At 54.1% G+C, this 56,037-nt stretch carries 60 protein-coding genes and 1 tRNA gene (1 of these 61 only partly in view); 28 read left to right on the plus strand and 33 right to left on the minus strand.

Annotation, left to right across the window (positions count from 1 at the left end; all coding sequences use genetic code 11):
• Positions 1-92: 92 nt before the first annotated feature.
• The 5 genes from FHS72_RS09345 to FHS72_RS09365 form a co-directional block, all read right to left on the minus strand.
• A complete protein-coding gene (locus FHS72_RS09345; protein WP_183528413.1) occupies positions 93-404 on the minus strand; it encodes a hypothetical protein in 312 nt (103 codons plus the stop codon).
• 12 nt (positions 405-416) lie between these two features.
• Entirely contained in the window at positions 417-1,889 is a 1,473-nt protein-coding gene (locus FHS72_RS09350) for a relaxase/mobilization nuclease domain-containing protein (protein ID WP_183528415.1), read from the minus strand.
• The gene (locus FHS72_RS09355) at positions 1,879-2,199 is read right to left on the minus strand and encodes a MobC family plasmid mobilization relaxosome protein (RefSeq protein WP_183528417.1); all 321 of its coding nucleotides are present in this window, start codon (positions 2,197-2,199) and stop codon (positions 1,879-1,881) included. The genes FHS72_RS09350 and FHS72_RS09355 overlap by 11 nt, the downstream gene beginning before the upstream one ends.
• A gap of 214 nt (positions 2,200-2,413) precedes the next feature.
• Entirely contained in the window at positions 2,414-3,268 is an 855-nt protein-coding gene (locus FHS72_RS18400; RefSeq protein ID WP_221235393.1) for a hypothetical protein, read from the minus strand.
• Between the two features lie 155 nt (positions 3,269-3,423).
• Positions 3,424-3,500, minus strand: a tRNA-Arg gene (locus tag FHS72_RS09365).
• 126 nt (positions 3,501-3,626) lie between these two features.
• Here FHS72_RS09365 and FHS72_RS09370 point away from each other — a divergent pair.
• A complete protein-coding gene (locus FHS72_RS09370; RefSeq protein WP_183528419.1) occupies positions 3,627-4,652 on the plus strand; it encodes a LacI family DNA-binding transcriptional regulator in 1,026 nt (341 codons plus the stop codon).
• 27 nt (positions 4,653-4,679) lie between these two features.
• Here the strand turns inward: FHS72_RS09370 and FHS72_RS09375 are convergent, their stop codons facing one another.
• Both FHS72_RS09375 and FHS72_RS09380 read right to left on the minus strand, forming a co-directional pair.
• The gene (locus FHS72_RS09375) at positions 4,680-5,987 is read right to left on the minus strand and encodes an FAD-dependent oxidoreductase (protein ID WP_183528421.1); all 1,308 of its coding nucleotides are present in this window, start codon (positions 5,985-5,987) and stop codon (positions 4,680-4,682) included.
• On the minus strand, positions 5,984-7,375 hold the full coding sequence (locus FHS72_RS09380) for an aspartate aminotransferase family protein (protein ID WP_183528423.1): 1,392 nt from the start codon (positions 7,373-7,375) through the stop codon (positions 5,984-5,986). Before FHS72_RS09380 ends, FHS72_RS09375 begins: the two co-directional genes overlap by 4 nt.
• Positions 7,376-7,534: 159 nt before the next feature.
• On the opposite strand from FHS72_RS09380, the gene FHS72_RS09385 reads away from it, so the two are divergent.
• From FHS72_RS09385 to FHS72_RS09400, 4 genes are all read left to right on the plus strand, one after another.
• Complete coding sequence (locus tag FHS72_RS09385; protein ID WP_183528425.1) at positions 7,535-8,614, plus strand: polyamine ABC transporter substrate-binding protein; 1,080 nt, start codon at positions 7,535-7,537, stop codon at positions 8,612-8,614.
• 86 nt (positions 8,615-8,700) lie between these two features.
• Positions 8,701-9,828 (plus strand): ABC transporter ATP-binding protein, encoded by a 1,128-nt coding sequence (locus tag FHS72_RS09390; protein ID WP_183528427.1) that lies wholly within the window; start codon positions 8,701-8,703, stop codon positions 9,826-9,828.
• Between the two features lies 1 nt (position 9,829).
• Positions 9,830-10,720: an ABC transporter permease gene (locus FHS72_RS09395; RefSeq protein WP_183528429.1), complete on the plus strand. Its 891-nt coding sequence runs from the start codon at positions 9,830-9,832 to the stop codon at positions 10,718-10,720.
• Entirely contained in the window at positions 10,717-11,532 is an 816-nt protein-coding gene (locus FHS72_RS09400; RefSeq protein ID WP_183528431.1) for an ABC transporter permease, read from the plus strand. The genes FHS72_RS09395 and FHS72_RS09400 overlap by 4 nt, the downstream gene beginning before the upstream one ends.
• On the opposite strand, the gene FHS72_RS09405 is transcribed toward FHS72_RS09400, so the two are convergent.
• The 7 genes from FHS72_RS09405 to FHS72_RS09435 all read right to left on the minus strand — a co-directional run bounded on the left by FHS72_RS09405 (position 11,529) and on the right by FHS72_RS09435 (position 18,770).
• Positions 11,529-12,485 carry an ABC transporter ATP-binding protein gene (locus tag FHS72_RS09405; RefSeq protein ID WP_183528433.1) on the minus strand — a complete coding sequence of 319 codons (957 nt, stop codon included), beginning with the start codon at positions 12,483-12,485 and terminating at the stop codon, positions 11,529-11,531. The two genes, FHS72_RS09400 and FHS72_RS09405, sit on opposite strands and share 4 nt — an antisense overlap.
• Positions 12,482-13,459 carry an ABC transporter ATP-binding protein gene (locus FHS72_RS09410; RefSeq protein WP_183528435.1) on the minus strand — a complete coding sequence of 326 codons (978 nt, stop codon included), beginning with the start codon at positions 13,457-13,459 and terminating at the stop codon, positions 12,482-12,484. Before FHS72_RS09410 ends, FHS72_RS09405 begins: the two co-directional genes overlap by 4 nt.
• 1 nt (position 13,460) lies before the next feature.
• Positions 13,461-14,354, minus strand: a complete 894-nt coding sequence (locus tag FHS72_RS09415) for an ABC transporter permease subunit (protein WP_183528437.1) — start codon at positions 14,352-14,354, stop codon at positions 13,461-13,463.
• On the minus strand, positions 14,354-15,361 hold the full coding sequence (locus FHS72_RS09420; protein WP_183528439.1) for an ABC transporter permease subunit: 1,008 nt from the start codon (positions 15,359-15,361) through the stop codon (positions 14,354-14,356). Before FHS72_RS09420 ends, FHS72_RS09415 begins: the two co-directional genes overlap by 1 nt.
• Positions 15,355-16,452 carry a M24 family metallopeptidase gene (locus FHS72_RS09425; protein WP_183528441.1) on the minus strand — a complete coding sequence of 366 codons (1,098 nt, stop codon included), beginning with the start codon at positions 16,450-16,452 and terminating at the stop codon, positions 15,355-15,357. The genes FHS72_RS09420 and FHS72_RS09425 overlap by 7 nt, the downstream gene beginning before the upstream one ends.
• Before the next feature lie 70 nt (positions 16,453-16,522).
• A complete protein-coding gene (locus tag FHS72_RS09430; protein WP_183528443.1) occupies positions 16,523-18,112 on the minus strand; it encodes an ABC transporter substrate-binding protein in 1,590 nt (529 codons plus the stop codon).
• A gap of 31 nt (positions 18,113-18,143) precedes the next feature.
• On the minus strand, positions 18,144-18,770 hold the full coding sequence (locus tag FHS72_RS09435) for a helix-turn-helix domain-containing protein (RefSeq protein ID WP_246414623.1): 627 nt from the start codon (positions 18,768-18,770) through the stop codon (positions 18,144-18,146).
• Between the two features lie 185 nt (positions 18,771-18,955).
• Between FHS72_RS09435 and FHS72_RS09440 the strand changes: the two genes are divergently transcribed.
• Both FHS72_RS09440 and FHS72_RS09445 read left to right on the plus strand, forming a co-directional pair.
• Entirely contained in the window at positions 18,956-20,377 is a 1,422-nt protein-coding gene (locus FHS72_RS09440) for an aldehyde dehydrogenase family protein (protein ID WP_183528446.1), read from the plus strand.
• 60 nt (positions 20,378-20,437) lie between these two features.
• Positions 20,438-21,676 carry an aminopeptidase gene (locus FHS72_RS09445; RefSeq protein ID WP_183528448.1) on the plus strand — a complete coding sequence of 413 codons (1,239 nt, stop codon included), beginning with the start codon at positions 20,438-20,440 and terminating at the stop codon, positions 21,674-21,676.
• 385 nt (positions 21,677-22,061) lie between these two features.
• Here the strand turns inward: FHS72_RS09445 and FHS72_RS09450 are convergent, their stop codons facing one another.
• The 6 genes from FHS72_RS09450 to FHS72_RS09475 all read right to left on the minus strand — a co-directional run bounded on the left by FHS72_RS09450 (position 22,062) and on the right by FHS72_RS09475 (position 25,806).
• Positions 22,062-22,853 (minus strand): DUF1217 domain-containing protein, encoded by a 792-nt coding sequence (locus FHS72_RS09450; protein ID WP_183528450.1) that lies wholly within the window; start codon positions 22,851-22,853, stop codon positions 22,062-22,064.
• Positions 22,850-23,254, minus strand: a complete 405-nt coding sequence (flbT, locus tag FHS72_RS09455) for a flagellar biosynthesis repressor FlbT (RefSeq protein WP_183528452.1) — start codon at positions 23,252-23,254, stop codon at positions 22,850-22,852. Before flbT ends, FHS72_RS09450 begins: the two co-directional genes overlap by 4 nt.
• Entirely contained in the window at positions 23,255-23,629 is a 375-nt protein-coding gene (gene flaF / locus FHS72_RS09460) for a flagellar biosynthesis regulator FlaF (RefSeq protein ID WP_183528454.1), read from the minus strand.
• Positions 23,630-23,724: 95 nt separating this feature from the next.
• A complete protein-coding gene (locus tag FHS72_RS09465) occupies positions 23,725-25,017 on the minus strand; it encodes a flagellin N-terminal helical domain-containing protein (RefSeq protein ID WP_343042670.1) in 1,293 nt (430 codons plus the stop codon).
• Positions 25,018-25,181: 164 nt separating this feature from the next.
• Positions 25,182-25,523: a hypothetical protein gene (locus FHS72_RS09470; protein ID WP_183528456.1), complete on the minus strand. Its 342-nt coding sequence runs from the start codon at positions 25,521-25,523 to the stop codon at positions 25,182-25,184.
• A complete protein-coding gene (locus FHS72_RS09475; protein WP_183528458.1) occupies positions 25,516-25,806 on the minus strand; it encodes a rod-binding protein in 291 nt (96 codons plus the stop codon). Before FHS72_RS09475 ends, FHS72_RS09470 begins: the two co-directional genes overlap by 8 nt.
• Before the next feature lie 94 nt (positions 25,807-25,900).
• Here FHS72_RS09475 and FHS72_RS09480 point away from each other — a divergent pair, with 94 nt between their 5' ends.
• The gene (locus FHS72_RS09480; RefSeq protein WP_183528460.1) at positions 25,901-27,367 is read left to right on the plus strand and encodes a flagellar hook-length control protein FliK; all 1,467 of its coding nucleotides are present in this window, start codon (positions 25,901-25,903) and stop codon (positions 27,365-27,367) included.
• 7 nt (positions 27,368-27,374) lie between these two features.
• Entirely contained in the window at positions 27,375-28,046 is a 672-nt protein-coding gene (locus FHS72_RS09485; RefSeq protein WP_183528462.1) for a flagellar hook capping FlgD N-terminal domain-containing protein, read from the plus strand.
• Here FHS72_RS09485 and ubiB read toward each other — a convergent pair.
• Both ubiB and ubiE read right to left on the minus strand, forming a co-directional pair.
• A complete protein-coding gene (gene ubiB / locus FHS72_RS09490; protein WP_183528464.1) occupies positions 28,043-29,572 on the minus strand; it encodes a 2-polyprenylphenol 6-hydroxylase in 1,530 nt (509 codons plus the stop codon). The two genes, FHS72_RS09485 and ubiB, sit on opposite strands and share 4 nt — an antisense overlap.
• Position 29,573: 1 nt before the next feature.
• Positions 29,574-30,320 carry a bifunctional demethylmenaquinone methyltransferase/2-methoxy-6-polyprenyl-1,4-benzoquinol methylase UbiE gene (gene ubiE, locus FHS72_RS09495; RefSeq protein WP_183528466.1) on the minus strand — a complete coding sequence of 249 codons (747 nt, stop codon included), beginning with the start codon at positions 30,318-30,320 and terminating at the stop codon, positions 29,574-29,576.
• Positions 30,321-30,405: 85 nt separating this feature from the next.
• Between ubiE and mutM the strand changes: the two genes are divergently transcribed.
• From mutM to gyrB, 9 genes are all read left to right on the plus strand, one after another.
• On the plus strand, positions 30,406-31,257 hold the full coding sequence (mutM, locus tag FHS72_RS09500) for a bifunctional DNA-formamidopyrimidine glycosylase/DNA-(apurinic or apyrimidinic site) lyase (RefSeq protein WP_183528468.1): 852 nt from the start codon (positions 30,406-30,408) through the stop codon (positions 31,255-31,257).
• A gap of 63 nt (positions 31,258-31,320) precedes the next feature.
• Complete coding sequence (locus tag FHS72_RS09505; protein WP_183528470.1) at positions 31,321-32,097, plus strand: enoyl-CoA hydratase; 777 nt, start codon at positions 31,321-31,323, stop codon at positions 32,095-32,097.
• A 175-nt stretch (positions 32,098-32,272) separates the two neighbouring features.
• Positions 32,273-32,536, plus strand: a complete 264-nt coding sequence (gene rpsT, locus FHS72_RS09510) for a 30S ribosomal protein S20 (protein ID WP_183528472.1) — start codon at positions 32,273-32,275, stop codon at positions 32,534-32,536.
• 581 nt (positions 32,537-33,117) lie between these two features.
• Complete coding sequence (gene dnaA, locus FHS72_RS09515; RefSeq protein WP_183528474.1) at positions 33,118-34,455, plus strand: chromosomal replication initiator protein DnaA; 1,338 nt, start codon at positions 33,118-33,120, stop codon at positions 34,453-34,455.
• Between the two features lie 127 nt (positions 34,456-34,582).
• Positions 34,583-35,701 carry a DNA polymerase III subunit beta gene (dnaN, locus tag FHS72_RS09520; RefSeq protein WP_183528476.1) on the plus strand — a complete coding sequence of 373 codons (1,119 nt, stop codon included), beginning with the start codon at positions 34,583-34,585 and terminating at the stop codon, positions 35,699-35,701.
• A gap of 75 nt (positions 35,702-35,776) precedes the next feature.
• Positions 35,777-36,889: a DNA replication/repair protein RecF gene (gene recF / locus FHS72_RS09525; RefSeq protein WP_183528478.1), complete on the plus strand. Its 1,113-nt coding sequence runs from the start codon at positions 35,777-35,779 to the stop codon at positions 36,887-36,889.
• Positions 36,886-37,335 carry a VOC family protein gene (locus FHS72_RS09530; protein ID WP_183528480.1) on the plus strand — a complete coding sequence of 150 codons (450 nt, stop codon included), beginning with the start codon at positions 36,886-36,888 and terminating at the stop codon, positions 37,333-37,335. The genes recF and FHS72_RS09530 overlap by 4 nt, the downstream gene beginning before the upstream one ends.
• Positions 37,336-37,385: 50 nt before the next feature.
• Positions 37,386-38,006, plus strand: a complete 621-nt coding sequence (locus FHS72_RS09535) for a LysE family translocator (RefSeq protein ID WP_183528482.1) — start codon at positions 37,386-37,388, stop codon at positions 38,004-38,006.
• A 79-nt stretch (positions 38,007-38,085) separates the two neighbouring features.
• Positions 38,086-40,503: a DNA topoisomerase (ATP-hydrolyzing) subunit B gene (gene gyrB / locus FHS72_RS09540; protein ID WP_183528484.1), complete on the plus strand. Its 2,418-nt coding sequence runs from the start codon at positions 38,086-38,088 to the stop codon at positions 40,501-40,503.
• Between the two features lie 93 nt (positions 40,504-40,596).
• Here gyrB and FHS72_RS09545 read toward each other — a convergent pair whose 3' ends face one another.
• Positions 40,597-41,943 carry a FliI/YscN family ATPase gene (locus tag FHS72_RS09545; RefSeq protein ID WP_183528486.1) on the minus strand — a complete coding sequence of 449 codons (1,347 nt, stop codon included), beginning with the start codon at positions 41,941-41,943 and terminating at the stop codon, positions 40,597-40,599.
• 82 nt (positions 41,944-42,025) lie between these two features.
• On the opposite strand from FHS72_RS09545, the gene FHS72_RS09550 reads away from it, so the two are divergent.
• Genes FHS72_RS09550 through FHS72_RS09590 form a run of 9 tightly spaced genes read left to right on the plus strand, consistent with a single transcriptional unit; the run spans position 42,026 to position 46,543 of the window.
• Entirely contained in the window at positions 42,026-42,409 is a 384-nt protein-coding gene (locus tag FHS72_RS09550; RefSeq protein WP_183528488.1) for a FlgB family protein, read from the plus strand.
• A 3-nt stretch (positions 42,410-42,412) separates the two neighbouring features.
• Positions 42,413-42,805, plus strand: a complete 393-nt coding sequence (gene flgC / locus FHS72_RS09555; RefSeq protein ID WP_183528490.1) for a flagellar basal body rod protein FlgC — start codon at positions 42,413-42,415, stop codon at positions 42,803-42,805.
• Between the two features lie 12 nt (positions 42,806-42,817).
• Positions 42,818-43,102 carry a flagellar hook-basal body complex protein FliE gene (fliE, locus tag FHS72_RS09560; protein WP_183528491.1) on the plus strand — a complete coding sequence of 95 codons (285 nt, stop codon included), beginning with the start codon at positions 42,818-42,820 and terminating at the stop codon, positions 43,100-43,102.
• Complete coding sequence (locus FHS72_RS09565; RefSeq protein ID WP_183528493.1) at positions 43,102-43,371, plus strand: flagellar biosynthetic protein FliQ; 270 nt, start codon at positions 43,102-43,104, stop codon at positions 43,369-43,371. Before fliE ends, FHS72_RS09565 begins: the two co-directional genes overlap by 1 nt.
• Positions 43,372-43,374: 3 nt before the next feature.
• Positions 43,375-44,091, plus strand: coding sequence for a flagellar hook-basal body complex protein (locus tag FHS72_RS09570; RefSeq protein WP_183528495.1), 717 nt, complete (start codon positions 43,375-43,377; stop codon positions 44,089-44,091).
• A gap of 12 nt (positions 44,092-44,103) precedes the next feature.
• A complete protein-coding gene (flgG, locus tag FHS72_RS09575; RefSeq protein ID WP_183528497.1) occupies positions 44,104-44,889 on the plus strand; it encodes a flagellar basal-body rod protein FlgG in 786 nt (261 codons plus the stop codon).
• The gene (gene flgA / locus FHS72_RS09580; RefSeq protein WP_183528499.1) at positions 44,886-45,302 is read left to right on the plus strand and encodes a flagellar basal body P-ring formation chaperone FlgA; all 417 of its coding nucleotides are present in this window, start codon (positions 44,886-44,888) and stop codon (positions 45,300-45,302) included. Before flgG ends, flgA begins: the two co-directional genes overlap by 4 nt.
• Positions 45,289-46,032, plus strand: a complete 744-nt coding sequence (gene flgH, locus FHS72_RS09585) for a flagellar basal body L-ring protein FlgH (RefSeq protein ID WP_183528501.1) — start codon at positions 45,289-45,291, stop codon at positions 46,030-46,032. The genes flgA and flgH overlap by 14 nt, the downstream gene beginning before the upstream one ends.
• Positions 46,033-46,045: 13 nt before the next feature.
• On the plus strand, positions 46,046-46,543 hold the full coding sequence (locus tag FHS72_RS09590) for a flagellar basal body-associated protein FliL (RefSeq protein ID WP_183528503.1): 498 nt from the start codon (positions 46,046-46,048) through the stop codon (positions 46,541-46,543).
• 60 nt (positions 46,544-46,603) lie between these two features.
• Here the strand turns inward: FHS72_RS09590 and FHS72_RS09595 are convergent, their stop codons facing one another.
• Entirely contained in the window at positions 46,604-47,785 is a 1,182-nt protein-coding gene (locus FHS72_RS09595) for an MFS transporter (protein WP_183528505.1), read from the minus strand.
• 125 nt (positions 47,786-47,910) lie between these two features.
• Between FHS72_RS09595 and FHS72_RS09600 the strand changes: the two genes are divergently transcribed.
• Positions 47,911-48,783: a LysR substrate-binding domain-containing protein gene (locus tag FHS72_RS09600; protein WP_183528507.1), complete on the plus strand. Its 873-nt coding sequence runs from the start codon at positions 47,911-47,913 to the stop codon at positions 48,781-48,783.
• 2 nt (positions 48,784-48,785) lie between these two features.
• Here FHS72_RS09600 and FHS72_RS09605 read toward each other — a convergent pair whose 3' ends face one another.
• The 9 genes from FHS72_RS09605 to FHS72_RS09645 form a co-directional block, all read right to left on the minus strand.
• Positions 48,786-49,730 (minus strand): phosphatidate cytidylyltransferase, encoded by a 945-nt coding sequence (locus FHS72_RS09605; RefSeq protein WP_183529107.1) that lies wholly within the window; start codon positions 49,728-49,730, stop codon positions 48,786-48,788.
• Between the two features lie 14 nt (positions 49,731-49,744).
• Positions 49,745-50,410, minus strand: a complete 666-nt coding sequence (locus FHS72_RS09610) for a lysophospholipid acyltransferase family protein (protein ID WP_183528509.1) — start codon at positions 50,408-50,410, stop codon at positions 49,745-49,747.
• Positions 50,411-50,479: 69 nt separating this feature from the next.
• Entirely contained in the window at positions 50,480-51,196 is a 717-nt protein-coding gene (locus FHS72_RS09615; protein WP_183528511.1) for a lyase family protein, read from the minus strand.
• Positions 51,197-51,199: 3 nt separating this feature from the next.
• Positions 51,200-51,904, minus strand: a complete 705-nt coding sequence (locus tag FHS72_RS09620; protein ID WP_183528513.1) for an alpha/beta fold hydrolase — start codon at positions 51,902-51,904, stop codon at positions 51,200-51,202.
• Positions 51,901-52,698 (minus strand): 3-oxoadipate enol-lactonase, encoded by a 798-nt coding sequence (gene pcaD, locus FHS72_RS09625; protein ID WP_183529109.1) that lies wholly within the window; start codon positions 52,696-52,698, stop codon positions 51,901-51,903. Before pcaD ends, FHS72_RS09620 begins: the two co-directional genes overlap by 4 nt.
• 266 nt (positions 52,699-52,964) lie before the next feature.
• Complete coding sequence (locus tag FHS72_RS09630) at positions 52,965-54,161, minus strand: endonuclease/exonuclease/phosphatase family protein (protein WP_183528515.1); 1,197 nt, start codon at positions 54,159-54,161, stop codon at positions 52,965-52,967.
• Positions 54,162-54,170: 9 nt separating this feature from the next.
• On the minus strand, positions 54,171-55,142 hold the full coding sequence (locus FHS72_RS09635) for a threonine ammonia-lyase (RefSeq protein WP_183528516.1): 972 nt from the start codon (positions 55,140-55,142) through the stop codon (positions 54,171-54,173).
• Positions 55,139-55,969, minus strand: a complete 831-nt coding sequence (locus FHS72_RS09640; protein ID WP_183528517.1) for an alpha/beta fold hydrolase — start codon at positions 55,967-55,969, stop codon at positions 55,139-55,141. The genes FHS72_RS09635 and FHS72_RS09640 overlap by 4 nt, the downstream gene beginning before the upstream one ends.
• On the minus strand, positions 55,969-56,037 hold the end of the coding sequence (locus FHS72_RS09645; protein WP_183528518.1) for a haloacid dehalogenase type II. The gene runs 609 nt beyond the window's last position; only the last 69 of its 678 coding nucleotides appear in the window; its start codon lies off the right edge, out of view; it ends in the stop codon at positions 55,969-55,971. The genes FHS72_RS09640 and FHS72_RS09645 overlap by 1 nt, the downstream gene beginning before the upstream one ends.

Below are 56,037 nucleotides of genomic sequence, written 5' to 3' on the forward strand. Positions count from 1 at the left end.
AGCACACGAACAACGGCATGCTGTCACCGGTTGACTATGAAATGAAACAGCAGAAAATGAACAAGGCAGGCGTCTAGGAAGTTAGGGGCACCTCAAATAATTCCATACAAACTTTCCCAAATTTCGTCACTGAAGTCGTTAGGGTCTGTGATTGGGCCTAGCCGTCTGGTTTCAGCGCGCTCGGCGTTGATCACATCCAACACCCATTCTTCTGGAGTTATCCCAGAGAACAGGAATTCACGGTCTCCACGGTTCAGTTGCGGGAATGCTCCTTGCAGGGGGTTAATACTCGCGTCGCCCAAATCCCAATAGAATTTCCAATTTTCAAACGCGAGTGGATCCACATCGATGTCACGTTCATGTACCAAACCGCTCCAAGGGCTTGTCCGTCTAATTTTAGCCATCTCTTTTCTTTCCTATCTGTGGTATTGTGGTTGTCTGTTTCGCTCTAGCTCGCGGCCCAAGAGCGCAAGCTCGTCTTTCACCTTTATTTGCCGCTCAAGTGTTTCGCCTTCTCGATCAAGTCGGTCGTTAGTCTGTTCTGTCTCTGCAAGGCTGCGCTCACTTGCTGCAAGTGCGCCTCTAGCTGGTTCTGACGGTCTGCTAGCGCCTTCGTCGCGGCCAAAAAATGATCTGACAATTGTGATTGCTGACGTGCCATATTCGCGAATGCTGCTGCCAAGCTCTCGAATTCTTGCAAGAGCGCTTTTTCGATCTGAGTCAGGTTCTCCGACATTCATTCCTCCAATTTTACGCAAGGCCGCGTTCCACAGGTCCAGCCTTGTTCGGCGTTCTCCGGCAGGATCAGAAACATCCCGTCCGTCGTCTGCTCGACCGTTACGCTTTTCAGTCGCCAAATCATCCAAATCTCGGGACCCGCCATCATCAACGCCGACGTCATCGCGCCGATCAGCGTGCTGATCACGATCACCCTTTTCGGTCTGTCGCTGATCTCGTTCATCTCGACCTTGATCCGTTGGTTCTTCGCGTTGATGTCGTTCTGAATCCCCAAGAGTTGTTGCTGGATATCGCTCTCGAACCCATTCAGCGCGTCGCGTGATGACCGCCTCAAGTCTTTCGCGAGACTGTGCAGCTCTTCGTTCATCTTTGTCGCCAACTGCGCCCTCTGAGCCTTGGCTTTCTCTTGCAGCGCCTCGGTCAAGTTCTGCGTCGCGGGTCCAGTCTTTTTCATAGATGCGCCCTTTAAGCCGCCAGCGGTCTCCGGTGTCTGGGTCCATTGCTGTGATGTAATTTTGACCTTGGCGTGGAGTCTCAAGCCCGGCCTCATGCAAGGCCGCGACGATGTCGGCGCGGTTCTCGATCTCACCAGTCAAGATTTTGCCTTCGAGGTAGGCCGTCACGCTGTCGCGGGTTTCACCACGTATCGGCGCTTCTGACATCTGCTGTTGCGTCCGAGCGCGTGCAGGATCATCGGGCCGCGCCCAGCCATACTCAAAGTTGTAGGTGTCTCTGAGCGGCGCATAGGACCGCTCCCATCCCGGCGGCGCGATGTTGAAAGCCTTACCGCTTGCGAGCTCCATGCGGGGAGTCAAAAAATGCAATTCGACGCGACCGCCTTGCGTGTGACTGTGACGAACCCATGTGATGTCATATTGATCGCGTTGCAGACCGGCGAAGGCCAGGCGCTCGAAGTCGTCCATCAATGCCGTTTGCTGTGCCTCTGTTGGCCGATCCTCTGGCGCAAAACTCAGTACGCCGGTCGAATAGGTCCATTTACGGTCGCTGCTGTCGATCAATTCGCGGGTCTGAGCAATATCTCCGCGTAACACTTCGGGGGCCGCATTTTGGCGGCCTTGGCGATCTGGATCGACAAGGTAGTTGGCGATACCACTGCCGCCGCCAGTGCCTCCGAAGAACTTAATCAACATCGCGCACCTCATGGATTTGTCGCAAGCGCATCAGCTCGCGCTCGATCCCCATGAGCTGCCCCATGATCGCCACGCGGTCGGCGTACTGCTGGTCACGATTGGCCCAACGCGCGAGCTGATTGAGATTGTTGCCCACACGCGCCAACTGACGCAGCAAAGCGGGGTCTATGCTGCGCAATTGTGACCTTTGTCGGACGGTCACACCGTCGATGGCACTGCGAGCAAACTCAGAGAAGCTGACGCCTTTCGCAGCGGCTTTAGCATACCACGCAGCGCGTTCATCAGGGGTTGTGCGCAGCTTCACCCACATGACGCACCATCCGAGATTGCAGAACTGTTTACATGGGCCTTCGGTTTCCAAATCTTCATATATTTGGAAACCGAAGGTGCTGCATCGGCTGAAAGCCGATTGAGGGGATCGAAGGGGAGGCGGAGCCCCCCCTCGCCAGCTTTTTGTGAGCCCACGCGCAGCGTGGCCACAAAAGTATGCTGGCCATCTACGCTAAGCCAAACTTTACACGTCATCATTTCAACAGACCCACAGCTCGCAAGGCCGCATCACTGACGGCGGCACTCTTCCGCAATTGAGCGACTTGTGTCGGAGTGATGTGTTTGCACATTGGGCTTGCGCTGGCGATCCATGCAACGAGACGTTCTTGATGAGCTGCAGACAATTCTTCTACAGCCCAGTTTTGACTACGCAGCTCTTCGACGTACGTTTGCCAGCGTCGTGACTTGAACCAATTATCGGAAAAGCAGACCCGAGATCGGGTAAATCCTTCGGTCTCGGCGGCGTAGGTCTTCACGGCATGGTGCAGCTCGTCTGCAGCGACGCCTTCCGCAATCGCAATTTCAATTTGCGAGAAACAGGTTGTACGGTCCCGAATGCGATCCGCCGGAAAACTGGTAAGAATTTTCTTGAGGTCAACAGCCACCTCTGCCTCGCGCTGGCGCGTAGGTGGTTTATGGATGGTTTTAGGATGGTTTGGGGGCCGTGCTGGCCCCGGTACCCCGGCCACAGTGGCCCCCGTACCGGGGCCAGACTGGACGGGGGCCACTGTGGATCCCGTCTCAATCTCGGGTTCAAGTGTGGGTTCCAGCGCCTCGACCTTGGCAAGATCGATCCGGTAGACGACGGTGAAACCGTTCTTGCAGGTGCGCGAACCGGTCTCGACGAGTATACCTTCCTTCAGGAACGCGCGCACGGCTCGCTTGACTGTGGTCTCTCCCAGTTCGGTATGCCGCTGAATCGTGCCCTTGGAGCACCAGATGCCAGACCCATCATCGCTCGCCTTGTCCGCTAGAAACATGATGATCTGCTTGCGCGTTGCGCTGCCGAACTTTCGTTCCGCGCATATGTTTGCAACCCGCCAGCTCATTGGAAGGCCCCGAATTGGGCAAAGACGTGCGAAATTTGTACAGGTTTTGTACGAGATTTCCGCCGTTTCAGCAGAATTCGGCCCGAAAGCTCACGGGACTTTCTGCACGCTCCTGCACAAAGCCCTGTAAATAATCCATATTTTTTAGGTGTTTTTGGTGACCCCGATTGGATTCGAACCAATAACCTGCCCCTTAGGAGGGGGCTGCTCTATCCAGTTGAGCCACGGGACCACGGGGTGATCCTTGCCGCGCTTTTGCTCAATCGTCAACGGTGCTGTCGTCGTTCGTGACCTTCCCCTTGGACAAGCCCCTGCAGAATGGCTAACAAGGTTGCAAAGATAGTATCAGGACTACACCGTGAACCCACCCCCACGCCGCCCGCTTACCCTTCGTGATGTGTCTGAAGCCTCTGGCGTTAGTGAAATGACGGTCAGTCGCGTTTTGCGCAACAAGGGCGATGTCAGTGCTGCCACGCGCACCAAGGTGCAAGAAGCTGCAAAGCGGTTGGGCTATGTCCCGAATAAAATCGCAGGGTCGCTGGCCTCTAGTCGTGTGAACCTTGTCGGGGTTGTGATCCCGTCGTTGAGCAACATGGTATTTCCCGAAGTTTTGTCCGGTATTTCCGAGCGGCTCGACGACACGGGGCTTCAGCCAGTGGTCGGTGTGACTGATTATCTGCCTGAAAAGGAAGAGAAAGTTCTGTTTGAGATGCTCAGCTGGCGCCCGTCAGGCGTGATCATAGCAGGGCTGGAACATTCCGAAGCGTCAGAGGCGATGCTGCGTCAGGCAGGCATTCCCGTGATCGAGATTATGGACGTTGACGGGGTGCAAATCGATTCCTGCGTCGGGATTTCGCATCGCCGGGCGGGCCGCATGATGGCCGAGCAGATCATCGAAGCTGGGTACAAGCGGATCGGTTTTATGGGCACCAAAATGCCCCGTGACCATCGCGCCCGCAAGCGGTTCGAGGGCTTCACCCGCACACTGGCCAAAGCTGGCATCGAGATCGCGGATCAAGATTTCTACTCTGGCGGTTCGGCCTTGGCAAAAGGTCGCGAGATGACGCAATCCATGCTGGAACGTACGCCTGACGTCGATTTCCTGTATTTTTCCAATGACATGATCGGCGCTGGCGGGCTGCTTTACCTGCTGGAAAAAGGCATCGATGTGCCGGGCCAAATCGGGCTTGCTGGTTTCAACGGGGTCGAATTACTGGACGGGCTACCGATGCAGCTAGCCACGATGGATGCTTGCCGCAAAGAGATCGGTTTGGCTGCGGCCGACATGATCGCCAAGCATTACGCCGAGGGTGCTGACAGCTACGAGCGCCGGATCGAGTTGGAACCAAAGTTGGCGCTTGGCCAGACATTGCTGCGTCGTTAAGCGCGAATATTCCCGATAAAACGCGGCCTAAAGGCGGTCGCGGATACTGTACCAGATCATCGCGGCAACCAGTAGCGGCGTGCGTAATGCAGCCCCACCAGGGAACGTATGCGTGGGCACCGACGCCATCACATCAAACTTTTCGGCATGTCCCGCGATAGCATCCGCCGCGATCTTGCCGCCCAATGTCGCCATGGCAACGCCGTGTCCAGAATAGCCGCTGGCGGTCAGCACATTCCCAGCCACGCGCGCAAAATGCGGCATCCGGTTCATCGTGATGCCAAGCGTGCCACCCCACGCGTAGTCGATTTTGACATCTGCCAGTTGCGGGAAAATCTCGGACATCGGTTTACGAACGGTCGCGGCAATGTCACTAGGAAAGCGATAGCCGTAACTTTCGCCGCCGCCGAATAACATGCGATTATCATCAGACAGTCGGAAGTAATTGATCACGAATTTACTGTCCGCTACCGCGTGATTATACTTGATCAAGCCCTTTGCGCTGTCATCATCCAGCGGTTCAGTCGCAGCAATGAAGTTGTTGATGGGCATGACTTTTTTCGCGACGTTTCCGTCCAGACCGCCAAGATATCCGTTACAGCCCATCACCACATAAGACGCTTTCACATCTGCCGTATTGGTACTGATCGTGACGGTTGATCCATGCACGAGGCCCGTCACTTTGGACCCCTCAAAAATCCGCACGCCAGCATCGCGTGCTGCCCGCGCAAGCCCCAAGGCATAGCGTAGCGGGTGGATATGGCCGCTGCCCATATCGAGCGCGCCACCGTGATAGGCCTGTGACCCAACGTGGTCGTGCATCGCAGCGCGGTCTAACGCGGTCATTTGCGTGTAGCCGTAAACCTTTTCCAGATGGGCGGCGTATTCGTGAAATTCGGGGACAAATCGCGCACGATGTGCCGCCTCGATCACGCCGTCATGGAACGGAACATCCATCGCGTGTGTCTTGATCAGGTCTTTGACCAATTGCACCGACTCGAGCGACATGTCCCACAGCGCCTTAGCAGGCCCCATGCCGACCATCTTTTCGACGCTGTCCATTTCAACCCGCTGTCCAGTTCCGACTTGCCCGCCATTGCGACCCGACGCGCCAAAGCCCACGCGCTGCGCCTCAAGCAGCACAACGTCGTAGCCCTTTTGCGCAAGGTGAAGTGCGGCTGCCAGCCCCGTGTACCCGCCGCCAATGACGCAAACGTCGCAAGTGATTGTGCCCTCTGCCGCCGAAAAGGGCGGCAGGGGTGTTGCTGATGCGGCGTAGTAGGACGCGGGGTACGCGCCCTGTTTGTCATTGGCGGTGAGCAGGTCGAGGGTCACGCTGTCATATGCCCTTCGGATTTCGCCCAAGCATAGGTTTCGTCTAGCGATTTCACAGCGCGGTCCATCAACGTGTCGATCTCGTCTTTCTTGATCACAAGCGGCGGCGAAATGATCATGCGATCACCGACGTGGCGCATCACAAGGCCATTATCAAAGCAACGTGTCCGGCAATAATAGCCCAATGCACCCGATGTTTTGAACGCAGCGCGGCTTTCCTTGTGCGGCGTCATCGCGACGGATGCCATCATGCCGGAAATTGACGCTTGGCCGATCAGGGGGTGATCGGTCAGTGCTTCCCATTTCTCTTTGAGGTAGGGCGCAGTTTCATCGCGGACGGTGTCAACGATGCCTTCTTCCTCAAGAATACGCAGATTTTCCAAGGCAACAGCGGCCGAAACAGGGTGGCCGGAATAGGTGTAGCCGTGGTTGAAATCGCCTGCGTTATTGATCACATCAGCGACCTCGTCACAGACCAGAGACCCGCCAATCGGCGCATAGCCAGACGACAAGCCCTTGGCGATTGTCATGATGTGCGGCTTGATGTTGTAGGTCGTAGAGCCGAACCAATTGCCGGTACGTCCAAAGCCGCAGATCACTTCGTCAGCGATCAGCAGGATGTCGTGGGCGTCGCAAATGCGCTGGATTTCAGGCCAGTAGGTTTCCGGCGGCACGATCACACCGCCAGCACCCTGCACGGGTTCGGCGATGAACGCGGCGATTTTGTCTTCGCCGTAATGGTTGATCGCAGCCTCAAGCTGACGGGCGCGTTCAAGACCGAAGTCTTCGGGGGACATGTCACCGCCTTCGGCCCACCAGTTTGGCTGATCAATGTGGTGAATATCGGGAATCGGTAGCCCGCCTTGCTGGTGCATCGGGATCATCCCACCGAGGCTGGCACCCCCCAAGGTTGAACCGTGGTAGCCATTCTTGCGGCTGATGATGATTTTCTTTTCGGGCTGGCCCTTGGCGGACCAATAATGGCGGACCATGCGGATATTCGTGTCGTTGGCCTCTGACCCAGAGCCCGCGTAAAACACGTTGTTGAACCCTTCTGGTGCAAGCTCTGCCAGCTTCGCAGACAATGCGATCACCGGAACATGGGTCGTCATGAAAAACGTGTTGTAGTACGGCAATTCGCGCATTTGACGCGCAGCCGCTTCGGCCAATTCGTTGCGCCCATAGCCAATGTTTACACACCAAAGACCGGCCATCGCATCCAGCAATGTCTTGCCCTCGCTGTCGGTCAACATCACGCCATCGGCGGATGTAATGACCCGCGCACCAGCCTTGGCCAACTCTGCGCCTGCGGTGAACGGATGCATGTGGTGCGCAGCATCAAGTGCCTGCAATTCTGCAGTCGGCATGTGGTTTGTTATTTTATTCATCAGATGCATCCTTTTTGGGCTGAGATTTGCCATTTTGCGTTGTGTCGCGGTCTGAATGCGGTGCAGCAACGCGCTCTTGTATTGCATTGGCTTTGCGAAATTGATCATATCGAGAATATGAGGGCAAGAGACTCTCACTGACATCGACGGGAGATACCGATGAAAAAGATTGCTTTGTTGCTGGCCACGACAACATTCGCCAGCGCTGCATTCGCCGAAGAAGTGCGGGTTTACAACTGGTCTGACTATATCGACGAAGACTTGCTGACCAAATTCGAAGAAGAAACAGGTATCGACCTGATTTATGACGTGTTTGATAGCAACGAAGTGCTTGAGACAAAAATGCTCGCAGGATCATCGGGTTACGATGTTGTGGTGCCGACTGGTGACTTCCTTCAGCGTCAAATTTCTGCGGGTGCGTTCCAGCCTCTCGATATGGATCAACTGCCAAATGCAGGCAATCTTTGGGACATTATCGAAGCGCGGACATCGCAGTACGATCCCGAAAACGCCTATTCAATCAACTACATGTGGGGCACGACTGGCCTTGGCGTGAACGTCGCAAAGGTCGCTGAAGCCTTGGGTGAAGATGCTCCGATCAACTCGCTTGATCTGATTTTCAACCCTGAGAACATGGAAAAACTGTCCGCGTGTGGCGTGTATTTCCTTGATGCCCCGTCGGAAGTGATTCCTGCGGCATTGAACTACCTTGGTGAAGACCCGAACAGCGAAGATCCTGATGCGATTGCCAAAGCCGAAGAGGTCCTGATGGGCGTGCGCCCGTACATCCAGAAGTTCCATTCGTCCGAGTATATCAACGCGCTTGCGAACGGCGAAGTTTGCGTGGCATTCGGTTGGTCTGGCGACATTTTGCAGGCGCGTGACCGCGCTGCCGAGGCCGACAATGGCGTCGAAATCGCGTATAACGCTCCGACAGAAGGTGCGTTGATGTGGTTCGACCAAATGGCGATCCCGGTGGATGCGCCAAACACAGAAGCTGCGCACACGTTTCTGAACTTTATTCTTGATGCGCAGAACATGGCGGCAGCGTCGAATTACGTTTATTACGCAAACGGCAATCTGGCGTCACAAGAGTTCTTGATCGAGGATGTGATCGGGGATACTGCGATTTACCCGGACGCCGCGACGCTCGAAAATCTGTACACAAAGGCCCCTTACGACTCGCGTGTGCAGCGGACGATTACGCGTTTGTGGACCAAAATTAAGTCCGGAACCTAAATCACTACACGTGCACAACACGTACACAAGGCGTGCACCGGATTCCCCGATGCACGCCGTTGAAACCCTAAAGTGAGACCCCACATATGGCGCAATCGCCACAAGACGTCTTTGCCCCTTGGGACGATGCGACTGAAAAGCCGCTGATCCGCTTTCGTAATGTGACGAAGAATTTTGGTGACTTTACCGCCATTGATGACCTGACGCTGGATATCTACGCCAAAGAATTCTTTGCGCTGCTCGGTCCGTCTGGCTGTGGGAAAACGACCCTGATGCGGATGTTGGCCGGATTTGAAAAGCCGACGACAGGCACGATTGAGCTAGATGGAAAAGACATCGCAAACGTACCGCCGAACCAGCGCGCGGTGAATATGATGTTCCAATCCTACGCGCTGTTTCCACACCTTAGTGTCTATGAAAACATCGCTTTCGGGCTGAAGCGATCCGATATGGACAAGGCCGACATCCCCGCACGGGTTGACGAAATGCTGCGCCTGACCCGTTTGCAGAAATTTGCGAAACGCAAGCCGCACCAGATTTCTGGCGGTCAACGGCAACGTGTTGCTTTGGCGCGGTCGTTGGCGAAAGCACCGAAATTATTGCTGCTGGACGAGCCGTTAGGTGCGCTTGATAAAAAGCTGCGCCATGAGACGCAGTTCGAATTGATGGATATCCAAGAAAAGACGGGCACGACCTTTGTCATCGTGACCCACGACCAAGAAGAAGCGATGACAGTCGCGTCTCGTGTTGCCGTTATGGACGCTGGTGTAATCGTTCAAGTTGCTACGCCAGACCGGATTTATGAAACGCCTAATTCCGTCTATGTCGCTGATTTCATTGGTGAAGTGAATCTTATCGAAGGTCATGCTGCGGTTGATAATGGGGTCGCAACGATCAGTTGGGCTGAAGGACAACCACCGATTACAGCCAAAACTGATCTGACAGCTGACACGCAATGCACCTATGCTGTGCGCCCCGAGAAAATCACGATCACGCAACATGAACCACAGGATCGTCCGAACAAGATCAAAGGGGCGGTGTTGGATATCGCCTATCTGGGGAACATTTCGACCTATCACGTTGAACTGCCTGATGGGAAAGTCATCAAAGCCCAAACCGCCAATGATCGCCGCATCGCGCGTCGTAGTTTCACATGGGAAGACACCGTTTGGCTGTCATGGACCGACACCGCTGGTGTCGTGTTGACCGCGTAAGATGCGCCGCTTTACCCTCATCGCGATACCGTATCTGTGGTTGTTTGCACTGTTTGTGGTGCCTTTCCTGATCGTTGTTCGCATTAGTTTCTCTTACTATGAATTATCGATTCCGCCTTACGGTCCGCAGCTAGACCTTTCGACCGGATGGGACGGGGTGAAGGCGTTTTTTGCCGAACTTAACTGGGATAACTACGCCTTTCTGACGGGTGATGATCTATATTGGAAAGCGTATCTCTCAAGTTTGAAGATTGCGTTAATCGCTACATTTTTGACGCTTTTAGTAGGGTTTCCAATCGCTTACGCGATGGCAAAGGCCGCGGAAGAATGGCGCCCGATGCTGATGATGTTGATCATTTTGCCATTCTGGACGTCGTTTTTGATTCGCGTTTATGCGTGGATCGGCATTTTGGGAACTGAAGGATATCTTAACCAATTGATGTTAGGAATCGGTCTGATCGATGCGCCTCTGACGATCTTAAACACGAATGTTGCCGTCTATATCGGCATCGTTTACACGTATTTGCCGTTCATGGTGCTGCCGATTTACGCGGCGCTGGAAAAGATGGACGACAGCCTGCTTGAAGCGGCAGAAGACCTTGGTTGTACGCGCACCCAAGCATTCTGGCTCGTCACCGCGCCTCTGGCGAAATCCGGCATTATCGCTGGCTGTTTTCTGGTGTTCATCCCGTCGCTGGGCGAATTTGTCATCCCATCGTTGCTAGGTGGATCTGATACCTTGATGATCGGGAAAGTACTGTGGGAGGAATTTTTCTCGAACCGTGATTGGCCAGTGGCGTCGACGGTTGCAGTGATCTTGTTGTTGATCTTGATCATCCCGATCATTCTGTTCCAACGCAACGAGCAAAAACAGCGGGAGACTGACGGATGAGGCGCTTTAGCTGGTTCAATGCGACGTCGCTGACTGTCGGTTTTGTGTTCCTATATTTGCCGATGATCATTCTGGTGATCTATAGCTTTAACGAAAGCCGACTTGTCACGGTTTGGGCCGGATTTTCGACAAAGTGGTACGCGGAATTAATGCAAAACACCGCATTTTTGGATGCGGCTTGGGTGACGGTGAAGGTCGGGTTCTGGTCGTCCACATTGGCGACAATTCTCGGCACGATGGCTGCCTATGTGATGGTGCGCGGCGGTCGGTTTTTTGGGCGCACGTTGTTTTCAGGGATGGTCTATGCACCGTTAGTCATGCCTGAAGTCATCACCGGATTATCGTTGCTTTTGTTCTTTATTGCCATCGACTTAGACCGTGGTGTGTTGACAATTGTATTGGCCCATACGACGTTTTCGATGTGCTACGTTTCTGTCGTGGTCTCGTCCCGTTTGGTAAGCTTTGACAAGTCGTTGGAAGAGGCTGCGCTCGACCTTGGTTGCACCCCGTTTGACGCATTCCGATCGGTCACGCTGCCGATTATCGCGCCATCGGTGATCGCGGGATGGTTGCTGGCGTTTACCTTGTCGCTAGACGATCTGGTGATCGCGTCGTTCGCGTCAGGGCCATCGTCAACGACGCTGCCGATTAAGATTTTCTCGGCTGTTCGGCTTGGTGTGACGCCTGAAATTAACGCGCTATCAACCATAATGATCGGGATCGTCACCGTCGGCGTGATCACCGCATCTTTGGTCATGAAGCGCAATGTCGCCCGCCAAAAGGCGGACGAACTTCGGGCTGCACAGGGTTAGTTTTCAGGGAAAAAGCAGGCTGCCGCGTGGGCGTCCGCAGATAGTTCTGGGCGCTCGGAACGGCATTTATCTTGGACTTTCCAGCAGCGTGGTGCGAACGGACAACCATCAGGCACGGCAAGCGGCGAAGGCAATTCGCCCGACAGTTTGATCCGTTCTTTGGGCGCTTTCGGGTCTGCCTGCGGCGTCGCGGATAGCAACGCTTTGGTGTAGGGATGTTTGGCGCCGGCGAAAACCGCGTCTTTTGATCCGCGTTCGACCGCACGTCCGAGGTACATCACGATGACGTCGTCAGAGATGTGTTTGACGACGCTGAGATCGTGGGAAATGAACAAATAGGCGAGGTTCAGGCGTTCTTGGAGGTCAATGAGCAGATTGAGGACCGCGGATTGGATCGACAGGTCCAAAGCGGACACCGGTTCATCTAATACTAACACTTTTGGGTCTAACATGAGCGCACGCGCAATCGCGATGCGCTGACGTTGCCCGCCAGAGAACATGTGCGGGTAGCGATCGTAATGTTCAGGGCGCAGACCGACGAGTTTGATCATCTCGCGGGCTTTTGCTTCACGCTCGGCTCGGGACATCTCGGGTCGGTTAATGACGAGCGGTTCCTCTAGGATCTGCGCGATCCGTTGGCGTGGATTCAGCGATCCGTAGGGGTCTTGGAATACAATTTGAATGGAACTGCGCAAGGAGGCCCAGTTTTCTGGCAACACAGTCTTACCGTCGATGGCGAACGACCCGGAAGTCGGTTCTTCGATCATGGTGACAAGGCGGGCAAGGGTGGATTTGCCACAGCCACTTTCGCCAACCACGGCAAGCGTTTTGCCAGGGAAAAGCGCAAAATCGATACCGCCGACGGCCTTGAGGGTCTTTGGCTTGCTGAAGATGCCGCCGCCGACTTCATAATGCCGCGCGAGCGCGGTTGCAGTCATAATAGGGGCGGTCATGATGCTTGCCTCTGGTCTGTGTTGAGCGGATAAAAACAGCGGGCGCGGCCCAATGCGTCTGATTGCGGTGCAGGGGATTCAGCTTTGCATTTGGCGTCAGCGAATTTGCAGCGTGGCGAGAAAAGACATCCGGCGGGCCGATCAAATTGACCGGGAACAACGCCGGGAATTGTCGGAAGGCGCTTTTCCGTTGCACGTTCGGGCAGCGCATCAAGTAGCGCATTTGTGTAGGGATGATGCGGTTCGTCGAATAGCGGCACGACCCGTTGTTCTTCGATCTTTTGGCCTGCGTATTGCACGCTAACTCGTTCCGCCGTTTCGGCCACGACGCCCATGTCATGTGTAATCAGCACAAGGCCCATGCCGGTTTCGTCGCGTAGCGAGGCGAGCAGGTCGAGAATTTGTGCTTGGATCGTGACGTCCAAAGCTGTCGTCGGTTCGTCCGCGATCAGCAGCTTGGGTTTACACGCGATTGCCATTGCGATCATCACACGTTGGTTCATGCCGCCGGACATTTGGTGTGGAAAGGCGGACAGACGCCGTTCTGGATCGGGAATACCGACTTGTTCGAACAGTTCAATCGCACGGGCGTGTCGCTGTTTACGGTTCAGGCCGAGGTGGACGCGCAGTGATTCCTTAATCTGCCACCCGACTGGAAAGCATGGATTAAGCGACGACATCGGTTCTTGGAATATCATCGCAAGGTCGTTGCCAACAATCTTACGCCGTGCCTTTGTGTTCATTGTCAGCAGGTTGTGACCGTCGAAAGTCATCTCGTCGGCTGTGACAGTCGCGGTCCACGGCAGAAGGCCCATCATGGCGAGCATGGACACGGATTTACCCGACCCGCTTTCCCCGACAATAGCGAGAATTTCACCTGTATCGACGTCTTGGTCTACTTGATCGACGGCCCGGAATTTACCGGAAGCTGTCGCGAAATCGACCGAAAGGTTACGGATGCGTAAAAGTGACATATCAGCTCCGTTTCAGTTTGGGATCAAGCGCGTCGCGTAGCCCGTCGCCCATCAGGTTGATCGCCAAAACGGTGACAAGGATCGCGATGCCTGGGAAGGTGACGACCCACCATGCGCGCAAGATAAATTCCCGCGCTTCGGCGAGCATTGTGCCCCATTCTGGGGTTGGCGGCTGTGCGCCCATGCCAAGGAACCCGAGGGCGGCGGCGTCCAAAATCGCGGTTGAAAACGACAGTGCTGCTTGCACGATAATTGGTGCGAGGCAGTTCGGCAGGACCGTGATGAACATCAACCGTGCTTTACTTGCGCCTGCGACGCGGGCCGATGTGACGTAGTCTTTTTGCCGTTCAGCGAGAACACTTGCACGGGTCAAACGCACGTAATGTGGCTGTAGAACGATGGCGATCGCGATCATCGCATTGGTTAACGATGGCCCCAAAATGGCGACGAGAACCAGCGCCAAGAGCAGGGATGGAAACGCGAGGATGATGTCCATGATGCGCATGATAATCGTGTCGAGCCACTTGGGTGCGAAACCGGACAGCAGGCCTAGGATGATCCCACCAGATGCCGCGATTGAGACCACAACGATGCCGACAAAGAACGAATACCGTGCCCCGACGATAAGCCGCGACAGCATATCGCGGCCCAGTGGATCGGTGCCTAAAAGGTAGCTAGAGTTGCCACCTTCCTGCCAGAATGGCGGAAGAAGCGCGAATTCACGGTATTGTGCGGTGGGGTCATGCGGTGCAATCCACGGTCCGAAAAGTGCCACAAATGCAAAAGCCGCGAAGATCCAAAGACCGATAACGGCACCACGATTTTCGCGAAAATAGAACCAGAATTCACTGAGGCGACCAGGGCGGGTGCTTGTTTCTGCTGAAGTATCGGTCATCAGCGCTTCCTGATTTTAGGGTTGATGACACCGTAAAGCATATCAACAGTAAGGTTAACGACCATGACCATAACGGCGATCAGCAACAGGCCGCCTTGCACGACCGGATAGTCGCGGCGGAAGATGCTATCGACCATCCATTTGCCAATGCCGGGCCACGAGAAAATCGTTTCGGTCAGGATCGCGCCCGCGAGTAATGTACCGACAGATAGGCCGATGACTGTGATCACGGGGATCAGTGCGTTACGCAGCGCATGGATGCCGTTGATGCGTCCAGTGGATAGGCCCTTGGCGCGGGCTGTGCGAATGTAGTCTTCGCCCAAGACCTCAAGCATCGCTGATCGGGTTTGCCGCGCGATGACTGCGAGGGGGATCGTGCCGAGGACGATGGTCGGTAGGATCAGGTGACGTACCGCTGATTTGAATGCCCCGGATTGACCCGATGCGAGGCTGTCGATCAGCATGAAACCGGTGGGGTCGGGGAAGTAGTAGAGCAGGTCGATGCGGCCTGAAACCGGTGTCCACTGAAGGTTGCCCGAGAACACAATGATCAGCAGCAAAGCCCACCAGAATATGGGCATTGAGTACCCGATGAGGGCTGTGGACATCAGTGCGCGGTCGAAGAATTTACCACGATTTACCGCCGCGATCACGCCAGCAGGTAGGCCGAGTGCGAGCGCGAAAAGCATGGCGCAGATCGATAGTTCGAGGGTCGCGGGAAAGAGCGCGAAAAACTCGTCCCAGACGGGGCGCTTTGTGACAAATGAATTGCCGAGATCGCCCTGCACAACGCCGGTCAGGTAGTCCCAGAATTGTTTGTAGAGCGGTTGATCAAATCCGTATTGCGCAGACAATTCGGCATAGCGTGCGTCGGACATGCCGCGTTCGCCGGCCATCACGATGATCGGATCGCCCGGCAAGACGCGGATAAATCCGAAAGAAATTAACGTTACGCCAACGAATGTCGGTATAAATGTCAGGATGCGGCTGAGGATATAATTTAACACGGGAGGATCGCGAGCTCCTTTGAGAATGTCGTCAGGGAGATGCAGCCGTCGTCTGTGATCAAGACGTCGTCTTCTATGCGGACTCCGAAGTTGCCGATCTCGTAGAGGCCGGGTTCGTTGGTGTAGACTGTACCAGCGGGCAGGGCGGTGTGGTTGCCGCGCATGATATAGGGTGCTTCGTGGACGTCGCGCCCAAGACCGTGGCCCGTTTTTGTACGGATGCGGTCGGCGTAGGGTGTGGATTCGAGGTGGCTTGTGACGGCGTCGTCGATTTCGTGGGCCGTGACGCCTGCTTTGGTCATTTTGTGACCGATCAGGTTCGCTTGGAGAACGGCGTCGTAGACGGCGCGTTGTTCTTCGCTGGCGTGGCCAAGGAAAAATGTGCGTGTGATGTCAGCGGCGAAACCGTTTTTGCGCGCGCCAAAGTCGATCAGGATCGCGTCGCCCTCTTTGATTGGGGTGTCGCCCGCGTGGGCATGCGGCATGGCGGTGTTGGCACCCGCGACGACGATGGGCGAAAAGGACTGTCCATCTGCGCCTTCGGCAAAGAGGGCTTGCACGAGGGTTTGTTCGACTTGTTTTTCGGTTTGCCCCGGCTTGATCGTGGTCAGGGTGTGCGCCAATGCGCGTTCTGAAATGCCGATCGCCTCGCGAAGAGCGGCGATGTCTGCGTCTGTTTTAACGATACGCAGCGCGGAGATCTCGCGTTCGGCGTCTGTGATTTTCAGGTCGGGCTGTGCATTAAGGAATGCGTGATGCACAAACACACGCATGACTTGGCCCTCAACAGCAAGAGAGGTGATGTCGAGATGTTGAGTGAGTGCTGCAAAGGCGTCATCGTAACCAGTTTGGTCGCGCCAATCAAAAACAGCGCCGTCAAAACCGACCTGCGCCCAACTGCCGAGTTCCAAGTTCGGAACAAGCGCCGCGGCGGGGCCATTTGCAGGGATGACAACGACTAGAGGCCGTTCGTGGCTCATAAATTCATGGCCAATGGCACGGGTGAAATTCGGGCCGGGGACAAGCGCCACGGCGTCAACGCCGAGATCGGCGGCAACAGCGGCATAGGCGGCAAGGCGATCAATCAGCATCAAGAAAAATCCGGGAAAAGTGTGGTTGAAAGGGGCGGCACAGATGCGCCGCCCCGGCTACTAATCTGAATTACTCAGAAAGGCCAACTTGGTTAAAGATGTGGCCACCAAGTGGGTGAACAACATAGCCTTCAACTTCTGGACGCATTGTCATGAAGACAACAGAGTGCGCGATGGTGGCCCAAGGTGCTTGGTCCTTGAAGATTGCTTGCGCTTCTTCATACAACGCTGTCCGCTCTTCTTGCGAGGACAGTGTTTTCGCTTCTTGGATCACTGCGTCGAACTCTTCGTTGCACCATTGTGCGCGGTTTGAACCACCTACGCCGTCACAACCGAGCAGAACAGCGAGGAAGTTGTCTGGATCGCCGTTGTCGCCTGTCCAACCGAGCAGAACTGCACCGTCACGGTCAACGTCGCTGGACCGCTCAAGGTATTCACCCCATTCGTAGGAAACGATTTCAACATCGACGCCAACTTTGCTGAAGTCTTCTTGCATCAACTCGGCCATGCGGCGTGCGTTCGGGTTGTATGGACGCTGAACCGGCATTGCCCAGATTTTCAGTTCCAGATCTTCAACACCTTCAGCCGCCAGCATTTCCATGGCTGCTTCTGGGTTGTATTCGTCATCCACGGTGTTCTCGTCGTAGGACCACATGGTTGGCGGGATCGGGTTTTTCGCGATTTCGCCGGAGCCTTGGAAGACCACGTCGATGATTGCTTGCTTGTCGATGGACATGTTCAACGCTTTACGCACGTTGGCGTTGTCGAACGGAGGCATCTGCGTGTTGTAGGCAAGGTAGCCGACGTTCAGGCCTTCTTGTTCCATGACAACGATGTCTTCTGCGCTTTGCATGTCAGCAACGTCTGCAGGGTTCGGGTAGGCCATGACGTGGCATTCGCCAGCTTGGACTTTCTGGTAACGTACTGACGCATCAGGTGTAATGGCAAAGATCAGGCTTTCGACTTTTGCTGGATCACCCCAGTAGTTGTCGTTGCGTAGATAGCGGATAACGGCGTCTTTTTGGTAGGCTTGGAACGTGAACGGGCCTGTGCCGATTGGCGCTTGGTTTACCATTTCAGGTGTGCCAGCTTCCATCATGGCGTCGGCGTATTCTTTGGACACGATTGACGCGAAATCCATTGCCATGTTCGCGATGAACGGAGCTTCTGTCCGTGTCAGGTTAAATTTGACGGTGTAATCGTCAACTTTTTCGATGCTGGACACGAGTTCTGGCATCGACATGCTTGAGTAATATTCCCAAGAGCCGCCGGACACTTGGTTATATGGGTTTTCTGAATTGCCTTGACGGTCAAATGTGAAAATCACGTCGTCCGCGTTGAAGTCGCGTGTTGGTGTAAAGTCCGCATTTGAGTGGAATGAAACGCCCTGACGCAGGTTAAATGTGACGGACAGGCCGTCTTCGGAGACTTCCCAGCTTTCGGCAAGGCCCGGGACCGTTTCCGTTGTGCCGACTTTGAATTCTGAAAGACGGTTGTAGACGGGGTGGCTGGACGCATCAAAGGTTGTGCCAGATGTGTACAGAGCCGGGTCAAAACCCTCTGGTGAACCTTCGGAACAATAAACGAGGGATTGCGCCATCGCCGATGTGCCAACGGTTGCCAGAAGCATCCCGGTCGCAAGTGTTGTTTTAATAGACATTTTTACTCTCTCCAGTTGGTCGTTTGTTTTGTTAAGCAGTTTGCGTTGCCGCGACTTTAGTCGCGCGGCTTTCGCGGGCAGGGACGTGCCCTGATTGGTCGTATTGCATACGTCCAACCCACATAATGCAAGCAGGTTCGTTGGTCTGGTTTGACCAAGAATGCGGGTGCGTCCCGAGGTAATGTAGGCTGTCGCCGGATCGCATGACATAATCTCGACCTTCGACACGTTGGCAAATTTCGCCATCCAGAACGTAGATGATTTCTTCGCCGACGTGTTTGACTTCTTCTGACGTGTAGCCCGGAGGCACGTGCAGAATATACGATGTCATCTCGAGGTCAGGGTGATCTGCGCCGATCTGTTCATACTCTAACGCGGATCCGTCGACCGAAAAACGCGGTCGTTTGCCTGCATTCGTCAGGCTATCTACGGGCCGTGGTGTTGCGATAAAGTAGTCGGCAGTCACGTTCAGCGCAGCGGCAATTTGCGACAGTGTACCAAGCGTCGGCGTCGCATTGCCTCGTTCCAATTGGCTCAGATAACCGACGGACACGCCGCTTTTGTCAGCGAACTGCTGCAAGGTCATGGACATGCGGCGGCGCAGATTGCGCATCCGTTGACCCAACGCATTGTCAGAGTTTTGCTGATTATCGGTCAAAGTGCCCCCACACAGATCGTACCTACGCTGGACACGCTCGCGTCATTTGACTGCTTGGTCAAGAATAAAAATTATTCTCTGCGCAAAATGTTGATTCACTTGGATGTGGCTTAGATTGGTGATTAGAGTTTGGGCAACTTCTAAATGCTCCGGCCTCGTCGGGGCGCTGATAAGAGGACTAAAGCATGATCGAGAAACGTGATTTTTACATCAATGGGGCTTGGGTCGCGCCGTCTGAAGCGCATGACCTCGCGGTCATTGATCCATCAACCGAACAGCAATGTGCTGTAATTTCACTGGGAAGTCAGGCAGATACTGACGCTGCTGTTGCTGCGGCCAAAGCTGCTTTTCCCGCATGGTCGGCGGCCCCGCTAGGGGATCGTCTCGCTGCACTTGAACGGCTTGAGGCGTTGTATAACGCCCGCAAAACGGAAATGTCCGAGGCGATGTCGCTGGAAATGGGCGCGCCAAAATTCCTGTCCGAGACGTCCCAATGGGGTGCCGGTGCGTGGCACATCAAAGAAGCCATTCGCGCTGCACGTGCTTATGAATTCGAGCGCAAAAGCGGCGATGACTGGATTTATCACGAGCCGATTGGCGTGGCTGCGCTGATCACGCCATGGAATTGGCCGATGAATCAGGTGACGTTGAAGGTGATTCCAGCGCTGGCGGTTGGCTGTACGGTCGTGCTGAAGCCATCGGAAATCGCGCCGCTGTCGTCCATTCTGCTGGCTGAAATGATAGACGAGGCGGGTTTCCCCGCCGGTGTATTCAACATGGTAAACGGTGACGGTGCTGGCGTTGGGTCGCAACTGTCTGTGCATCCTGATGTGGATATGGTCAGCTTTACCGGCTCTACGCGCGCTGGCGCACTGATCACTAAGGCCGCCGCTGATACAGTGAAGCGCGTGAGCCTTGAGCTGGGCGGCAAGGGTGCCAATGTGATTTTCGCGGATGCGGACGACAAAGCTGTTGCGCGTGGTGTGCGGCATTGTTTCCAAAATACCGGACAATCGTGCAACGCCCCGACACGGATGCTAGTCGAAGAAAGTATTTATGATCAAGTGGTTGAGTCTGCACGCGAGGCCGCTGAACAGCAGGCCGTTGGTCCTGCGCAGCAAGACGGTCGTCATATCGGGCCGCTCGTCAGCGAAGGGCATTGGCACAAGGTTCAAGGGCTTATACAGGACGGTATCGATGAAGGTGCGCGGCTTGTTGCTGGCGGCACAGGGCGGCCTGACGGGATGAACGCCGGATACTTTGTAAAGCCGACGGTTTTCGCTGACGTGAACAATCAGATGAAAATTGCACGGGAAGAAGTGTTCGGTCCGGTGCTGGTGATCATTCCGTTCAAGGACGAGGCGGATGCGTTGACGATTGCAAACGACACGCCTTACGGTTTGGGCAACTACGTGCAGACGCAAGACCCTGAAAAAGCTAAGAGAATGGCACGCGGTATGCGGTCCGGCATGGTTGAAGTGAACGGTAATTCGCTAGGTGGCGAGACCCCGTTCGGCGGCTACAAACAGTCGGGCAACGGTCGCGAAGGGTCGGTTTGGGGCTTGGAAGAATACCTCGAAGTGAAGGCCGTCGCAGGGATTTCTTAACTGGTTGACGTTAATGTGGTCGGGCGTAGGTTGGCACAGGTTTTATAGCTGAGGTGCACCATGTCCGACCATATCGATCCAAAGAAACTCGACCGGCTTGCAGAAGTTGCGGTGCGAACGGGTGTTAACCTGCAAAAAGGCCAAGATCTGGTCATCACTGCCCCGATGTCGGCGTTGCCGTTGGTGCAGCGTATTGCTGTGCACGCTTACAAGGCTGGCGCAGGCGTTGTGATGCCGTTCTTCACGGACGATGCAATCACTTTGGCGCGGTACGAAAATGCCGATGATGCCAGTTTCGATCACGCGCCGGGCTGGTTTTACGAAGGCCTCGCCGCTGCGTTTAAAGGCGGTGCCGCGCGTATGGCCGTGACTGGCGACGATCCGATGCTACTGGCCGAGCAAGATCCGGCAAAAGTCGCGCGACTGTCAAAGGCGACATCGATTGCCGCGAAACCTGCGATGAACCCGATCGTCGGTTTCGAGGTAAACTGGAATATTGTTGCATTCCCTGGGGCTGGCTGGGCTGCGCGGGTGTTCCCCGATTTGCCGGTGGACGAGGCGCAGGGCAAGTTAATGGATGCGATTTACGCGGCTTCGCGTCTGGACGGCGATGACCCCGTTGCGAATTGGGCTAACCATACGGCAGAGTTGAAAAAACGGGTGAAATGGCTGAATGACCAGGCGTTTGACGCGTTGCATTACACAGGTCCGGGCACAGATTTGCGCCTTGGCTTGGCGGAAGGGCACATTTGGAAAGGCGGGGCATCACCTGCGCTAAATGGTGTTGTGTGCCAGCCAAATATCCCGACCGAAGAAGTCTTTACCTGCCCGCATGCTTATAAGGTCGACGGAACTGTTTCCGCGACAAAGCCGTTGGCGCATCAGGGGAATGTCATCGAAGATATTTCGGTACGGTTTGAGGCGGGAAAGATTGTGGAGGCGACCGCATCAAAGGGTCAGGAGCAGCTACGCGCGTTGCTCGCAACAGATGATGGCGCAAGTCGGATCGGCGAAGTGGCCTTGGTCCCACATTCTAGTCCGATTTCGCAGTCTGGGGTTTTGTTTTTCAATACGTTGTTTGATGAAAACGCATCGTGCCATATAGCATTGGGCCAGTGTTACGCCGACACAATCGAAGGTGGTTCGGAATTGGCTCCTGAGGAATTGCAGCAAAAGGGCGGCAACCAAAGCTTGATCCACGTCGATTGGATGATGGGCTCTGATGCGGTTGATATTGATGGCGTTACGTTGACCGGTGAAACCGTGCCTGTGATGCGTAAGGGCGAATGGGCGTTTTAACTTACTATTACATATCGGAAGAGGCCCGCGCTTTGCGGGTCTTTTCACCTTTGAAGCGACCTTTAGTTTTCTCTAGACGTTTCACTCACACGTCCGTGAGGTATAAAAGGAGACAGGACCGTTTTTAGGCGAGGCTTATGAATGGGTCGCCAAATCCGATCTCAAGCAACAGTATGTCCTCTACACCGGGCGGGGTGGATCATCGAACACGGGTTCAGCAGTGTTAGAAACGCGATTCTGTTGAGAGAGTGCAACGTTACGAATGGATCGCTTTGCTGTTACGTCGGGTTCAGCGTTGCATTCAGCCAAGCCGTGCTCGATTAATACGTCAGTGAATTCTGGACGCGCTCCATATGATTGCTGGAACTGTGACGCTTGCTATGTCCTACCGAGTAGCTAAGAGTGTTAGCGCAATATTGCCGCTTGAATAGCCGGTGCTTTCGCTCAGTGATGATCGAAGCAAAAAAAGACGTACTAACTTTTCTTGCAGGTCTTCTCCCGAAAAATCAGCAATTTGATCTGTACCGAAAACCGATTCTGAACGCGCCTTGAAAGTCTCGAGTTGTTTGTCGATATCGACGCTGCCGACTTCCGTAGGTAAACCTAACGCGGTTTGAACCACCTCTCTCAATGGTGCGTTTCCCAATAGGGCATACCATTGCGCATTCGTCGATTTTGCACTGTCCGTAACGTCCTCAAGTGCCTTCCCAATGTTCAAAGCAAGTCGTAGTTGATTATCTTGTTCACCGACCGCAGCTTCGAACGACTGTCTTTCGAAGCGAGTGATGATGTCTTCTGAAGCGATCGATGTTGTTGTCAATGGAGTCGAAAAGTCACCAAACCCAAATGCTTTCGAAAATTCTGCGTATCTGCTATCGGAAAGTTTATTGGCAAGCGCATCGTCGTCGGTCGTGCCTTCTTCCAGAATTTTCTGGATAAAGAACTTGTTATTAATGTCGTCATCTAGACCGAATGCACCAAGTGCTACGGTCAAAAGGTCTCTGTCATTTACCAACTCTTCTGCCGTGCGTATCTCAGAAATCTTCTCTCGAAAATTTTCTGTGACACGTTTTATAGTTGGGCTTTCATCAAACGCTTGCTGTTGTTGAACGAGAGTCCTTTCAAGGAATTTCCATCCAGTATAACCTCCGATCGGGACAAGAGGTTGAAAACTCATTGTGAGTGCACTGCGAGAAGACGTGCCTCCCTAGGCAGTAGCGATCGCAATGCCTTTAATGCGCGATAGAAATCGTCTTTCATGATCGCATCGCTAGCTATGGATAGCTGTTCTCGACTGTCGGCGTCTCTAAGTGCTTGGCTAAGCTGCTCAACACCCTGTAATATCTGATTTTTGGCGTCGTCTATACAGACATCCCCAGATAGGATTAATTGCGCAACATAACATACACGCCGGACGGGCGTGTTCACCTCATCTGGCCGCAAAGCGTCCCTAAGTCGTAGGATATTTGCGTTCGGGGTTAGGATTGAAAGACGACTACGTCGGTCACCGTTTTCAATCACGGCTCCATTCACGAGCACACGTTCTTTCGGGTTCAGTTTCAATACAAGACCTGACATCTATTTACTTTGCCCCATATTTAGACCACGCATGACAGAGGTGTTTATTTCAATTAGGGCATCAGCAGCGGTGTTTTTACGCAGAATTTTCGCACTGAAGATTTCAGTAAATTTTGCCAAATAGAAAATTTGTGCACGTAACGATGGTGGTAGTTCATTTTCTGATGCGGCAACGTCAATTGCCAATGTATTCCAAAGCTTGCGATTATCATTCAAAGCTTCCGCAAACTTCGGAAAATCGCGATCTCTTCGGTTGGAAGCCACACGAAGGCGCGCAGTAACATTTCCGATAACTTGAGCTTCAACGCTACGGTGCGATTTAAAGGGTGCATTAGTGGGGGCATATGCTTGCCGAGCAAGTTCAATTGCGTTCACGGTAAGTCCTTCCGGGACAATATAGAACGGAATACGGTTTTACCGTATTCGGCTGTGAGAAGAGGGCCGATTAATCGGCCCTCCGTTCAACTTGCTTATCTAAAGAGCGACAAGATCGTTTGAGGTGCTTCATTCGCAATCGACAAGGACTGCACAGCTAGCTGCTGCTGGACCTGAAGCGCTTGCAGGCGAGCCGAAGTTTCTTCCATGTCAGCATCGACCAGCGCTCCGATTCCGGATTCTAAGCTATCTGAAAGTGAAGACACAAATTCGCTCTGGATTTCGATGCGCCCTTCGGTTGAACCGAACTGAGCTGCAGCATCAATTGAGGTTTGGATCAAGCTTTCAAATGCGGCGAGTGATGCCTTCGCACCGTCAAGCGTAGACACGTCGATTGTATCAAGTAACTCAAGCCCGCCACCCGGTACACCAAAGCTGGCAGTTACACCCGCAGCAGTGATGGCCGTCGTCGTGTTGTTGGTCATCGTAATTACAGCGCCTTCGCGCGAAAATTCGATGTCGATACCGTCAGATTTCGCCTGGAAGGATGCGCGGGCTTCTAACGCTTTGGCGATGTCAGTGGCAGTATCACCGTCACGTGCTACGTACTCTACGTCCTCTGTTGTACCAAGCGACGCTGACGTTAGCCGATAACTGTCACCAGCAAGTACGGCGTTATTACCGCGTGCGACGGTTGGGTCGCCGGCAATCGTAATCGTTGCTGTCCCGCCGCTGACTGCTGCTGCGCCTGAAACTGCCATAGCCGACGCAGTTAGGATCGCGCCGGAACCAAATGTTAGTGCTTGGGTCCCAAGATCAGCCTTCTGAGCGCCAATGGTTGAAGATACGACGCTGCCATCTGAAGCGCGATCGAGAGACGAAAGGATATTGACTTGTGAGCCACCAACGTTTTTGAGCGAGGTAGCAAGATCGGTACCCGCGTCTTTATTCCCAAGTAGGTTGAGACCATTGAACTGCGCAGCACCCGTAATCGATGTAATTTGATCGCGTAGCGAAACGAGGTCTGTTTGCAATTTGTCGCCATCAAAGTTTTCTTCGTTCGCCGAAATAACTTTGCTTTTGATATCGTTCAACAAATCGGTGATTTTTTCAGCACCGTTACGCGCGACGGCTACGGTTGATTGACCAAGTGAAAGGCTTTCTGAAATTGCTTTGAAACCTTTTACGTCAGATTCCATCACTTTCGAAATAGCCCAAACCGCAGAGTTATCTTTTGCGCTGGCAATCGATTTGCCGGTCGAGATCGCAGATTGGGTACCGGAAAGGTTGCTGTTAACAGCCTTCAATGTTTGAAGGGCAACCATCGCACTGTTGTTTGTCAAGATACTGGACATATTTTGGGTCCTTTGTTCGCGCATTTTGCGCATGATTTCAGGATTTCGACCCTATCGGATCGGCTTGTACGCCGTTCTGACGATTTCAATTTCGCAATTTGCGGTTTGTCCGTTCTGGATGTAATTCTTATGCACGTTACTTGTTGAACAATTCCTTAACATCAAAGCAAACAATCGCTTCAATTTTATGAAACGCTTCAATACTTTTCGGAATTAAGCGCCGGACGATTGTCAAATGTCTCCATGGCGCCTGACTTGTTATATATAGTAACTTTTGAAGCGTCATTTTTGGACCCAATAATATGGGACCTTGCGGATTTGACACCGGAAATTACCGCATTCATTATCGCTTGGTTTCGGCTGACCTCTTTCGAAATGATGATAAGGTCAGTATCAGATAGACGGATAGACCGTAGTTTCAGAAATTCCGACTCCTTTGTTTTTGCTATCTGGTTGAGGCCTTCAAAATCGCCTCTCAAAGCAGCTTCGCGTTCGATCAAGAGCGCATTAAGTATTTTTTTTGTCGTTGTTTTACTCATCTTGTCTTGCCTTCATTGCTTCGAAGATTGATTCGGCTAGGCCTACTCCGCCACTTCGCGCTAATTCGAGTGCTTGTGCGTCGCGTGAAAATGACCCAAATTGTTCTTCTCCCGCTCCACCGCCAAAATCGCCACGAGATTCGCCGACCCCTGCAGATTTGAGCATTTCAGATAAAAAAGTTGCCTCGAGTTTGATAGCCGCCTCTTTTAGCGCTCGATTACTATCATCTTGCGGCGTTGCTTGCGGGCCTTGCTGCAAATGCGGGTTTAATCCGGTGAGCATACGATTCTCCTTTTCTGCGTCAGTTATCTGCGACGGCGGTAAAGAATTAGTAATCATCCGCTGTCATATTCGTCGAAACAGGATCGGAGCATCGATGGTGGAAATTCCAATTTTAGCGACGACAGGCAAGCCCGCGCGGCAGGATGTAAACCTGGCCGGTTCAACAGGTCTGGCTGAAGGTGAAGGCGTGGCAAACCTATTCGAACGTCTGGTTTCTACGTCCTCGGCTGATCGGGTGATGTGGCTTGACGAAACGTCTGCGCCAGAAGACGAGATGTTGATTACATTGGATTCCGAACCCGCATCCGCACCCGAACTTGAGGAGATTGAAACAGTTGCTGTGCAGCAGTTGGATTTGGTGAAAATCGAACAAAACTTGCCCGCGCCGAGGCTCGCACCAGTAAGCACGACCGACGTGGAAATCACGAATAAATCGTCGCCGTCTTCTGTGACGCCTTCAGTTATCGGTGTTGAACCCCACTCCCCCACGGAAGCACTGAGATTTGTAGTTCCGCCGCAATCAAATAATCGGATAGATGTCGACCGACGCCCGTCTGAGTCCTCTTTGATTTCTAACGAATCGCGGCTTGCAGTGGCGCAGAAAACCCCAACCGCGTTGCCTCAACCTCAACCTCAACCTGAACCTCAACCTCAAGCGGTAACATTTCCCGTCAATCGGCCGACTATTCAAACCACAGAAACCATCGCTTTAGCATCCTCAAATTTACCCGGTAAAACGGCCGATTTAATTGCAAGAATTGCGACACCACCTCAGTCGACGTCGAATACGCAACCGTTGTTTGTGATGCCTGCTCAGACGTCGTCCACGCAACATGTGGATACTGTAAGCGCACTGCAACTGAAAACCAGTTCACCTAAAATTCCAATACAGGACGATGAAACACCACGCCCCGTAAAATTCGCTCGTGTCGACTTGCCTCGTGAAACGGTTACTCCGGCGCACATAACGACAACGCCAGTTACCCAAAGTTCGGGGGTCGTATCGACACAGATTGCAGGCGGGTTACAGCCGCCGCTGACACCACCACAATCGGGGTCTCGCCGTGAAGGAAAAGAATTGTTGGAGTTTGCCGTGGCAGGCGAACCTAGCACACGACAATCCGTATCGACGACTAGTCCCGTTCAGATAACACCTTCGCACGTTCAAAGCGAAGCGCGTCAGATCGCCCAACAACTTGCGGTACAATTTTCGAAGCAAAGCGATGGCACAACAGTCATTCGTCTCAATCCAGAAGGACTTGGGCATGTTCGTATGACATTGGGTACGACGGACGGCGTAATGACGATGATCGTGGTCGCCGAACGTCCAGAAACCGCTGACATTATGCGCCGCAACATGAATGAGCTCGCGCAGGAATTTCAGTCACTTGGCTACGATAGCCTAAATTTTGAATTTGGTGGCAGTGCAACACCTGAACAGGACGCGGCGAATGTTTCAGGTACGCGCGCAGAAGGTGAATTTGAAGACCCCGAACAACCAGATCACAGGCAAAACGCCCCACAAGATACGGCGATTGGCCGTCTTAACCTAAGGCTTTGAGGATTAAATGGAAATTTCAACTACACAAGTCAATGCAACAACCCAGTCCAGTATTTTGCCTACCGCAACTGCAGGAAGCGAAATCAGTTCTGATTTCGAAACCTTCCTAAAAATGCTCACGGTGCAAATGCAGAACCAAGACCCGTTAAATCCGGTCGACTCATCAGATTATGCCGTGCAATTGGCGACGTTTTCGAACGTTGAGCAGCAGGTTAAAACCAATGATCTGCTTAAAGAGTTGAAGTCTCAGCTTGGGCTCACCGGTATAGCTCAGATGGCTGATTGGGTGGGAAAGCAAGCGCGTGCAGTTGCGCCTGCCCAATTTGATGGTTCGCCGATTACATTGCTGCCGTCGCCAGCGCCGACGGCCACCGAGATCGACATCGTCGTGCATGATTCGGCGGGATACGAGGTGACGCGCTTTACGGCGCCCGCAAAAAGCGATGCAATCGAATGGGCTGGCGTCACGAACGATGGATTTCCGTTTCCGACGGGACAGTATACATTCGAGGTTGAAAGTTACGATGGCGACACGTTGCTCGCAACGACGCAGGCCGCCGTCTATGGGACTGTTCGTGAAGTCCAGAAAAATGCCGATGGCGACACGCATGTGGTCTTTGAAGGAGGCACGGTAGTACCTGCAAGCGACGTGTCAGCGATCCGAGAGGCACACAGTTAGATCGAACTTACGATCCACACCGCGAGCCCCATAATCGCAGCACCGGATACCATCCAAACCGCTGGTCCGAGCTTGATCTTTTGGTCGTCGTCCTGCGCAGGCTTCGATTGCCGAATTATTGCGGCCTCGGCCATCGCGGGCAGGCGTGATCCGTATCGGGACAGGACTACGGCCGTTTTCACTAGATCTTGCATAATGGCTTTGGGGCCAATGCTATCTTTTATGTACGCTTCTACAATGGGGCGTGCATCCTCCCAAATATTCATTTTGGGGTTCATGGATCGCGCGACGCCTTCGACAACAACCATAGTGCGTTGAAGGTGAATCAGCTCTGTACGCGTCTCCATCCCGAATCGTTCGGTTACTTCGAACAGGTAGGACAGCAAGCGGGCCATCGAGATGCGCGTCGCATCCATTCCAAAGATGGGTTCGCCTACAGCACGCAGTGCCCGCGCGAATTCATCGACATCGCGGTTTGCAGGAACATAACCTGCCTCAAAATGAACTTCGGCAACGCGTTTGTAATCGCGGCGGATGAACCCGTAGAGAATCTCGGCGTAGACACGTCGCGTGTATTCATCAATGCGCCCCATGATCCCGAAATCATATGCGATGATATCGCCATTCGCCCCGATTTTCAGGTTCCCTTGGTGCATATCACCGTGGAAATATCCGTCGCGTAAGGCGTGGTTCAGAAACATTTGTAAGACGCGCGTTGATAATTCTTCGCGGTTATGTCCTGCGGCATCGATGGCGTCGTTGTCGCCAGCGTTCACGCCTTCGGCCCAGTCTAGCGTCATGACACGCCGAGCAGACAGGTGCCATCTGACGCGAGGCACCGCAAACCCTGCATCTTCAGCAGTATTATCCGCGAATTCCGATGCCGCAGATGATTCGAGGCGCAAGTCCAGCTCGCCAGACACGACACCTTCGAAATGCGTGATGACCTCCATCGGGCGCAATCGACGTGATGATGGCGACAGAAATTCGATCGCGCGCGCCGCGAAATAGAATGCATCGATATCTTTGCGGAATGCTTTTTCGATGCCGGGACGCAGAACCTTTACGGCGACCGCTTCACCTGTATCGGCCAAGTGTGCTTTGTGAACTTGGGCCAAGGACGCAGCCGCAACGGGTTCCGAAAATGACGAGAACAATTGTTCGACGGTCTGCCCGATTTCCCGTTCAATTTCGTCTTTTGCTTCTTGCATCGAAAACGGCGGTAGCTTGTCTTGTAGGACGCGCAACTGGATCGCCATATCGTTGCCGACAACATCAGGACGGGTCGATAGGATCTGACCGAACTTGATGTAGGCTGGGCCCAAAGCGGTCAATGCACGCGGTACGGGTGGGGTGTTCACGTCACCTTTGTAGCCAAGCCATTGAAACGGCCAAACAATTGCTCTGAAAACGCCCTTGACTAATGGCGGTGCTTCGAGTGCTTCGAGCACGACGTTCATGGCGCCGGTACGTTCGAATGTCGCACCAGTTCGGATCAAGCGGATGATATTGTGAGGGCCGCGCATCTTAGAGTTTCCAACCAGAATGAAGGGCTGCGACGCCCAAGGTCATGTTGCGATATTTCGCGTTCTCAAAGCCAGCCGTTTTGACCATTTCCAAAAAGGTTTCCTGATCGGGAAAGTTGCGGATCGATTCGACGAGGTATTGATAGCTCTCGCTGTCATTCGCGATCAACTTGCCCATGCGCGGGATCACGTTGAACGAATACGCATCGTATGCCGCCTGCATCATTTTGTTCGGTAATTGCGAAAACTCTAGAACCATCAATCGACCGCCCGGACGCAGCACGCGGTAGGCTTCGTTTAATGCTTCTTGGGGGCGGGTGACGTTACGAATGCCAAAGGAAATCGTGTAAACGTCGAAGGTGTTGTCCTCGAACGGTAGCGCCATCGCGTCGCCGACAACCCAATCGAGGTTTGCGGACATGTCTTCGGCTTCGGCGCGCTTGCGGCCTTCGACCAACATTGGCTCGGTTAAATCAAGCACAGTTGCGTGGCCAGAGCCCGCGCGTTTCAGAAAACGGAACGAAATATCGCCCGTTCCGCCCGCCACGTCCAACAGTTTCTGACCGGGGCGTGGGGCTAACCAATCCATCATCGCATCTTTCCAAATGCGGTGGATGCCGACTGACATTACGTCGTTCATGACGTCATATTTAGAGGCGACCGAAGAAAATACGCCCTGCACGCGGCCCGCTTTTTCGTCTTCGCGAACCGTTTCGAACCCAAAATGCGTTGTTTTGTCGTCAGTCATGGGCTTGTCGTCCTCTGTGCTTCGCCCCAAGTATAGGACGCTCATCGCGGCATACACCGTCCGCACCCTATAAGGAAAGTACGCCATGCCCGAATTACCAGAGGTCGAGACAGTGCGTCGCGGTTTGGCGCCTGTTATGGAGGGCGCGGTGATCGCGCAAGCAGACGTAAATCGCCCTGATTTGCGATGGCCGTTTCCTGAAAATATGGCCGGGCGCCTGACGAATCAAAAGGTGCTGGGGCTACGGCGTCGATCTAAATACATTCTCGTTGATCTTGAAGGCGGCGAAAGTCTGTTGATCCACCTTGGCATGTCGGGGCGGATGTTGATTTCCGGCCACAAAACAGGTGATTACCATCACGATCATCCTGTGCCAGCGAAACATGACCACGTCGTTTTACATCTGGATAGTGGTGTGCGGATCACGTTCAATGATGCGCGTCGCTTTGGGGCGATGGATTTACTGCCTACCGTGGGCCAAGAAGATCATTGGTTAATGCGCGATCTGGGGCCAGAGCCACTTGGGAATAACTTCGACGAAGCATACCTTGTTGAGCGTCTAAAGAATCGCAATACACCGATCAAATCCGCCCTTTTGGATCAAAGGATCGTGTCTGGATTGGGTAATATTTACGTTTGCGAAGTGCTGTTTCGTGCTGGCATTCATCCCGCGTGTAAGGCGGGTCAGATCGCTGCTAAACGGGTTTCTGGCCTCGTGCCTATTATTCGTGCCGTTCTTGAAGAGGCCATCGCGGCGGGTGGATCATCCCTAAAAGACTACCGTCAGGCGGACGGCGAATTGGGTTATTTTCAACATGGTTTTCAGGTATATGACCGTGAAGGAGACCCCTGCGTTAACCCTGATTGTACGGCCCAAATCACCCGAATCGTGCAGTCGGGTCGTTCAAGCTTCTTTTGTCCGCAATGCCAAAGATAGCTTGATCCGTAGCAAATACTTCGCCAACAACAGGGGTCAGAGAAACAGCATGGATTGCTTTGCATGGCTTATGAAACGATCAACGTTGATGTGACTGAAAATGTCGCCACCATCACGCTGGACCGCCCAGATGCGCTAAATGCGCTCAATCAAAAACTGCTCGGCGAAGTTTGCACCGCCTTGGAAGATGCTGATAGCAATGACAAAGTGCGCTGCATCATCATCACCGGGTCGAGCAAAGCTTTTGCTGCTGGCGCTGATATCACCGAGATGGCGAACCAGTCTTTCGTCGATATGTTCATGCGTGATTTCTTTACCGCTGAGACCAAACGTTTCAATAACACGCGCAAACCGATTATCGCTGCCGTTGCTGGCTATGCGCTGGGTGGCGGGTGCGAATTGGCGATGATGTGCGACTTTATCATTGCTGGTGACAACGCCAAGTTTGGTCAGCCTGAAATTAACCTTGGTGTCATCGCTGGGATCGGCGGGACACAGCGTCTGACCCGTTTTGTCGGTAAATCCAAGGCGATGGATATGCATCTGACTGGTCGCTTTATGGACGCCGAAGAGGCTGAACGCTCTGGTCTTGTGAGCCGCGTCGTTCCTGTCAAAAAGCTGATGGACGAAGCCCGCGCTGCCGCTGTGAAAATCGGTGAAAAGTCTCAGATCGCAACGATTGCGGCGAAAGACGCGGTTAATCGGTCTTACGAGACGACATTGGCCGAAGGCATTAACTATGAACGTCGTTTGTTCCAGTCGCTTTTCGCAACTGAGGACCAATCCGAAGGCATGGCTGCATTCCAAGAAAAACGCGAAGCGCAGTTCCGCGACAAGTAAGACTACTCGCGGCGTTTAGGGGTTCCTTTCTTGAAGGATTGGCTCTATATGCCGCTTTATAAATGCGTGTGAGGCCCGCTTGGCCAGAATCAGCCGGTTCTAAAACCCGGTCGGGCCGATTGCGCAGACGATATTCAATTGCCCGATCAATGGGCTTAGACATAAGGTACGCATCATGGCGAATACTCCACAGGCTAAAAAACGCGCACGTCAGAACGAAGCACGTTTTGCGATCAACAAAATGCGCCGTTCACGGATCCGCACAGAGCTGCGTAAAGTTGAAGAAGCAATCGCTTCTGGCGACCAAGCAGCAGCAGCGGCAGCACTGAAGGCTGCACAGCCAGAATTGATGCGCGGCGTCACAAAAGGCGTTTTCCACAAAAACACAGTGGCACGCAAAATGTCCCGTCTGTCTTCCCGCGTGAAGTCACTCGCCTAATAAGCGAGACGACGCCTTCGACGGCAGAATCGTTGTCGAAATGTCACCTGCAAGAGCTTATGAAAAGCGCGCCCAATGTGGCGCGCTTTTTCTTTTCCAAGACGCAAATCTAAGCAATTCCAAGGGCTTTGCGCGGGCCGAGAGATTCTTTTCCACAAGGGTCAGAGTCAAGCGCGTTGTTCTGTTGATATGGCACCACTGCGGTTGGTAACTTATCCAAGCGACTCGGGTCGCATGGGGGATACGATGGAAGCCGGACGTTTGTTGCATTAAGAAATACTGCCAATTCGCAACACGACCGCTTCTCATACATCCAAGGTTAAGATGCTTAGGGCAAACTAAGCACCAATGTCAGGTTTGTGTCGACATGATGCCGTATGCGCGGCGCATGTTGTCCGTCCCCTATATTGTACTGTTTGTGGGTCTTACGCTTTTTGGGCGTGACTAAGATTTCACCGCAGAATGCAGATGAAGAGGGCGCTTGTTCTGTGGCAAGCGACGCTTTTTTGTTTGTTTATAATGAGTAATTAATGCGGGCTGTGGGGCCCCGTGACGACAACGACAGTGGGACAACTGAATAGATGACGAATGATACGTGGGCACGTGTAATGGGCGCTTTGAAAGAAGTTCTCGGTGCGAATAGTTTTTCAAATTGGATCGAGCCGCTCGAATTTGGCGGTCTGGCGGGCGGCGTTGCGACGCTGAATGCGCCGACAACTTTCATTGGCAATTACGTCAAACAGAATTTTTCCGACCTGATTATTCACAAATTGCGCGAGGCGGATCAGAACGTTGATCGCCTTAGCTTTGCGGTTAGTGGCGAACGCCGCGCCGCAACAAAAGATGTTCAAACGCCAGCCACTGCCCCACGAAGCGACACGTCGCAGGCCGGTCTTGATAAACGCTTTACGTTTGAAACCTTCGTTGTCGGTAAACCAAACGAACTTGCACATGCCGCTGCGCGCCGCGTCGCCGAAGGTGGTCCGGTTAGCTTTAACCCGCTGTTCCTGTATGGTGGTGTTGGCCTTGGTAAAACGCACTTGATGCACGCCATTGCACACGAATTGCGCAATCAGTCGCCACATATGAACGTGCTTTATCTGTCCGCAGAGCAATTCATGTACCGTTTCATCACGGCGTTACGTGACCGCAAAATGATGGATTTTAAGGACCTGTTCCGTTCTGTCGACATCCTGATGGTCGATGACGTTCAGTTCCTTGCTGGCAAAGACAGCACTCAAGAAGAATTCTTTCACACGTTCAACGCGCTTGTTGATGCCGGCAAGCAGATCATCATTTCTGCTGATCGTGCGCCCGGTGAGATCAAAGATCTGGAAGAGCGGATCAAATCCCGCCTGCAATGTGGTCTGGTTGTTGATCTACACCCGACAGATTACGAACTGCGTCTCGGCGTTTTGCAAGCCAAGGCCGAAGCTTATGCGCCGATGTATCCGGGCATTCAAATGGCCGACGGTGTTTTGGAATTCCTTGCCCACCGGATCAGCACCAACGTGCGTGTTCTCGAAGGTGCGTTGACACGTCTGTTTGCTTTTGCCTCGCTTGTTGGTCGTGAGATTAACCTTGAGTTGACGCAGGATTGTCTTGCCGATGTTCTGAAAGCCTCTGATCGCAAGGTCACAGTTGAGGAAATTCAGCGCAAGGTGTCCGAGCATTACAACATCCGCCTGTCCGATATGATCGGGCCAAAGCGGGTGCGGACCTTGGCGCGTCCTCGTCAGATCGCGATGTATCTTGCGAAAAACATGACGAGTCGGTCATTGCCAGAGATCGGTCGCCGCTTTGGCGGACGCGATCATACAACTGTCATGCACGGCGTGAAAAAGATCGAAGAACTCAAAGCGATCGACAGCCAAATGGCTGATGACGTGGAACTTCTGCGCCGCGCACTGTCAGAATAACGCGCCCACGGCTTGACGCTGCCCTTTAGGGCGGCAACAGTCCAACAAATCGCTTGAGCCTGCCGGGAATTAGAGTAGTTTTTACATCCCGGCGGCAGATAGCACGCCATATTGCGGAGCATGGGACATGAAATTCAGTATCGAACGGGCAGCATTGCTGAAGGCCGTGGCACAAGCACAATCCGTGGTTGAGCGCCGCAACACAATTCCGATCCTCGCAAACGTGTTGATCGAAGCAAATGGTGACGACGTCATGTTCCGCGCAACCGACCTCGACATCGAAGTCGTGGACAAAGCGCCAGCCAAAGTTGAACGGGCAGGGGCCACGACGGTTTCGGCTGTGACGCTGAACGAAATCGTTCGCAAATTGCCTGACGGTTCGTTGGTCACATTGACCGAAGACGGCGCATCAGGACGTTTGACGATCGAAGCGGGCCGCTCGAATTTCTCATTGGCGACGTTGCCAAAAGAAGACTTCCCCGTGATGGCGTCGTCCGAATATGCCGCGAACTTTTCGGCACCAGCCCCTGTGCTGCGCCGCTTGTTTGACAAGGCCAAATTCGCGATCTCGACTGAAGAAACCCGCTACTACCTGAACGGTGTCTACATGCACGTGTCCGAGGCAGATGGCGGCAAGGTGCTGCGTTGCGTGGCAACGGACGGTCACCGCCTCGCACGGATCGACGCCGCACTACCTGAAGGCGCTGCCGACATGGCTGGCGTGATCGTGCCGCGTAAAACCGTGGGCGAGTTGCGCAAACTGCTCGACGACGACGAAATGCAGATCGCTGTATCTGTGTCCGAGACGAAAATTCGTTTTGCGACGCCGACAATCACACTGACGTCAAAAGTCATCGACGGCACGTTCCCTGATTACACGCGGGTTATCCCGACGGGAAACACGCGCAAGCTGGAAGTTGACGCCGCTGAATTTGCTAAGGCCGTTGACCGCGTTGCTACCGTATCGTCGGAACGGTCGCGTGCCGTGAAATTGTCGTTGGATGAAGACCGTTTGATATTGTCCGTGAACGCCCCTGATAGCGGCGCTGCGGAAGAAGAACTGGCGGTTTCTTACGGTGATGAGCGTTTGGAAATCGGCTTTAATGCCAAATACTTGCTCGAAATCGCAAGCCAGGTAGATCGCGAAAACGCTGTGTTCCTGTTCAATTCTTCGGGCGATCCAACGTTGATGCGCGAAGGCAATGACACGTCAGCCATCTACGTTGTTATGCCGATGCGTGTTTAACGCAGACAATTTTTGATAAATTGTTTTCCCGACAGGCTTTTGCAGAAAAGTCCGCGGCGATGGTAACTTAGGATAATGCTCGCGCTTTCTGAACTGACTCTGTCTCACTTTCGCTCGCACCGTCGGGCTGTGCTAGAGGTCGATGCGCGGCCTATCGCGATCTATGGTGGAAATGGCGCGGGCAAGACGAACCTGATCGAAGCAGTGTCGATGCTATCGCCCGGGCGTGGTTTGCGTCGCGCTGCGATGGATGACTTGATCCGCCGACCTGAATCGCTGGGTTGGAAGGTCACATCAGTCCTGCAATCGCTCAACCAGACGCATGAAATCAGCACATTTGCCGAGCCGTCGCAGTCACGCCAAGTCAAAATAGATGACAAGACATCGCCGCAAACGGCACTTGGCCGTATCGCGCGGATTCTGTGGTTGGTCCCATCGATGGATCGCCTTTGGATCGAAGGGGCTGACGGTCGGCGGCGTTTTCTGGATCGCGCAACGCTCAGTTTTACACCGTCCCACGCCGAGGCCGTGCTGTCCTATGAAAAGGCGATGCGTGAACGAAACCGGTTGCTGAAAGACATGGTGCGCGACCCGCATTGGTATGTGGCGCTGGAACGGCAGATGGCGGAATCCGGTGCGGTCATCCACGCTAACCGGACCGCGACCATTAATGAGTTGAACGGCGCGCAGGCAATTGCAACGACTGGTTTTCCAACGGCTGAGTTGTCGTTAATCCATCCTGATGGCGGGTGCGAGGCACCTGATGATCCGATTGCGCTTGCCTTAACCTTTGCGAACAATCGCGCCCGCGATCTTGCCGCCGGACGCGCATTACACGGTCCACACCGTGCTGACTTGGGCGCGCGATACGCGGAAAAGGACGCTCTTGCCAAAGATTGCTCAACTGGCGAACAAAAGGCATTGCTGATTTCGCTCATCCTCGCCAATGCACGCGCGCTGACCCGCGATTTAGGGGCGCCCCCGATCTTATTGCTGGACGAAGTCGCGGCACACCTTGACGCGAACCGCCGCGCGGCCCTCTATGATGAAATATGCACGCTCGGCGCGCAGGCGTGGATGACTGGCACCGGCGCAGAGTTGTTTTCCGAACTCGGTAGTCGTGCCCAGTATGTCGAAGTCGGCGATGAAACCGGCGCATCAACCGTGACCCAAAGGACCGCACCATGACCCAGTTTCCGGCACAACGTGCAACGCTGATTACCCTTGGTGTCGCTGATCTGGATCGTGCAAAGGCGTTTTATGCCGCACTTGGTTGGACGCCCAAAGAGGACCTGCCCGAAGTCGCATTTTACCAGATCAACGGCATGGCGCTTGGACTATTCGGGCTGAAAAACCTTGCCAAAGATCAAGGTCGCCCTGATGCCGCGCTTGGCGTTGGGGGGATGACGCTAGGACAGAATTTTGAAACCGAAGCGGATGTTGATGCGGCCTATGCACTTGCGCTGAAAGCCGGTGCGACTGCGTTAAAGGCCCCCGAAAAGGTTTTTTGGGGCGGATATTCCGGTTATTATTCAGATCCCGACGGACATGTTTGGGAAGTCGCAATGAATCCGTTCTGGCCGTTAAACGACGATGGCAGTTTAACCTTGCCTGACAGGCCAAATGCTGCGTGATATGCGCGACCACTTGTTGATCCTTTCAACCCGCAAGGGCGCGCAGTTTGATGACACTCTCGATTTCTGACCTGCTGCTTTATGCAGGAGCATTGTTCGTTCTTTTCCTCACGCCCGGACCCGTCTGGGTCGCGTTGATCGCACGCACGTTGTCGGGCGGGTTTCACGGGGCGTGGCCATTGGCATTGGGTGTTGTTATCGGCGATGTACTTTGGCCGCTTGTCGCGATCTTTGGCTTAACGTGGTTAATTTCACTTTACGGGGGTATCCTCGAAGCGATTGGCTGGATCGCTTGCCTCATGTTTATTGTGATGGGTGTGCTGCTGATCCGTCATGCGGACAAAACCATCGCGAGCGATAGCAGGCTCACGCGTCCTGGCAGGTGGGCGGGCTTTCTTGCTGGGCTGGCCGTGATCATCGGCAATCCGAAAGCCGTTTTATTCTACATGGGCATGCTGCCCGGTTTCTTTGATCTCTCGTCGGTCACGGCATACGATATCGCGGCGATCTGTACTTTATCGTTCGTGGTGCCGCTGATCGGGAACCTCATTCTGGCGACATTTATCGGCAAAGCACGCGCACTTTTGACGTCTCCGACAGCCTTAAAGCGGACCAACATCATCGCTGGTTTCCTGCTGATCGGCGTGGGGCTTGTGATCCCTTTCGTCTGACACAAAATGTAGCGGCTAACGCGTGACAACCCCCTGAAAAAAGCATATATTTGGGGGGTAAATACACGGGAAAACACACATGTCTGACGACCAGCCGAATAATGCTGAATATGGCGCCGATTCCATCAAGGTTCTCAAGGGCTTAGATGCGGTTCGCAAGCGGCCTGGCATGTATATCGGGGACACCGATGATGGCTCTGGCCTGCACCATATGGTCTACGAGGCGGTGGATAACGGTATCGACGAAGCGCTCGCTGGTCACGCCGATCATGTGAGCGTCACGATCCACGCCGATAGCTCTATTTCTGTCTACGATAACGGTCGCGGTATTCCCGTCGATATGCACAAAGAAGAAGGCATGTCAGCCGCAGAGGTCATCATGACCCAGCTGCACGCTGGTGGTAAATTCGATAGCAATTCATACAAAGTATCGGGCGGTTTGCACGGCGTTGGTATTTCGGTTGTGAACGCCTTGTCTGACTGGCTGGAACTGCGCATTTGGCGCAATGACAAAGAACATTACTGCCGATTTGAAGACTCTGTCACGGCCAAATCGCTAGAGATCGTCGGACCTGCAAATGGCCGTAAGGGCACAGAAGTTCGTTTTCTTGCGTCGACCGAGACTTTCTCGAACCTTGAGTATTCGTTCGACACGCTCGAAAAGCGTTTGCGGGAATTGGCGTTTCTGAACTCTGGTGTGCGTATCATTCTGAAAGATGAACGCCCCGCAGAGCCGTTGGAAACCAATCTTTTCTACGACGGCGGTGTGAAAGAGTTCGTGAAATACCTCGACCGTTCGAAAACCGCAGTCATGGATGAGCCGATCTATGTGGTTGGTGAAAAAGACGACATCGGCGTCGAAGTCGCGATGTGGTGGAACGATAGTTACAACGAAATGGTGCTGCCGTTTACCAACAATATCCCACAACGCGACGGCGGCACGCATATGGCGGGCTTTCGCGGTGCGTTGACGCGAACCATTAACAATTACGCGCAAAGCTCTGGCATCGCGAAGAAAGAAAAAGTCAGTTTCACAGGTGACGATGCCCGTGAAGGTCTGACTTGTGTTCTGTCCGTTAAGGTTCCTGATCCGAAATTCTCTTCACAAACCAAAGATAAGCTTGTCTCGTCCGAGGTCCGCCCCGCGGTGGAATCTCTCGTCGGGGAAAAACTGTCCGAATGGTTTGAAGAGAACCCACAGCAAGCCAAGCAAATTGTCGGTAAAATCGTAGAAGCCGCCTTGGCCCGCGAAGCTGCGCGCAAGGCACGCGATCTGACACGCCGCAAAAACCCGATGGATGTGAACTTTCTCGCTGGAAAGCTCAAGGATTGCTCTGAAAAAGACCCATCCAAAACCGAAGTCTTCCTCGTGGAGGGTGATTCCGCTGGTGGGTCCGCCCAAACGGGCCGTGACCGTCAAACACAGGCGATCCTACCGCTGAAGGGTAAGATCCTGAACGTTGAACGTGCGCGTTTCGACAGGATGCTCGGCAGCCAAGAAATTGGTAACCTTGTTATGGCGCTGGGTACGGGTATCGGGCGCGACGAATTCAACATCAGCAAATTGCGTTACCATAAGGTCGTCATCATGACCGACGCGGACGTTGATGGGGCGCATATTCGGACGCTGCTGTTAACTTTCTTCTTCCGGCAAATGCCTGAACTGATCGAAGGCGGATACCTCTATATCGCGCAGCCACCACTATACAAAGTGTCGCGCGGCAAATCCGAAGTTTACCTGAAAGATCAGGCCGAAATGGAAGGTTATTTGATCGATCAAGGCACTGAGGGCGCGATCCTGCGTCAAGGTAACGGTGAAGAAATCAGCGGTGCTGACCTGAAACGTGTTGTTGAGGAAGCGCGGCAGCTCAAGCGGGTTTTGGATGCGTTTCCAACGCATTACCCACGCCACATTCTTGAGCAAGCCGCCATTGCGGGCGCATTTGTGCCTGGTGTCGTTGACAGTGATCTGCAAGGCACCGCCGACCGCGTCGCGAAACGACTCGATCTGATCGCGCTCGAATGGGAACGCGGTTGGGCTGGTCGGATCACGCAAGATAAAGGCATGCGTCTTGCCCGCATTCTGCGCGGCGTCGAAGAGGTCCGCACGCTTGACGGTGTCATGCTCCGGTCCGGCGAATCGAGACGCACGGGAACGTTCACGCAATCGCTGCAAGACGTCTATAATCTGCCTGCAACGCTCGTCCGCAAAGATCGGTCTCAAGCGATCTACGGCCCGCTCGACTTGTTGGGTGCAATCCTTGAAGAAGGCGAAAAAGGACTGTCTTACCAACGGTATAAAGGTCTGGGCGAGATGAACCCCGATCAGCTGTGGGAAACGACGCTTGACCCTGACGCGCGGACATTGCTGCAGGTTAAGGTCGAAGATTTGGCCGAAGCCGATGATTTGTTCACAAAGCTGATGGGCGATGTGGTCGAACCACGGCGCGAATTCATTCAAAATAATGCGTTGAACGTGGAAAACCTGGACTTTTAACGTCAGATTAATTGCCGAAATAACCGCGCGACCCGTAAGGGTTTGCGCGGTTTTTAGCAATTCAAATTTGTTCGCGAAGTCGTCTAAGTCTCATCAGCCTCCAGCACCCACAGCCCGGTTCAACATACTGTCAGGCATTGTACGGTTTAACGCATCGAAATGCGATTTGATGCCTCGGCTGTCACGAACCGCTAGAAACGTTTCAAGCGCGTCGTGGCTTTTGATAGCGTCGTCGACCTTTGGGTCTGATCCTTTTACATATAGCCCCGCTTGGATCATCAACTCTGCATTCTTGTAGTTGCCAAGATGCTCGCGTGCCTTGGAGATCAGCGCATTCTCGTGGCGTTCAGCTGCCGCTGGCAGCGAACGGGACACTGATTTTAGGACGTCAATTGCCGGAAAACGCCCGCGTTCTGCGATTTCTCGGTCCATTACAATGTGCCCGTCAAGTATGCCTCGCATAATGTCTGCGACGGGTTCTTCCATGTCGGACCCTGACACGAGCACGGAAAATACCGCCGTGATGTCGCCTGTGTCTTTGGTCCCGGGCCCTGCGCGTTCGCACAGGCTGGCGATTGCGGGCACCATCGATGCGGGGTAGCCGCGCAGTGATGCCTCTTCTCCGGCGGCGATCGCGACCTCGCGGTGGGCTTCGCAAAACCGTGTCATCGAATCGGCAAATAGCACGACATGTAATCCTTGATCGCGGAAATGTTCTGCGACTGCCATGGCGGCGAGGGCGCAGCGGCGTCGGATTTGCGGTGCGCGATCTGATGTCGCCGCGACAATTATTGAACGCGCCATACCTTCGGGTCCAAGCACATTTTCGATGAAATGAACCAGCTCACGTCCCCTTTCACCGATCAGCGCGATCACAATCAAATCGGCAGTGGCGCTTTGCGCAAGGTCCGCGATCAACGTCGATTTCCCGACGCCAGAGCCTGCAAAGAGCCCGATCCGTTGTCCCTTAACGAGTGGTAAAAAGGTGTTGAAAATTGCCAGCGAAGTCTCCAGCCGTTCGCCCATCTGTCGTCGTGTGTGCGCTGGGGGTGGGCCGCGACGCAAAGGCACGGCGTGTTTACCTTGAAGGATCGGTGCGCCGTCCAGCGGTTCGCCGTTGGGGTCGATCACACGCCCGATCCAACTTTCATCGGGGGCAAATCGAATTGGTTTATGCAAATGGACAGCGTCGTTTAACTTGATTCCCTCCATCGTTTCTTCGACCAGAATTGTGGCGATTCCGTCGCCGAGTTGGATGATTTCACCCGAAATTTTGCGTGATCCCGCATAAATCGAAACTGGATCACCTAATCCTGCGATTTGCGAAATCCCGGACACATGTGCCACTGCGCCGTTGATTTCTTCAATTCTTCCAATGGGATGGATCGGTGACAGTGCTTGAATTGAGGCCGTTACTTTTTCGATAAACGTGATGTTCATCGTGTTCCTTTCGGTTTGAGACAACTTCTTTTTAAGGAATCACCGTTAAAGCTTTGTTGAAGTCACACGAGGGAGAACCCCGATGTATCAAAATCTTGAACTATTTCAGACCGCCGGTGCGATGGCGCGACATGCGGGTAGCCGTCAGGCTGTTGTTGCGCAAAACATTGCAAATGCGGACACACCTAATTTTCGCGCGTTAGAAATGTCTTCGTTTGCGAAGACAGTAGAGCAAAATCCAGCGACGAGCATGAAGGCGACGCGCGCCAGCCATTTGAACGGTGTTGCAGCCGCGCAAGCGCAGGTCAATCCAACTGAATCCCGTGCAGAGCCCGCGCCGAATGGCAATTCCGTCTCGATTGAAGACGAGATGCTGCGGTCTGTTGAAGTCTCGCGAGAACATTCTCGTGCGCTTGCGATCTACCGTCACGGCATGACGGTTCTGCGCACGACGTTAGGGAGATAGATCATGGCATATGATTTTTCCGACGCAATGTCAGTCGCGTCTAGCGGCATGAAAGCGCAAGCGAACAGACTGCGCCATGTCTCTGAAAACATCGCGAATACCGACACGCCCGGATATCGCCGCAAAACGGTTTCCTTCGAAGAAACGGTACGCGGTCCGGCGCAAGGCAGCGTTTCTGTAGGGAATGTGCGTCTGGATCAAAGTGAACTGAGTCAGGTGTTCGATCCGAACCACCCTATGGCGAACGACAACGGATATTATGACGGGTCGAATGTGAACCTGATCATCGAAATCGCTGACGCGCGAGAGGCGCAGCGTAGTTATGAGGCCAATCTCAAAATGTTCGATCAAGTACGTCAGATGTCGACGTCTTTGATGGATTTACTCAGAAGATAAGGAATAGTCAGAATGGATATTCGGAATATACTCGCCGCTCAGAATTACGCGGCGACAAAGGCGGTAACAGGCGCAGACCCGGCGGCGATGGGCGGGGCGGTGTTCGATGGCGCTAAAGATTTTATTTCAACGTTACAACAAAGCGAAGCAACGGCTGTTTCCGCGATGACGTCAGGCGCTGATCCGCATGCCTTGGTCGAGGCGCTGGCCCAAACGGAACTAGCCGTGCAGTCGGTCGTGGCCGTGCGTGATAAGGTCGTCGAAGCCTATCAAGAGTTGTTGCGGATGCCTCTCTGATGATGTCCGAGGCGCTATTCTACGACACCCTTCGGGAAGGGCTGTGGACCGGTTTTGTCGTGGCCATTCCCATTTTGACCGTGGCGTTAACCGTAGGACTGGCAATCGGCTTGTTCCAAGCGCTGACCTCTATTCAGGAAATGACGCTCACGTTCGTTCCGAAACTCGCGGCGATCATTGCTGTGTTCTGGGGAACCATGAATTTCATGTCAGAGACGTTGGTCAGCTTTTTCCAAGCCACATTAATACCGGTCATCATCGGAGGATAAGTCATGGATAACGCAACATATACCGCACTGACCCGACAGTCAGGTCTCGCAAATGAGATGCGCGTCGTGGCGAACAACATTGCCAACGCATCGACGACCGGATTTCGGGCCGAGGGTGTTATCTTTTCAGAATACGTGAATGCTTTGGGCAATGACCACGACTCGTTATCGATGGCGACCGCTCGTGTGCGCGACACCATGGAGGCGCAAGGTGCGTTAAAGCAAACGAACGCGACATTTGATCTCGCAATCGAGGGCGACGGATTTTTCCTGATCCAAACGCCAAACGGCGAGAGATTGACGCGGGCTGGTCATTTTACACCCAACCAAAACGGCGATCTTGTCACGGCTGACGGTTTCCCAGTCCTGGACGCTGGCGGTGCACCGGTGTTCGTTCCAACGGGCGCGGGTCCTGTCGTTATTGGCGCAGACGGGGTGGTCAGCGCTGGTGGTCAGTTGGTCGGGCAGGTCGGGCTTGTCGTACCAAATAATCCGCAGGGCCTGACGCGCGAGGGTGGCACCCGATTTGTGGCTCCCGATGGGTTCGATGTCGCCCCCGATGCGCGTGTCGTTCAAGGTTTTCTCGAAGGCTCGAACGTCAATCCGACACTTGAAATCGCCCGAATGATCGAAGTTCAGCGTGCGTATGAGCTGGGCCAAAGTTTCTTAGATAAAGAGGACGAGCGTATCCGCGCCGTCATGCAGGCCATGGGCCGTTAAAGGAGTATTGATATGCGAGCATTACAAATTGCGGCTGCCGGCATGGCTGCGCAACAAACACGCGTCGAAGTTATTTCCAACAATCTCGCGAACATGAACACGACGGGCTATAACGCGCGGCGTGCCGAATTTGCCGACCTACATTACCAGCAGGTTGCCCGCCCGGGATCAATCAACGCAACTGATGGAACCGTGCTGCCGACCGGCATTCAAATGGGGCTTGGCGTTCGCCCGACTGCGGTCTCTATGATTTTAGCGCAGGGTGCTGTTGCGCAAACCGGCGGTGATCTTGATGTTGCCATCGAAGGGCGCGGTTATCTTGAGATTACGCTACCCAACGGCACTGCGGCGTACACCCGCGATGGCGGGTTGAAGCGGACTGGCGACGGTTTGATCGTGACGTCTGACGGTTTTCCGGTTGTCCCGAACATCACCATTCCAGAGGAAACGCAGTCAATTTCGATCAATGCTGATGGCGAGGTTTACGCGTTCTTTGATGATCGCGTCGAACCAGAGCAGCTGGGTCAATTTAACCTCGCCGGATTTACCAATCCTAAAGGTTTAGAAGCTATTGGGTCCAACATGTTCGTCGAAAGCCCCGCGTCTGGTCCGCCCGCGATATCAGAGCCGGGTGTTGATGGTTTGGGGACCTTTCGGCAGGGGTATTTAGAGGAAAGCTCGGTCGATCCTGTAAAGGAAGTCACCGATTTGATTGAGGCACAGCGTGGTTACGAGTTGAATTCAAAAGTGATCTCAGCAGCAGACCAAATGCTGGGTGCAACGGTGCAAATCCGATGATCAGGCTTAGTGTATTGTTGTTTTTCTGGTCTGTGGCTGCACAAGCCGAGGTTTTAGTCGCAAGCCGGATTATCCCTGCAAATTCAATCATCTCGGCGGACGATATTCAGTTGAGGGATGTCGCATCCGCTGGTGGGGTGGCCGACCCGGATCAGATCGTTGGCATGGAAGCGCGAAAAGCACTGTTCGCAGGACGTCCGATACTTTTGGCTGACGTCGGCAATCCCGCAGTTGTTGAACGCAATCAGATCATCCAACTTGTTTTTAGTCGTTTTGGGCTCGTGATTAAGACGGAAGGTCGCGCAATGGACCGCGCGGCACCCGGCGAAATGATCCGGGTCATGAACCTCGAATCGCGATCATTGGTCACTGCCAAGATTGACAACGCTGGGGTGGCATATGTTTTGCAGTAAGGCAGCGACGTTGTCAGTCGCGGCGATGCTCTTTTTGCTGATGGCCTGTTCTTCGACGCCAATTTCTAGCGCCCCGCCGCTATCCAACCCCACCGCGTCGCTCGAACACACGGCATTCGCGGCATTCCCAACCCCAGCAAGTTTGCCGCCGCAAAGTATGCGAAGCGTATCATCTGCTTCGCTCTGGTCGCGTGAGCGTGGGTCGCTTTTGGGTGATCGCCGCGCTGTCGAAGCTGGTGATATTTTGACTGTCGTGATTGAAATCGACGAAAGCGCCGAGATATCCAACGCCTCGGACCGTTCGCGGTCTGCGTCTCAAGATTTGGGGATACCGCAGCTTTTCGGGTTGCCGCAACGCATTGACGCTAGGGCACCCGAAGGCGCATCGCTGGGCAGTGCGGTTTCAGTTGACTCGCAAGGGACGTCAAACGGCAGCGGTAGTGTGCGACGCAACGAAAAACTGGAACTCCGTGTCGCCGCAGCCGTGGTCGATGTGCTGCCAAACGGCGTCTTGAGTATCGTGGGGAATCAAGAAGTTCGGGTCAATTTTGAGCTGCGAGAGCTGTTGGTGACAGGCTTTGTGCGGCCCGCCGATATTACGCGCCAAAACGAAATCACCTACGACAAAATCGCCTCTGCACGCATTTCTTATGGTGGGCGCGGACAAATTACCGACGTCCAACAACCACGATATGGCCAACAAGCGTTGGAAGCAATTTTACCGTTCTAACGGAGGTACGACTTTGAAACTTCTCATCATTCCACTCATTTGTCTGATTATAGGCACTGGGGCTGGCGTCGGGGCTGGCATTTTCCTTGCGCCGGAGCCAGCGCCAGAAGACGCTATCGTGGAGGAAACTCCTGCCGTTGAGGAACTGACAGAAGAACAGGCGATCGAAATTGCGCGCCAAGAAAATGGTCTCGAATATATCGATTTGAGCAGCCAGTTCATCATACCGCTTTTGGTTGATGGGAGGGTCGATGCGATTGTCGTTTTGGCTATCGGGCTGGAAATCATCGAAGGCACAATGCAAGAGGTCATGCTGAGTGAACCCAAGCTGAGGGCCGCATTCCTGCAGTCACTGTTTAACCATTCCAACAATGGTGGGTTTTCTGGAAACTTCACGGCGTATGCATCGATGGATTCGCTGCGTAGAGAACTGTTGGCCATTGCTCGCAGCGTATCCGGCGACAAGATCACGGACGTCTTAATTCTGGATGTCGTTCGGCAGAACCCGTAGCGAACTCGCGGACCTGACCTGTCGGCCTTTCGGGTGTGATTACTCGAAAGGCCGTCTATCTTAATCGATGTCTGGCAGAAGTGCAGTTAGGAAACCAAGAGCCAAGAGAACTGGCAGGTAGCTGAACACTTGCTGCATTCCGAACTGGTCGGCGACGGCCCCTAATGCAGCAGCACCAAGCGCGCCGATCCCAAAGGCAAAGCCAAAGACAAATCCGGAAACCATACCTACTTTTTGCGGCATCAATTCCTGCGCGTAGACCACAATTGCGGAAAACGCCGACGACAAAATCAACCCGACGATAATACTAAGCGCAATTGCCCCCGTGAGGTTCACGTGCGGCAGCAAAATGGCAAACGGCAACGCACCTACGATCGACACCCAGATTACTTTTTTACGACCGATGCGGTCACCGACAGGCCCGCCGACAAAGGTGCCAACCGCGACTGCGCCGAGAAAGATGAACAAGGTCGTCTGCGCCGCTTGGATGCTCAGCCCAAACTTTTCAATCAAGAAAAACGTATAATAGCTTTTGAAGGTTTCGACGTAAACAAACTTGCTCAGCAGTAATGCGCCAATGATCGCGAACAAAAAGACGAGCCTCTTTTTGGGCAGTTGCGGCAATGCAAGGGGCGGTGTTCCGACCGATTTGAGCATCCGTTGATGGTTTGTGAACCAACGCGCAACCCAGAACAACATCATCACTGCGAGGACGGCAAATAGCCCGAACCAGACCGTGCTAATGTGACCTAACGGCAGTACAAATAACGCAGCTGCAAGGGGGCCCAAGGCGGTACCCGCGTTGCCGCCAACTTGAAAGCTGGACTGCGCAAACCCGAGCTTACCGCCAGACGCCATCCGACACACACGCGATGCCTCGGGGTGAAACAAGGCTGATCCGATACCTAGAACGGTCGCGGCTAGTAACAAAAGCGCAAAGGAATTTGCTGTCGCGAGCATGACGATACCCACGGCAACCACGGCCATCGAAACGGCGAGGGTGTAAGGCTTGGGTTTCAGATCCCCATACAGCCCCATAATCGGTTGCAAAATGCAGGCGGTAATTTGCTGCGCCAACGTCAGAAGTCCGAGTTGGAAGTAGTTAAGGTCGTAATTTGCCTTAAAAACAGGATAGAGTGCAGGCAGCAGGAATTGGATCAGATCATTGATGAGATGAGTGCTGCTCACGACGAGGATCACCGAATACGACGTCGGTAGGTAGGTTGCTTTTTGCGTGGTCATTCTGGTTCTCTGTGTCGGTGGTGGGTCGCGCGATGCGACAACAATTTCCTCTCTATCGCACAGGTCACACGATACTTTCTTGCCAGAACGAACTCCGCTATAGTGTAGAAAATCTATAGGCTAAAATGTCATTGTCCCGCAGAATATTACCCCCTCTCAACGCACTACGCGCCTTTGAAGTTTCAGGGCGGCAGTTGAATTTCCGCGCTGCATCTGAAGAATTGGGTGTCACGCAAGGCGCAGTCGCTCAGCAAGTGCGCATGTTAGAAGAGCATTTAGGCACGCCATTGTTCCATCGTTTACCGCGTGGCGTCGCGTTGACCCCTCAAGGTGCCACGTATTTATCCGAAGTAACCCGCGCTTTTGATACGTTGAACAAGGCAACAGCACAGCTTCACAATCGCGCCGATGTGCTGACGATCAGCGTGACGCCAACGTTTGCTGCAAAAATGTTGATCCCGCAGCTGTCAGCGTTTCAGGCTGCGTTACCCGGAGTGGAATTGCGGACGGTCGCAACCGAGACTGTATCAGACTTTGATCGTGACCAAGTTGATATCGCTGTTCGGCAGAGCCGCCCGTCATTTGCGGCGTCGCTAGAGGCGAACCTACTGTTCCGGCAGGATTTGATCGTCGTCGCAAGCCCGCATTTGCTGGACGGCTTGCCACAACCGTTAACGCCTACGCAAATCCACGCCCTACCATTGTTACACGATGCCCATAATCACTGGCCGAAGTTCTTTGGTACTGTTGGAAAACTACCGGGTGCGGTGTTCAACCAGACATCGCTTTCGCTTGACGCGGCGCTCGCGGGGCAGGGGGTGGCGATTGCATGTCGTGCTTTTGTTCAAGCGGATTTGGATGCTGGACGATTGATCATGGTGTGTCCCGCAGGTTTTGAGGCGGGGTCTGATTTTTATCTTGTGCGCAAGCGGTCACCGCATCAGCGCGACACGGTTGATGCCGTTTGGGCGTGGTGCGTCGAAAACTGGACAAGGTAACCTTAACTGCCCCAAAAGTAGCGCGTCAGGTGGTAAAAAATTGGGGCCGCAAATATGACGCTGTCCAACTGATCGACAAAGCCGCCTTGGCCGGGAATCAGATGTGACCAGTCTTTCACGCCTCTGTCACGTTTGATCGCGGCGAAGACGAGGTTTCCGAACATGCCGACCAGTGACGCGATGCCGGCCATTGCCATCGCACCAAAGACGCCAAATGGTGTGATCCAGTTCAACAAAGCGCCGATTAAGATCGCGCTGCCAACGCCGCACGCCAAGCCTTCCCATGTCTTTGGTGACAATCCGGGCGCGATTTTGGTTTTACCGATGCGACGACCAAAGAAGTATTCCAGCAGGTCGCCAAATTGCACGACAAGCACCAAAAATCCGATCAGCAGCACAGAGCGGTCATCAATGCCGTTGAACGAGAGCGTCATCAATGCGGGCACATGGCTGAGGCAGAAAACGCTGATCATCAACGCCCATTGTGTTTCCGCGACGCGGATCAAGTAGCGGTTTGCGTCGCCGCGCAGGGCCGACACGATGGGCAGTAGCAGGAATGCATAGACGGGGATGAAAACGGTAAACAAGCCTTCCCAATCCATCCAGATAAACAAATATTGCAATGGCAGAACGGCAAAGAATGCAAGGGCGAGCGATTTGTGGTCCGCTTGGGCTTTGGTCGTGAGCGTCAGAAATTCGCGTAAAGCCGCGAAGCTTGCGAACAGGAACAAGATGATTACGGCCAGCCGTCCGGTCATCAGCGCGACGCCAACGAGCAACACAATCCCCCACCAACTATGCACGCGGGTCATATAGGTTTCGAGAACGGGATTGTTTGGCTCGATCCTTTGGCGGGCGCGTAAGACTTCGCCCAGTATCGTAAGCGCCATTAAAATCGCGATCACACCGAAAAATAGCAACAATAGATCAGAAGTCGCGCTCGTCATGTTCACGGTCGAATTCATGACGTCACCGCTGCTGTTTTGGGTTGCTCGACATCAGGGCGTAGGTCGGACAACGCCGTCGCGGCACGTTTCAAAAAGTCATCTTTGCTTTCGCCGTCGCGAACGTGGACAGGCGCACCAAAAGTCACGGTGCAAATCAGTGGCAAAGGAATAACCTCGCCCTTCGGCATGATTGTGTTCAAATTCGCGACCCATGTCGGCACCAAATCGATTTCGGGGCGGGCCAACCCCATGTTGTAAAGTCCGGCTTTGAACGGCAGTAGCGGGTCGTCGGTCATATTGCGGTTGCCCTCGGGGAAGATGATCAGCGACGATCCCTCGTCCAGCGCTTCTAGGATTTTGTCCATCGGTTTGTCGTTCACCTCGGGGCGGCGGTCGACGAGCACGCAGTTGAAAACTTCGGGACCGACGAACGCCCGAACGGGATTTGCGAGCCAGTAATCCGCCGCAGCGACAGGCCGAACCGTGCGGCGTAATGCAGGCGGCAGCACGGCCCAGATCATCGGCATGTCGCCGTTGGATGTGTGATTGGCGTAGTAAACGCGCTGGCGCGGCACAGGTTCAATACCCTGCCAATCAGCACGGACAGCTGTGATAAAACGGGCAAATAGCCGCAATGTATGGCCGACAACCTTGGCCGCGAAAGAGCGCAATAATTTCATTGCGCTACTTTGACGGGCGACGCGGGGTTTGGAAAGAGATGCTGTGGTTTTTCCAAGCGTTCACCGTGGCTAGGCCAGCAATCGGCCAAGCCCGAGCATCATTTGTGGTAGCGTCATGGCTTGAACAAGTTGCTCCGTGCCTTCGGGCGCTGTCTGCAGCGCGACGTTCATCTGCGGGATTTGGTGCTGAATTGCTTTCTGGGCTGGCGTCGTAGCCGAGTGTCCCATTGCGATTTCGCTGATCCAGTCGGCAAGTTCGGTGATGCTTTCGGTCGGGGCAGCACCACCTGCATCCGTTAAGCCTAGGCCCGTGGCAAGGCCCGCACGGACCGTGGCATCCGAATGATAAGCACGTAACCAAGTGGTCTTTGGCAGTGGTTCCACGTCGCCGCGTCGCGCCGCGATAATCTTGAGCGATTGGCGCAATCGCAGGGACAAACCCGTCGCTGCCGTCAACGCTGTGTTGCTTTCGAAGTGCACCCATTTGGCGTGCTCGGGCGCCTTCATTTCGAACTGGAAAGCCGCGACCAACGCTTGCACAGGATCGCCCGTTTTCGCTGTGACATTGGCAAGGCCAGCAGGGTCCACTTGGACTTCCATGCTGGCGCGTTGGATAGCTTTTGCTGATACTTCGGGCACCAAACCCATCTTGGCTTGGGTCAGCGCGAGCGTGCCCATCACAAGCAACATCGCCCGCAATTCAGCGGTGTCGCTGAACAGCGGCGCAAGGTCCGGATCGTGGAAAATCGCCCGCCATGTGGGGCTGTCGTAAAGGCTGGCAGTCATGTCTTAACTTTCTGCAATGCGGATCAATTCAGCGGCCAAAGCCTGCGGCGCTGATAGGAAGGGCGAGTGGCCAGTCGGTAAATCCGACACGGTGCCATTAGGCCAGTTGGCGGTGCGGGAAACCTGATAAGTGTAGGGGATAGTGCGGTCATTGCGGCACCGAATATAGTGACGGTCATGTGTGTGACCGCTGCCCGTATACGGCGTCGTCTGGGGCAAAACGGGTTGCGGGCACAGCTTGGCAATCGCCCAATCAGACGTGGCCCGATCGACGTCTTGATACAGGATGTCATGCGCAAGAGCAGGGTCAATCGTGACCGTCTTGCCATCGGTGCTAGGGATCATCGCGGCGGCTAAAGGTTGCGCATCGGCTAGCATCCGCATGTCCGCAATGGACTTACCAGCGTCGGGTACATGGGCGCAGAGGTACACCAATTTATCGATCAAATCGGGCGATAAATCGGCGACAACTGTGACCGGATAACCCGCCATCGAATGCCCGACGAGCACGGTTTTACCACGCATCGCGGCCTGAATTTCCTGCGCATACATATCAAGCGTGACTAACGCGCCGGACGTCTGATCTTTGCCATGAGATGGCAGATCAATCGCGCGCGCGGTGTGTCCGGCGGCGGTCAAATGCGGGATCACGTAATCCCAACACCACGCGCCATGGGCCGAGCCGTGTATCAATAAGAAATCGCTCATGTGGTCATGTGACCGGTGGCTGCGATGAAATCAATCAGGATTTTGGCGTATGCATCGGGGGCTTCGGCACAGGGCAGGTGCCCCACGCGACGCATCAGTGAAAACTGTGACCCGGGGATAAGATCAACGGTTTCACGTACCAGATCAGGCGGGGTTGCCCCGTCTTCTGATCCGGCGATGCCCAGCGTTGGTATCCGCAGTCCTGACGTCGGCGTGTAAAAATCGGTGCCCGCAATTGCCGCGCAAACGCCAGCGTAGCCCGCGGGCGGTGTGCTGGTCAGCATATCGCGCCAGTGTTTCAACTGCGGCGACATCAGGAAATCGCGGCTGAACCATCGTTGCATCGTGACATCAGCCAGCGATGACAGCCCTTTGTCCAGCACGGCATCGATCCGATCCTGCCACATCGGGCCGTTACCGATCTTGGCCGCTGTGTTCGACAGGACCATCGCGCGGATCAGATCGGGACGCTTTACAGCCAGACCTTGCGCGATCATGCCGCCGACGGACAGCCCGACAAATAGCGCATCCTTAACGGTAAACGCATCACAGACTGCCGCCGCATCCGACACCAACGCGCCCATTGTATATGGCCCATCTGGCACATCGCTTTGGCCGTGACCGCGTTTGTCATAGCGAATGATGCGCAAACCGTCGGGCAGCAGCGGCACAATGCCGTCCCACATATGCAACGTCGTCCCGAGCGAATTGGCGAAAACCAGTGTCGGCGCATTTGTGTCGTCAACACCGTCAAGGCGCGCGTGAAGTGTCACGCCGTCACGTTCTATTTTCATGTCACGCATGTTTTGAAGTCCTCGTCAGAAGTATCGCAAAAAAGAATCAAGCCGCGCAATGAGGTCTCCCTCGCGCGGCTTGCTCCCGTTATCCAGCAACTCTGTAAACAGAGGTGAATAACCCTCCCGCGGTTAGAAAATAGAGTTGGCATCGTTCTGTCAACAGTTTGATCTCGCACTAAAATTCGGGATAAATTGTTCCGGAAAATGTAAATAAACCATAGGTAGAGTGGTATTTCCTATAGGTTGTCAGGTGTCTAAGCCAGTCAGATCGCACCGCGCAATCGCATTTGCGCCATGATCTGCCCGTGATCTGACGCAAGCTTGTTATAAGGCGCTTCTGGGTGGCTGCCGTCCGTCAGGTGATCATTCAGAACGCTGAAATATTCCATGTCTCCAATGCGTTGATCGTAGTCAGGGGCAAAATGGCGCGACATCAAAATCTGGTCGATGCTCTCAAAAACACCGCCAAAGGCAGAGGTGAAAACCATGTCACGGGCCGACTTTCGCACGAACATCTTCTCTGCAGAATGCAGCCGAACCGCGTTAATCTGCTCTTGAATGACCTCGTTTTCGTGGTCCGTGTAGCGATCACCTTGGTGTTTCGCATCATGTCGGCGCATCCATGCGTAATTTTTAAACGGCACTTCACCGGTGATTATTTCCGAACTGACAGCGTGTTCGCTGTCGTTAAAGTCGCCCAAAACCATCACGGGGCGACCTAGGGTCAACTCATTTAGAATCGCCCGACGTAGCACCCAAGCCTCTGCCATGCGACGTAAACCTGCGCGCAGCGACCCCAAGGCGCGACCAGCCGCATCGTAATTCACCAGATCGGCGGCGGGCGGGAACGCAGCACCAGCAGGTTTGTCGAGTTCGCCCAGTTTGGATTTCAGGTGGCAGTTGAAAACGCTGATCACTTGATCGCCGACAGGAATACGGACCTTTATGATCGGGCGCGACAGGCGGCTAATTTTGTAGGTCCCGCCATCGCCGCCACCAAGATCAGCAAACGGAATTTCGAGCGGTTCAGGCAATTCTTGTAGAACCTGCGGCGCTTCCGCGAAGCCAAAGCGCGACAGCACAGCCACACCGGGCCGTCGTTCGCCGGGGCCGCCGTCATTGACGTTCGGCGCAAAGGCAAGTTCGGCCTGCGCGTAGGGTTTGTACGCCAGCTTGCGAAATATCGCTTTGCGCGCATAGCGTTTGCTCGGGTCCGGCACGTGCGCTTCGTTCGCCTCTATCCCAGCGGCGTCGCATTCGGCGATCACGGCTTGTAGGGAGGCTTCGTCGAAAATTTCCTGAAAACACACGATATCGGCGGACAAGTTCATCAATTGATCCGCGAGCCAAGCTTGCTTCCAAGCGTGTTCCTCGACCGTGTATTTTTCAAATCGGTAGTATTCTTGGTCGGCCCCGATCAGGTTTTTGACGTTAAAACTGGCGATTGAAAATTCGGTCATGTCGGATCCTTATTGCAGGGTCGCAAGAGCGCGGGCAAACATCGATGCGTCAACGTTGCCGCCTGAAATCACGGCGATTACAGTGTCTTGGGTCAACGTGTCGGGGTGAAATAACGCTGCTGCCAGCGCCACAGCACCGCCCGGTTCAGCCACCAGTTTCAACCGTTCAAAGGCGTGTCCCATTGCCCGAAGCGCGTCGTCGTCGCTCACCACGATACCCGCACCACAGAGCGATTTCATGATCGGAAACGTCATGTTACCCGCCTGTTGGGTCATAATCGCGTCGCAGATTGACCCTGCCTGACTTGCATTCTTTTCGATCTGGCCAGAGACCAGCGAACGGGCCACGTCATCGAAACCTGCCGGTTCAACTGGGCGCACAACCATGTCCGGCGCGTCGGCTTGCAACGCAAGCGCGATACCTGATGTCAATCCGCCGCCACCGCAACAGACCGCCACATCGGCGTGGGTGATCCCCATCGCCTTGGCGTCTTCTGCGATTTCTAAGCCAACCGTGCCTTGCCCCGCGATCACGTCCGCGTTGTCGAACGGTTTGATCAATGTCAGCCCGCGATCACGCGCCACTTCGTCGCCCAAGGCGTCGCGGTCGGTGGTGTGGCGGTTGTAAAGGATGACCTCAGCGCCAAGCGCTTTGGTGTTTGCGATCTTCAGCGTGGGCGCATCTTCGGGCATGATAATGACCGCTGTGGTGCCGTGCGATGCGGCGGCTAGTGCCACGCCTTGCGCGTGATTGCCGCTGGAAAACGCGATGACGCCAGTCTTGCGGGCCGCGTCGTCTAGGTTTGATACCGCTGACCAGCCGCCCCGAAATTTGAACGACCCTGTGTGTTGCAAGCATTCGGGTTTAACCAGCACGCGGCGTCCAGCGATTTCGTCTAGAAATGGCGACGACAGCAATGGCGTGCGGCGTGCATGGCCTTTGATCCGCAGGGCTGCGGCGCGGATTGCGTCGATGTTCATTCCATGTCCTCAAGCCACTCGTGCAACGCATCAAGCGCCATTTCTTCGTCCAGAAACGGCACATGCCCGCGCCCCGGAATATCGGCGCGGATCATATCAATACGGCGTTCCAGCATCTTGTCTGCAGTTGCCTCGGATAGCAGGTCCGAATTTTCACCACGTATCAGGCAAAGCGGCAGACCGAGCAGCGCATCATAAAGCGGCCAAAGATCAGGCGCGGGCTGCGTTCCAGCCTCTAACACCGCTTCGCGCAATTTCGGATCGTAGCGCAGCTCGAGCCCGTCTTCCGTCTCAATATAGTGGTTTTCGACCTCAGTCAGCCACCGCGCCATAGGCACATCGCTAAAATGCGACCATGCTTTCGCGCGAAATGCAGCGGCCTCTGCATAGGTTTTCTGCGCAGGACGACGACCGATATAGTCCTTGATCACGTCCAAACCACTGTCCGCCAGTTCCGGCCCAATGTCATTCAGTGCAACGCCCAGCAGGCGATCATAAGCCGTCGCGGCGAGGAACATCGCGATCAAACCGCCACGCGAGGTTCCCAAAATTGCGGCCTTTTCCAGACCCAAATGATCGAGCAGCTCTAAGACATCCTGCGCCTCGTGTGGCACGGTGTAGGTGCTTGGGTCAGCCCAGTCGGATTGCCCGCGCCCGCGATAATCGAGCCGGATCAACCGTACCGGCATCATCGTCGGCAGGTGCGGCGCCACATGATCAAAGTCACGACCATTGCGCGTCAATCCTGCAAGGCACAGGATCGGGATGCCATTACCTTCGTCAGTATAATAGAGGCGGGTGCCGTCTTTGGTGTGGAATTCAGGCATTATGTCAGGTCCGGAATTGAGGTCAGGTCAGTCAAAACATGGTGCGGTTTAGCGTAAAGTCGGTCCAT

It is taken from the genome of Yoonia ponticola (assembly GCF_014199395.1).
GTDB lineage: Bacteria > Pseudomonadota > Alphaproteobacteria > Rhodobacterales > Rhodobacteraceae > Yoonia > Yoonia ponticola.

Bases quoted from the DNA above. Each gene is read 5' to 3' on its own strand.
- FHS72_RS09610 (WP_183528509.1), bottom strand. From the start codon at position 50,410: ATGAAATTATTGCGCTCTTTCGCGGCCAAGGTTGTCGGCCATACATTG.
- FHS72_RS09595 (WP_183528505.1), bottom strand. From the start codon at position 47,785: ATGACCACGCAAAAAGCAACCTACCTACCGACGTCGTATTCGGTGATC.
- FHS72_RS09390 (WP_183528427.1), top strand. From the start codon at position 8,701: ATGGCGCAATCGCCACAAGACGTCTTTGCCCCTTGGGACGATGCGACT.
- FHS72_RS09615 (WP_183528511.1), bottom strand. From the start codon at position 51,196: ATGACTGCCAGCCTTTACGACAGCCCCACATGGCGGGCGATTTTCCAC.
- FHS72_RS18400 (WP_221235393.1), bottom strand. From the start codon at position 3,268: ATGAGCTGGCGGGTTGCAAACATATGCGCGGAACGAAAGTTCGGCAGC.
- FHS72_RS09465 (WP_343042670.1), bottom strand. From the start codon at position 25,017: ATGCGCAAAATGCGCGAACAAAGGACCCAAAATATGTCCAGTATCTTG.
- FHS72_RS09475 (WP_183528458.1), bottom strand. From the start codon at position 25,806: ATGCTCACCGGATTAAACCCGCATTTGCAGCAAGGCCCGCAAGCAACG.
- FHS72_RS09445 (WP_183528448.1), top strand. From the start codon at position 20,438: ATGTCCGACCATATCGATCCAAAGAAACTCGACCGGCTTGCAGAAGTT.
- flgG (WP_183528497.1), top strand. From the start codon at position 44,104: ATGCGAGCATTACAAATTGCGGCTGCCGGCATGGCTGCGCAACAAACA.
- gyrB (WP_183528484.1), top strand. From the start codon at position 38,086: ATGTCTGACGACCAGCCGAATAATGCTGAATATGGCGCCGATTCCATC.
- FHS72_RS09395 (WP_183528429.1), top strand. From the start codon at position 9,830: ATGCGCCGCTTTACCCTCATCGCGATACCGTATCTGTGGTTGTTTGCA.
- FHS72_RS09635 (WP_183528516.1), bottom strand. From the start codon at position 55,142: ATGAACATCGACGCAATCCGCGCCGCAGCCCTGCGGATCAAAGGCCAT.
- FHS72_RS09470 (WP_183528456.1), bottom strand. From the start codon at position 25,523: ATGAGTAAAACAACGACAAAAAAAATACTTAATGCGCTCTTGATCGAA.
- dnaN (WP_183528476.1), top strand. From the start codon at position 34,583: ATGAAATTCAGTATCGAACGGGCAGCATTGCTGAAGGCCGTGGCACAA.
- FHS72_RS09400 (WP_183528431.1), top strand. From the start codon at position 10,717: ATGAGGCGCTTTAGCTGGTTCAATGCGACGTCGCTGACTGTCGGTTTT.
- ubiB (WP_183528464.1), bottom strand. From the start codon at position 29,572: ATGCGCGGCCCTCACAATATCATCCGCTTGATCCGAACTGGTGCGACA.
- FHS72_RS09530 (WP_183528480.1), top strand. From the start codon at position 36,886: ATGACCCAGTTTCCGGCACAACGTGCAACGCTGATTACCCTTGGTGTC.
- flgA (WP_183528499.1), top strand. From the start codon at position 44,886: ATGATCAGGCTTAGTGTATTGTTGTTTTTCTGGTCTGTGGCTGCACAA.
- FHS72_RS09355 (WP_183528417.1), bottom strand. From the start codon at position 2,199: ATGTGGGTGAAGCTGCGCACAACCCCTGATGAACGCGCTGCGTGGTAT.
- FHS72_RS09535 (WP_183528482.1), top strand. From the start codon at position 37,386: ATGACACTCTCGATTTCTGACCTGCTGCTTTATGCAGGAGCATTGTTC.
- FHS72_RS09430 (WP_183528443.1), bottom strand. From the start codon at position 18,112: ATGTCTATTAAAACAACACTTGCGACCGGGATGCTTCTGGCAACCGTT.
- FHS72_RS09450 (WP_183528450.1), bottom strand. From the start codon at position 22,853: ATGAGTTTTCAACCTCTTGTCCCGATCGGAGGTTATACTGGATGGAAA.
- FHS72_RS09350 (WP_183528415.1), bottom strand. From the start codon at position 1,889: ATGTTGATTAAGTTCTTCGGAGGCACTGGCGGCGGCAGTGGTATCGCC.
- FHS72_RS09405 (WP_183528433.1), bottom strand. From the start codon at position 12,485: ATGACCGCCCCTATTATGACTGCAACCGCGCTCGCGCGGCATTATGAA.
- FHS72_RS09600 (WP_183528507.1), top strand. From the start codon at position 47,911: ATGTCATTGTCCCGCAGAATATTACCCCCTCTCAACGCACTACGCGCC.
- FHS72_RS09605 (WP_183529107.1), bottom strand. From the start codon at position 49,730: ATGACGAGCGCGACTTCTGATCTATTGTTGCTATTTTTCGGTGTGATC.
- FHS72_RS09385 (WP_183528425.1), top strand. From the start codon at position 7,535: ATGAAAAAGATTGCTTTGTTGCTGGCCACGACAACATTCGCCAGCGCT.
- FHS72_RS09630 (WP_183528515.1), bottom strand. From the start codon at position 54,161: ATGACCGAATTTTCAATCGCCAGTTTTAACGTCAAAAACCTGATCGGG.
- recF (WP_183528478.1), top strand. From the start codon at position 35,777: ATGCTCGCGCTTTCTGAACTGACTCTGTCTCACTTTCGCTCGCACCGT.
- mutM (WP_183528468.1), top strand. From the start codon at position 30,406: ATGCCCGAATTACCAGAGGTCGAGACAGTGCGTCGCGGTTTGGCGCCT.
- FHS72_RS09380 (WP_183528423.1), bottom strand. From the start codon at position 7,375: ATGAATAAAATAACAAACCACATGCCGACTGCAGAATTGCAGGCACTT.
- FHS72_RS09415 (WP_183528437.1), bottom strand. From the start codon at position 14,354: ATGACCGATACTTCAGCAGAAACAAGCACCCGCCCTGGTCGCCTCAGT.
- FHS72_RS09620 (WP_183528513.1), bottom strand. From the start codon at position 51,904: ATGAGCGATTTCTTATTGATACACGGCTCGGCCCATGGCGCGTGGTGT.
- pcaD (WP_183529109.1), bottom strand. From the start codon at position 52,698: ATGAAAATAGAACGTGACGGCGTGACACTTCACGCGCGCCTTGACGGT.
- FHS72_RS09570 (WP_183528495.1), top strand. From the start codon at position 43,375: ATGGATAACGCAACATATACCGCACTGACCCGACAGTCAGGTCTCGCA.
- flgC (WP_183528490.1), top strand. From the start codon at position 42,413: ATGGCATATGATTTTTCCGACGCAATGTCAGTCGCGTCTAGCGGCATG.
- FHS72_RS09485 (WP_183528462.1), top strand. From the start codon at position 27,375: ATGGAAATTTCAACTACACAAGTCAATGCAACAACCCAGTCCAGTATT.
- FHS72_RS09565 (WP_183528493.1), top strand. From the start codon at position 43,102: ATGATGTCCGAGGCGCTATTCTACGACACCCTTCGGGAAGGGCTGTGG.
- flgH (WP_183528501.1), top strand. From the start codon at position 45,289: ATGTTTTGCAGTAAGGCAGCGACGTTGTCAGTCGCGGCGATGCTCTTT.
- FHS72_RS09550 (WP_183528488.1), top strand. From the start codon at position 42,026: ATGTATCAAAATCTTGAACTATTTCAGACCGCCGGTGCGATGGCGCGA.
- fliE (WP_183528491.1), top strand. From the start codon at position 42,818: ATGGATATTCGGAATATACTCGCCGCTCAGAATTACGCGGCGACAAAG.
- flbT (WP_183528452.1), bottom strand. From the start codon at position 23,254: ATGTCAGGTCTTGTATTGAAACTGAACCCGAAAGAACGTGTGCTCGTG.
- FHS72_RS09345 (WP_183528413.1), bottom strand. From the start codon at position 404: ATGGCTAAAATTAGACGGACAAGCCCTTGGAGCGGTTTGGTACATGAA.
- dnaA (WP_183528474.1), top strand. From the start codon at position 33,118: ATGACGAATGATACGTGGGCACGTGTAATGGGCGCTTTGAAAGAAGTT.
- FHS72_RS09410 (WP_183528435.1), bottom strand. From the start codon at position 13,459: ATGTCACTTTTACGCATCCGTAACCTTTCGGTCGATTTCGCGACAGCT.
- ubiE (WP_183528466.1), bottom strand. From the start codon at position 30,320: ATGACTGACGACAAAACAACGCATTTTGGGTTCGAAACGGTTCGCGAA.
- FHS72_RS09545 (WP_183528486.1), bottom strand. From the start codon at position 41,943: ATGAACATCACGTTTATCGAAAAAGTAACGGCCTCAATTCAAGCACTG.
- FHS72_RS09425 (WP_183528441.1), bottom strand. From the start codon at position 16,452: ATGCTGATTGATCGCCTTGCCGCCTATGCCGCTGTTGCCGCCGATCTC.
- FHS72_RS09480 (WP_183528460.1), top strand. From the start codon at position 25,901: ATGGTGGAAATTCCAATTTTAGCGACGACAGGCAAGCCCGCGCGGCAG.
- FHS72_RS09640 (WP_183528517.1), bottom strand. From the start codon at position 55,969: ATGCCTGAATTCCACACCAAAGACGGCACCCGCCTCTATTATACTGAC.
- FHS72_RS09440 (WP_183528446.1), top strand. From the start codon at position 18,956: ATGATCGAGAAACGTGATTTTTACATCAATGGGGCTTGGGTCGCGCCG.
- FHS72_RS09505 (WP_183528470.1), top strand. From the start codon at position 31,321: ATGGCTTATGAAACGATCAACGTTGATGTGACTGAAAATGTCGCCACC.
- rpsT (WP_183528472.1), top strand. From the start codon at position 32,273: ATGGCGAATACTCCACAGGCTAAAAAACGCGCACGTCAGAACGAAGCA.